The following is a 54,155-nucleotide window of genomic DNA, read 5'->3' as shown; positions in this document are numbered from 1 at the left end:
GTTCAAGGACACCATTGGCATGACGCCACTCAATTATGTGACGGAACTGCGGATGAGACTGGCCAGCCAGTGGCTGACCCTCGAGAGGCTTCCGATCGAGGAAGTGGCCGAGCGATTGGGTTATACCTCCCAGGCGGCTTTCAGTCGTGCCTTCAAGCGAGTGACGGGCAAGCCGCCTGGTTTGAGTCGTCGATCACATCAGCTCAACCTTTCCTGAGCGCCGAAGTGGAGTCGAAACGCCCGCCTGCTCGCCTGACCGAGTCTGCCAATAGCGCCCACCGCCAAATGGCTGGGTACGTGTTCGAAAATGTGGAAATAGCTGCCTACACAGTCTTGATTTCTGCCGCCAGAGCCACCCAGGACGCACAAAATGCCACGTTGTCCCTGGAGAAGTTGGGCTCACGGGAGCTGAGAAAACTCCGCGCCCGGTACAGCTCCTTGGGCGAAATTGATCAGATCAATCTCGATCTCGCCAGCACTCGCGAGAGTGCAACGAAGGAATCCGGGCGATGAACCCCGTCACGCCAGACGGTCGCTACTTTGTGATCAAAGGAACGCTCTGGCGATGCACAAACCCTGCTCTACCAGAGGCTGTACGCCAGCGACTGGTGCATGACCTGATGGACGCACGGCGAGAAGTGAAGCTGGCAAAATCGTGTGGCGATGCGGAGCAAATGTCGGACGCCAGAGCAAAGGTACAGGCAGCCAAGGTCGCGCTCGGTGAGCGCGGCCCTCTGTGGTGGGATGATGGGAGTCCTGACTACAACCGGCATCTGGTCTCCAATACACCCTACGAAGACTGGTATCGATCCCTGGAAAAGTAAGCTCGACCCAAGTGGACGCCGCGAGGCTCCTGGGTTAGCTTTCGTATCCGTTCATATTTGGGGTCCACAAACATGACTGACCGCCAGCTCATTGTTCCGGATGGCATGAGATTGCTCAGCGAGCGTGCCGGTTATGCACCCGCTGTAAAGGTAGGAAAAACGCTTTACTGCGCGGGACAGGTAGGCCGCACACCGGATTTATCAGTCATCGAAGACCCTGAGCAGCAGTTTTTGGCCGCATGGGACAATCTCCGGCTCGTCTTGAAAGCCGGTGGCTGCGACTTTGAAGATGTCGTCGAAATGACGACTTATCACGTCGATATGCAACGCCACATGCCCGTTTTCAGACGCGTGAAGGATGAGGTCTTTCCCAGGGGAACCTGTGCCTGGACATGCATAGGTGTCAGTGAACTGGCTCGGCCCGGCCTTCTCGTGGAGATCAAATGCGTCGCCGTAGAGCGATAACTCTCAGGCGTACTTCAAGCACAGCCCTCACCGAAGCCAACAGGCGGGCCTTGTAGATCCACTACGTTGGGTGTCAGTCGTCCTGATCGATCTGATCAAGAAAATCAACCTCGTCCTCATCCTCATCCTCATCCTCATCCTCATCCATGATGCCCTGAGCGTCCTCTTCGACCCATGATTCGTCATCGTGGAATTCATGATCGAGCAAGTGGTCATGCTCAGGTTCCGGGATATCGCGTTCTTCGCTCATGGCCTACCGAAACAGAGATTGAAAAAACGCACTGTATAGGCACATCTGTCCAGTACGTCAACGGTCATGAACTACTACACCGCCATCGGTTCGCGGGGTGGGTACGGCACTCCGCGTACCGCCACCGCCACCGCCACCGCCACTCTGGTCTACGCGTTCTGACGCGAATAGCAATTGAAGGAGACCAATCGCTGCCGGCCGATCGATGCCTCGCAGGACAGGCAGCAATCGGCCTGACACAGACGAAGGACGTGTGTCTTGGTATCCTCGGGAAAGCGCTCGACATGCCCTATCGCTGCAAGGATCTCTACTATGGAAAGTAGCCCCACGTTCAAGACCCGCCGTCTTATCCTCTCCCCCCCTGCAATTGGCCGATGCACCGGCCATTCAGCAACTGTTTCCCCACTGGGAAGTGGTGCGTTTTCTCGATAGTCGCGTGCCCTGGCCATACCCGGAGGACGGCGCGCTGACTTACGTTCGCGACGTCGCCCTCCCCGCCATGGCCGCCGGTCGTGAATGGCATTGGATCATTCGCATTGCCGCTGAACCGGCCCACACCATTGGGAGCATTAGCCTGTATGACCAACCTGGCAACAACAGGGGCTTCTGGCTGGCACCCCAATGGCAAGGAAAGGGTTACATACGTGAAGCCTGCGAAGTTATTAATACCTACTGGTTCGAAACGCTGGACCACTGCGTCATGCAAGTACCCAAGGCCGTGGGCAACCATGCTTCGCGCAAAATTTCGGAACGCGAGGGCATGCGATTGATTGACACGCAACCTGGCAGCTTTGTCAGCGGGCCGTTATTCAAGGAGATCTGGGAGTTGACGAGAGAGCAATGGCTTGAGAGAAAATCTACTGTCGAAGCCTCAAGGTGAATGAAATCGCATAGGGCGGTCACGGATCGGTATTGCTGTGTGGAGGGCCACTATCGGCCAGAAGCAGTCATTCAATACTCTACAAAATCAGGGGCGGTTCAGTTCGCAGGCGGTCAATCGCTCAGTTGAGCAAATTCAGCCATCAGAGCCGGATACTCGTGCAGTTCCGGAAAACCTTCAAAGCTGACGGCGGCCCCAGTTTGTACCCATGGCAGCTTTTCCCGGGTCCAGGTTTCCATAAAGGGTTTGGAGCACTCGGGTTGATCCAAGAGACTACTGCGTACCCCGACATGCGTGTGCGTGTCTGCAGGACGCGTGTACAACCAGCTCAGGCAATGCGGGCAGAAATAATGTTGAGTAGTGCCGTGCAGCCCGCCGATGACCGGTGAACCCTGGGTGACAACAAAGCCGCCAGCCGGAAACAGCGCGGTGAGTGAAAAAGCGCTCGACGCCATTTTCTGACAGCCCCGGCAATGACAGGCACTGGTGATAACCGGCTTGCAGTGGCTCTCGAACGTGACCTGCCCGCATCGACAAGCGCCTCGGGCATAGGCTGTTTTGTCAGTCATAGCGCTCTCCTCGCCAGTCATTCGACACCATTTAATGCTGCCGCGAACGCCTCGGGCGTGGGCGATTCTGGCCAGGTCGGAACACCTGCCGGCAGACTAAGCCATGGCTGTTTGTGCTTGACCCAAATATGCGCAATGGGCGTCAGGGTGGCGCGCGTGTCGAGCGTGCCGGCCCTGATTACCCATATCCCCGGCGCCGCTGACGTGGTGTTGTAGAGACGGGTATGACAGACCTCGCATAGGTAGTGCTGGGCGCAAATCCCGCCTTCTTCATAACCGTATCGAACTGTCGGACCATTCAAGATCAACGCATCGCCGGGCACCAATGCATGCAAGGCAAAACTGCTGCTACTCCAGGCCTGGCAATGCAGGCAGTGGCAGGCGTAAACACCCACTCTCAGGTCAATCGTCGAGCTATAGGCCACAGCGCCGCAGCGGCATCCACCAGTTAGTTTCATCAGTTGTTCTCGCTTAAGCGCCACTGCGCACGTGATAGGGAGGCAGGTTGCGCTAAAGCATGTGCGAAGCTCAATCTAATTAAAATAGATCAAACCTGCCTAGCAACTGATAGGAAATGTATGAACCTGCCGCACCTGCAATGGGAAACTCAAAGGGTTTTTCTCGCCGTTCTTCGTACCGGTAGCCTGTCTGCTGCCGCTCGCGCACTGGGTATCGCACAGGCCACAGCACGCCGCCGGATCGATGCGCTGGAGAGCAGCGTAGGAATGAGCCTGTTTGTGCGCTCGCCAGCAGGCTTGCTGCCCACCGATACCGCCAGGCAGTTGATCGAACATGCCGAATCCATGGCACTGGCCGCAGAAGCATTTTCACGGTCCGCCTCCGCGCAAGCCAACGACTTGAGCGGAACGGTACGGATCACCAGTAGCGAATTGCTGGGCGTCGAAGTGCTCCCTTCGATGCTGCGAGAGATACGGGACGCAGAGCCTCAGCTGGCACTGGAACTCAGCGTGTCAAACCGCCTGGAAGACCTGACCCTGCAGGAAGCCGACGTGGCCGTGCGCATACGCCGCCCTACCGAGGCGGCAGTGGTTGCCAGGCACGTGGGGGACCTGCGTATTGGCCTGTATGCCACGCCGGAGCTGCTGGCACGGTACGGTCATCCGCGCACAGCAGACGCGTTGGAACAATGCCCCGTCATCGGCCCGGACCGCAATTTGATTGAAACAGCATTTCTCGAACAAAAAGGTTTTTTCACGACGCAAGAACGCCCCGCCATTCGCACCGACCACCACCTGGCCCAGTTCGCAGCGCTGCGGGCGGGGTTGGGGATTGGCGTTTGTTCCAGTCAGCTGGCACGCCGCTATGGGCTGGTGAGGGTGCTGCACGAACAGGTCGACTTCCGCGTGGATATCTGGATGGCCATGCACCACGACCTGCGGCGGGTTAAGCGCATCGCGCTGGTGTTTGATTCGCTGGCTGAGTCACTTGCGCGTTTTTTGGAGGATGCGGAGTGAACGAACCTGCTGGGCGGAGTTGGCAGCAGACAATTGCGAAGCAACAATCGGAACGTGTGACCAATCACCGAATCGCCTCATGAGCGCACCCCGTCAAGGAGCCACGACTCATACATGCCCCCACGTTACGGTCGAACCTCGCCGGCCGGTTACACCAGTCGCACGGCGAAGTGTTTTTCGCCGGCCCAAAAAAAGCCCGCCGAAGCGGGCTTTCCTCTCTGGGAGTCGTTACTGTTTCTGCAGATACCGATTGCACGCGCTCTGGCCCTTCTTCAGAAGAAAGACATGAGCTTCTTCAAACGTCCGCGACTCTTCCTCCGCGAAGTCGATGATTTCACCAATAGGCTTGGAGTACTCACGGCATGAACTAGATTTCATTAGCGCAATTTCTATCGCCGTCAGCCCAGCGTTTGATATCACTTATCTTCGGCGATCTGGTACCCACACTCAAGATGTTCTTTGTTGTATATAACCTGACCTGTGCTTGGTTCGCATCATGTCTTTCTATTTCAATGAGGGCGTTATTAATCAACAGCCCTTCCGAAAGGAGCTTTTGATTGATCTCACCTTCACTGCGCTCATCGCTAAACTCGCTTAACACGATGACCGGCTTTCCTATATACGTCTCATATTCCAGGCATTGCCTTGCCATTAGCCTTAAGTTTCGATAAGTATCGGAGGGCGACTTCTTGCTAGTGAAGCTGCCGTCATAAGATGAATGACTATTTTTTAATTCGCTGACGGTTATAGCGCACCCACTGATTGAGATAGAAAAGAATAGTATAGGCAAGGCCAAGTATTTCAATTTCAACTCCATTGTCCTGGTATAGGCCTCCGCGGGGCTGGTATCAAATCATGCTTTTTTCAGGCGGAGTGTTTTGGAAAATCAACAATCGCCAGGAGTCCACCTTCTGCAGATGTACTTAGCCATACGTTGCTGTTGTGCTGCAGTGCAACCGCTTTGACTATTGCGAGCCCCAGTCCGCTCCCGCTTTGCATTTGATTGGGCTCGCGAAAAAACCTATCGAAGACTCGCTCCCTTAATTCAAATGGAATGCCAGGCCCTGCATCTGAGACACGTAGCTGAGTAGATTTATCAAGTGATCGTATATCTACCTCAACCCGTCCGCCCTCAGGGCTGTACTTCACGGCATTTTCAATTAAGTTATCGATCAGCGACATAAGGCGTTCCCTGATGCCGTTGATCCAGCTTTCACCCTCAGAGTAGAATTCGAGTTCAATCCTACGCTCAGCCGCCAGGTGTGCCAGCGCAGCCATTTGCTCTTGTATGAGCGTCGTCAGCGGCACAGCCTCCATAACAGTATCGATGCGCACTTCGCTATGCATCAGCAGCAATAACTGATTGACGAGACGCGCAGCACGGCTATTACTGCGAATAATCCCTGCGAGCAGTTCCTGTTGATTAGTGCTGCTTACATAAGACTGCAAAGCCTCGACATTGATTCGCATTGCGGCCAGGGGAGTACGCATCTCATGAGCGGCATCTGCAATGAAAACCCGTTCCCTCTCAGAACTTTCTCGCACTCTGGCAAGAAATAGATTCGTCGCGTCCACCATTTGGCGAAGCTCTATCTGCTTTGGCCCTTCCTTTAAGGGGGAGAGATCTTCTGAAGTTCGCAAAGAAATACTATTTACCACCTTGCGCCAAGGGCGCATTGCAATACGGACTGAGAGCCATGCGGGGAAAAAAAGAAAAGGAATACACACCAGAAGCGGCAATATGTAGTATCCACGAGAGTTCAGGTATATGAAGAAATTCCAGCCTCCGGCAGGGGTAACGAGTGTTACCTCCGCGTCGGAGTTCCCTGACTTGAGAGTACGACTATTCCAGCTGCGGCCCTCACTCTGAATGCTCTGAACTTCTCCATACCTGCTATTTATTACTCCTGTCGGAGCACCATCAGATGAATAAATTATCTTTCTATTCTTACGAACAATCAGGCTGATTGACAGTTTGGGATCTTCACCCCCGCCATAGCCTTCCTGCAATGCTGCGCTGAATTTTTCCAGCACAGCGGTGAGATCCTGCGGGCGATCATCCATGCGATTAACTAATGCAAGAATGGTTTCGTAAGTATCACTCCCCGTGAGCATAGAGGGGCTACGCAAGTTCTCCCACAAAATGCAGGTCAGAAAAAGACACCAAAGCAATGTAAGTAGTAGCATCTGGGCGAGCATAATTCGTCTTACAAGCGTCGGAGTTCTCCAGTTGAGCCAAAAATTTCGCATCAACCAATCCCTGTCTGAATTGTAGCGGTATCAATGACATACCCCACACCCCGAACCGTTCGCACATAGCCTTCGCCGATTTTGCGACGCAAATTTCCCATATGCACATCCAGCGAATTGCTCATATTTTCTTTCGCGCCGAATAGCCTTTCCTCCAGAAAACGTCGTGTAAGCACGCGATCAGCGCGCATCATTAAAATTTCAAGAAGGGCGTATTCACTTGCCGTTAACTCAACATTACGTCCACTCACTGTCACGCGACGAGTCGGCATATGAAGAAATAACCCTCGAATTTCTATCACCTCATTTTGAAAACCGTAACTGCGTCGGGCCAGTGCCCTCACCCTGGCCAACAACTCGGCGAGAACAAATGGTTTTACCAGATAGTCGTCTGCACCCGCATCGAGCCCACACAGGCGATCTTGCAGAGTGCCTCTTGCAGTCAGGATAATGACGGGGATGCCCCTGAACTGCTGACGTAAGCATGCGACCAGGCTCATGCCATCACCATCGGGCAGCCCGAGGTCTAGTAGCACAAGTTCTGGCACGCAGACATCGAGTTGATGCAACGCATCTACTTTTCGGCGAACCCATATGACATCTAATCCTTGATCTGCAAGTGCGATACGAACGCCATTGCCGAGATCCAGGTCGTCTTCGATTAGGAGAATTTTCACAATAGTTACGTTATCAAAAGTGAATGAAGAACGTCTGAAGAAAAAAATATATGAGGAAATCTATTAGGATTGCGTCGCCGATGCTCAGTCCTAGACTGGCGAGTAGGTCTGGCAGCAAGTCAATGATGACTTCGTCACTTCCATCCGCAGGATCTTGGCATTTCACTGCCCGGCGTTGGGCTTCGTTCATGACGTTTCTCACGCTTTGGTCTTAGCGGGCATGATTCATTATGCTCGCAACGTCTTCGCCGGTTGCAGCGTGATGCTGACTGCTGGTGAATTCTTCTGGTCATCTGCAGCTAATCGTAGCGGGCAGCTGTCGGCCAGTTGCGGCCTATCGCAAAGCTAGAATATTGATCAATAGCTGCGTCCTTTCATTATCAGAATCAGGTCGAGGGCTAACACCGACACGCTAAAGTTTTTCGTACACCACCTCGAATTCCTCACCCAATTCCTGTTGGATGGATTTCAGTAATTTAGCGGCAGCCTTTTCAAATTTTGCATAATCGTCTGCATTCCATGGGCCGGGATCAGGTGGGTAATTCCAGTTCAGCGAGGTGTCATGCCACTGTGAAAGCTCGTTAAGCACAGCTCGGACTTCGTCACTGAGCGGTAGCCTCTCTTCAATAGGCCCTACAGAAAATTTATCCTGGGCAAAATTGTTTCCACACCAAAGGCAACCGCCGCCCCATTCGAACATTAAGCGAACACGATAGCGCTCTTCCCTCATCATCGGGCTCCGCTTTTTTATGGGTACATGGAGTGCACCATAGGTTGGCGAAGATATCCAGGCTAGCACCGTTATGACTGGTAGCTTAGGGCCGGTTAGCGACGGTCCGGCCTAGACCGTCGCAGTGGATGGTCAGACTTCTGTCTGCTCTGCCATTTCCAGAGCATCATCAACCTCAATGCCCAAGTACCTGACAGTGCTTTCAAGCTTCGTATGACCAAGCAAGAGTTGGACAGCTCTCAGGTTCTTCGTCCTGCGATAGATCAGCGATGCTTTGGTTCTCCTTAGCGTATGAGTACCGTACATGCTCGGGTCAAGGCCAATGGCTGTCACCCAGGCTTTGACTATTCGAGCGTATTGCCTGGTGGAGAGATGGTCTGAGTCGTGCAACCGGGTCGGAAACAAGAAGTCCTCGCTGCGGAGGCGGGCCTGATGCATCCAAGCCTCCAGAACCGTTCGGGTTTGCTCAGTGATTTCAAATTGCACTGGATGCTAGGTTTTCTGCTGCATCACGATGGCCCGTGACGACACATGTTCCCCATGGGCTATGTCTCGTACTCGCAGCTTGGTTAAGTCACAGGCACGCAGCTTGCTGTCGATGGCCAAGTTGAAAAGAACCAGATCTCGTGTCTTCCCAGCAAGCTGAAGTCTTACCCGGATAGCCCAGATATCTCTGACTCGGAGCGGGGCTTTCTGCCCAACAAGCTTTCCCTTGTTCCAAGGTTGATGCCAGTATGTAGCAATAGTGTTCATGGCTTGTCCTCCACGTTGAGGGAGGACAAGGGTGAATCAGTCACGGCGCGTGGGTCGCTAACCGACCCAAAGCGGACTCTGACCAGCTTTTGGGGGGCTTTAGCCCGTCCCATTGAGCGAAATGAACGATTTGAACCGGTTGTTATGCATGTTTTACTAACCGTTTCTTTAAATGATACAAGTTAGTCCCGATTGGGCGATCCTCAAGAACACCATAAATCTCATATCCATGCCGCTCATAGAACTTTTTAGCATCAACGGTTTTTAAGAATGCAACTACTGCTCCATTATTGGCACCAATCGCTTCTGCTTTTTCCAAAAGCATAGACCCTACTTTTTTACCGCGATGAGATTCCTTAACCCAAAAGGTGTCAATTTCTAAGCCATCCCAGTAACAATTACAGCTTATTGCACCGATGTACTCGCCTACTTCATCGTGTGCAACGACCATAAATATTTTATCTTCCGATTCTGGTGGCAGATTTGGATATTGAATTCGAAGATATTCTGAAAACCTATTATTCAGAACTCCTTTATCTTTTTCTGTTGGAGATCCCAATACATCAATCTTGATTTCCATTTTAGTGCTCCTTTAATTCAACTTTTAGATGCCGAACGGCTTTTGGCATAACATCCCATATTCATGCATAACCCCTTGAGCAATCAAAAATTCGACATTGTAAACGCGACATCAAGAAGGGGGAAGACGACATATTACTTTGCACATTACTGACGTGTTAGTTGCGTGCCCATGGTCTGCTTTTGGCCGTCAGCGGGCGCATGCGAACGTCCGCTTCTGGCCGGAAGCGGTCATCGAGCATCTACCGATGTCAGGCTGATTCACACTAGCGCTCCCACCCATCTCGTGGGAGCGCCCAACCTCAATCAAAACTGCTTCGATGCGTTGGCGATGCGCTGGTACTTACGCAACTGCCGGTTAATGCCGCGGATATCCAGAAAGAATATCTCTGCGCTGCGCCAGAGCAGCATCCACGCGGTGACGGTAACGACTCCTACCGGGATGGTGCCTTCAATGCCCAGAGCCGTGCCTGCAAACACCAAGGCCAGTGAAAGGCCCAGGAGTATCAGCGCTCCCAGCCGCTGGGCGCGAATGTCCCCTCTGAGTAGCTCGCATTTTTCCGCAAAGGTATTGCTGATGGCTTGCTGCAGACGCTCGCGTTCATCTTCCGGGCAGCGGATCTGCAGGCTCAGCTCGGGGTGGTAGCCGGCGCTATCTGACAGGTACTCCACCAACTCTGGACTTAGCTTAGGGTTGTCCGGCGAGGCAAACGGGTTGAGGTAATCGTGGCTGATCGTCAGATCGATGCTTTTTGTCATAACGAACCTCTAGCGGCTTGAGTGGTGGACGAAAGCTGTAGTGTTCGAGTAAAGCTAGCTGCAAAGACCGCTTCTGGCCGAGTTCTGTCTTTCGCGACACGCAGAAATCGCTCAGAAGCAGTCATTAATGATATCGACGTGGACGAGACGCCATCTCGCGTTTGCCGTGGATCGGGTCTACCCAGAGGCAGATCAAGCCAGCTGATAGGTCGACTGCACCAGGCCGGACGGAAACCATCGGCTGGTTACCAGTTTCAATTCAATGTCTTGAGAAAGGGAGCCGAACAAGGGTCTTCCCGATCCGATCAGCACCGGAACAGTGGTGATCACCATATCGGCGACTAACCCGTCACGCAGGAATGATTGCACCAACTGCCCGCCATCGACATAGACCCGATGCACGCCTTGACTCGCCAGCTCCTCCATCACGCCCTTGGGGGTGAGGCTGGAAAAACGCACTTTGCCCTCCAGCGCCGTGGGCACCGGAGAGTCTGCCAACTGTTGAGACATCACGACCACGGGTCGATCGTAGAACCAGGCTTCGAAGGTCAGCGCCTTCTCATAGCTCCCCCGCCCCATCACGACGACATCCTTATCGGCGATGAAATCTGAATAACCATGATCCTCGGTCGGATCATCGCGTTGCAGAAGCCAGTCTATGTCGCCATCGGACCGGGCGATGAAACCATCCAGACTGGTGGCGATGAATACATGTGCACTGGGCATCGGAATCTCCTTTTCAGACGGTGTGTGGCGGACCTAATGGGTACAGCAAAACTAACACAAGGATGTTTTCCAGGCTGCGCATAAAACGGCACGCACGGTGGACGCGAATTGAATCGTCACGGAGGTCGCTTGAGCGGTCCAATCAGCGCAAATGCTGCCCGATCCATTGGGCGACGGTAGTCGTTTCAATGTGCCGCTCACCGTTGTAGGTTGTGGCTTTGTCCCACGCCACACCCCTGCCCTCGGCGAACACCGCACGATATTTGCGGATTGGATCGCCGGGCGCAGCGGCCAGATCGGCCTTGAGCGCAGGCACCGTCCATTCGATGCGCTCAACCACTCTGTCGAGGACGCGGTCTACCGTATCGGCCAGTTCCCCATAAGTGAGCGTGTCACCCGCGACGTAAACCACCTGGTTGACCAACGCCGGCTCGAACAGGATTGCGGCCGTCAGTCGGCCGATATCTTCCGGGGTCGTGACCGTTACAGCGTTATCCCAACTGCCGAGCGCGCGTACGGTGTTCTCGCTCAGGTCGACGACGCCGAATCCCGGTTCGAACAGGAAACTGGTGAACATCCCCGTGGATATGATCAGCCACTGAACCCGGGTTTGATGACGCAACAAGTCGCGCACGTCCAGCTGCTCATCGAACAGATCCTGCGGGCTGCCCCGGCCGATCACGTCATAGTCCACACCGAACTGCCAAGGCACAAAGCGCTTGATGTCGGACTGCAATGCCGCGCGAGCCAGTTTGAGTTGCGTCCCGGCGCCAGCGACGAAGCCCAGGCAACTGACCACGGTATCGAAACCGCTGAATATCGCGGCAAGCTGCTGCTCTGAGTCATTGACCACATCGCCGGCGATCACCTCGACATCCAAGGTTTTCAGCGCCTCCAGGGTTTGGGTCGAGGACGTCGCGTCGAGTGCCGATTGGCGCAACAGCACGCTGACGTGAGCGGCCGGGCGCTCGGCCAATTCACGTAGCACCGCCAGGCCAAGTTCACCGGCGCCGAGGATTAGAATACGGTCGTTTTTTGCGGGGGCATGCGCGTGCATCTGTAACTCCCAAAGAGTGATCTGCAATGATTGTTTTTTTATCCTGCCATCATTGGCTACCGCTCAAGAAGAAGGCACACCCGTGATACCGCATGACGAAATGAGTGAAGAAGAGGTGATCCGCCAGTCCCAGGCCGTGTGCGACGCACTCAGCGCCGAAGACGATGGACTCAAGCGCGAAGTGCTGACTCACGCGGGCAATCGCTGGTCGCTGGGGATCGTCCATACGCTGGGTGTATCAGGAAAACTGCGCCACGCGGAAATTGGCCGACGCTTGCCCGGTGTCACCCAACGCATGCTGACCCGTAGCCTGCGGCAACTGGAGCGTGACGGGCTGATCAGCCGATTCGATCACAACGAGGTCCCGCCAAGGGTGGATTATGAGCTGACGGCACTGGGGAGAAGTTTTCTGGCGCGCATGGTGCCGCTGTGGACCTGGCTCCTTGAGAACGCGGAGGACTTTCGCAGCGCAAGAGTTCGCTACGATGCTGACAACGAGCCAGCGAACATTGATTGAACCCTCGGCCAGGGCTCTCGGTAGCGCGGGTCCAGTAGCAAGCCAGCGGCAACGCCGCCGTTGACTGTTGGGGAAGCCCAGCCGCCAGATAAGCCGGAGGGGTGCAATCAATTGGTACAGCCAGTCCCCATAACGCGGTACTCCATGGTGTGCCGAATGCCCTTGGAGTCGTCATAAGTCATCTGGACAGGCACTACGCCGCAGACGTTTGGAGTTTCGGTACTCGAGATCACGCGAGCAATATCCAGGCTCTGGGAGTATTGATAGAGCTCAACGGTCGCCTGCGTGGTGGGTGCCGTGGGCTCATCGGCTGATGCGACGGAGCAAAGGCCGGCAAGGAATAAAACGTATAAAGCTTTCATGGCAGCTCACCTGAATTGAGGGCGTAAAAAGGCCTGGCTTCACGCTGGGATGGTGCAGCCATGGATAAGAGGTTGGGTGTTGCCCGGCGCTATCAGGCGCCGGGCGGACTTAAACCAAGGTCAGAAAGGCTTGGTCGGCAGGTACTTGCCGTCCAAGGTGATCACGGCGCGGGAGCCGCCGTCCGGATCCTCGACTTTCTTGATGTCCAGCTTGAAGTTGATAGCGCTGATGATGCCGTCGCCAAACTTCTCATGGACCAGGGCTTTGAGGGTGGTGCCGTAGACCAGCATCATTTCGTAAAAGCGGTAGATGGTCGGGTCGGTCGGTACGGCGTTCTCGAAGCAGCCACGAATCGGGACCGTTTGCAGCAGGGCTATGCCGTCAGCGTCAAGGTCCAGCTTTTCGCCCACGACCTGCGCGGCATTTGCTGGCAGCGGGTGCTGGCCAAGCAGGGCTGCAGTGACAAAGGCTTCGGACAGGCCCGTACCCTCGGTGAGTTGCGCGTAGGACAGGTTTTTACGGGCCTTGGCCATCACGATGATTTCGGTCAGGGCTTGGCGAACGCTTTTGGTGACTTGAGTCTGGATCATGGGGTTATCTCCTCGATAGATACCGGGTTCAGGCAACTTGCCTGGCTTTTTGGGAAACGGCGTGGACTTCAGGGTTGTCGGCGAGGGACACAAAGGTCCCGGTGCTGCCATCGAAGGCGTCGATACGCCCACTCTCGATGTCATAGATCCAGCCGTGAAGGGTTACGCGCCCCTCTTCAAGGGCAAGGCGCACCGACGGGTGAGTCTGGATATTGGCCAATTGCGCGATCACGTTTTCGCGCACCATTGCCGCGACTTTGGTTGGCTGATCCTTGTGCTGGCGGGCTTCATTCACCACCCGGGCGGAGTCGGCGTAGCGCAACCAGCCAGCCACGGCGGGCATGTGATCCAGGCATTTGCAGGTGGCAATGGCAGTCATCGCACCGCAGTCGGAGTGACCGCAGATCACTATGTCGGCGACCTGCAGCGCAGCGACGGCATATTCGACCGAGGCCGACACACCGCCCGGCTCCGGGCCGTAGGAAGGCACGATGTTGCCTGCGTTGCGGATCACGAACAGATCGCCAGGCTCGCGCTGGGTGACCAGTTCAGGTACCAGGCGACTGTCAGAACATGAGATGAACAACGCCCTCGGGCTCTGCTGTGTGGCCAAATCCTTGAACAGCTTGATCCGCTCGGGAAAGGCGCTTTTTTGGAATTTCAGAAAACCGTCAATGATGTCTTTCATGGCTTTTATCTCGGTGTCTCGGGGTGTTGAAGCCAAGATTACGGCGCACCTTTCATAAGGTAAAAGTCTCATTTATTATTCAGCTCATCAGATAATCTTATGAGGTCGACCATGCTCGCCCGACACATCCAGTACTTCCTCGCCGTCGCGGAACATCACAGCTTTACGCGGGCCGCTGCCGCCCTGCATGTTTCCCAGCCTGCATTGTCCCAGCAGGTCAAGCTCCTGGAAGAAAATCTCGGCGCCCAGTTGTTCGATCGCTCTGGACGCACGACCTGCTTGACCGATGCTGGCAAGGCCTATCTGGAGTATGCGCGCCGGGCCTCGCAGGAGCTGCGCGAAGCAAAACGAGCGATCCATGATGTGAGCGACCTCAGTCGCGGCTCGTTACGGGTGGCTGTGACACCGACCTTCACAACCTATCTGGTGGGGCCCTTGGTCGAGGCGTTTTACTCGCGTTACCCTCAAATCACCCTGAACGTGCAGGAGATCTCCCAGGAACGCATGGAAGACCTGATTCTCGCTGGTGAATTGGACGTAGGAATTGCGTTCGATGAAATACACAGCCCGGACATCGACGCCCTACCGTTGCTGATCGAAACCCTCGCCCTGGTGGTGAGCCGCGCACACCCCTTGGCGCAGGAGAAGTCCATTGGCCTTCAAGCCCTGAGCGGCGAGTCGCTGGTTCTTCTGAGTACAGAGTTCGCCACCCGCGAACAGATCGACCGCTACTGCCGCAAGCACGGCATTCAGCCCAAGGTGCGCATGGAAGCCAACGCACTGGGCGCGGTGATTGAAATCGTGCGCAGGACCACCCTGTCCACGCTACTGCCCGCGAACACAGCCTTCGCCCACGACGACCTTCTGGCCATCACCCTCGAGCCCGAACGCTTGCAGCGCACCGCCGTTCTTATGCAGCGCAAGAACGCCTATCAAAGCGCCGCGACTCGGGCTTTTATCGAGCTGGCGAAAGAGGTGTCTACTCGACTGGATGAGTGAGAGTGTCGGAATCGCCGACGTGCGTGGGTTACGCCAAAAGCCGAACGCGAAGCCCTGGCGAAAAGACTCCAGCAGTTGACGGTGGAACCTGTTCACCCGGCTGGATGAGTCCAGCTCTCGACCAACCGGACCTCATCCCTTCGGGAAGCTGGCATTGCGGTATTCGACTCAACCGCGAACCAGCTTGCATCAGGTGCTCCGTCACAATGAGTGCATGGTGTTGTTCACCGATTTCAAGGAAAGATCATGTCCTTCAATTCGCACAAACGAAAATTACTGGATGAAAGCGAACCACTCGCGCACCGTGGGTCCCACGGGCGCTCCTGCGCCCTGCTGGTCGCCCAAAAATTGGGATTGACACGTGATGCGGTCATTGAGCGAGTGGCACAAAACAGCAGCGTCGATCTGCACAACCCTCAGTCATCTGCTGACCTGCTGATCGCGCTGGCGGAGTTGGAGAGCATGCGTTGAGGTTGATCGTGACTTGTCTCTGGTAGCTCCGTGAGCTCGATACTTCTGTACAAAGCCCACGTCTCGATGGCGTCCTCAACCGAAGTCGTTAACCCTCGCCTTGCGTTTACTTGGCTCGGCCTTTACCAAGAATCCGAGCCAACGATTCGGTGCGCTCATTAGCGACCGGGAGCTATCGGCTGTGGACTCAACCGGTCGAAACAGCCGACCAAGTAAAACCACATTTGACGAACGTATATACGTTCTTCTCTATTCGCCATTGGTCACGCGAGAGCATTGCGTCGCTGAACACCTTACCCCCAAGTTTCGTTTAATACAGCTCGAAACAGTTCCGAGAGCAATGGCTCAACGTCTTTACGCTCGCTACGAGTCGGCTGGATCGACTCGAGTCGATCCAGCTCCCTTGCAATAAACTGTTGGATGGGCCTGATCTGAGGTGAAAGCCCCATCTCTGGAGACTCGCGCTTGATCGCAAGCAAATCATCAATGGATTGCTGGAGCCCCGGCTCGCGCCCTATGAGACAGCACAGCTTGTCGAACTCTATGGGGGCCGGCGTACCAAACTGCTCCAGCCACCTTACCGATAACAGCGGACGCAGAACGTAGAAGTATTTTTTTAGCGGCACCTGAGTGGCTTGCAGGTATCCTCTATAGTTAGTTTTAGCCATGCTGCGATAATGGTAGATACCACTTTCCACCGAATACACCTGCGGCAATAACTCCTTTGCCCTCTCGTGGAAGCTACCAGCATGCTCATAGATGATGGTCGACTGTATCCACTCAACAAACCCTGGATTGGACTTCCAAAACAACCTGAGCGCTTTTCGTAGATCCCAACCATTGATATCCATTTCGTCAACGATCGGATACTCGATGACGTCACGTTGCTCCTCAAGGCCAATTGAGAGATACCATTCCGGCTTATTTACGTAGATGAAGCGCGCATCATAGTCGCTGTTGGGAGAGGCAAATCCCCAGGCGCGGCTACCTGATTCAACAGCTAAAAGCACTTTCACATCATGCTCATCTTCAGCACGGCGTAGGCGCTCTCGGACCTCTCCTTGAACAGCTATAGAAACCATTAACCAACTCCCTATTTATGATACTTCGATTGCACGCTACTCATCGCGAGGTGAACTGTCCAGCGACCGCTTCTGGCCGAATAGCGGCAACAGTAGCGCACGACTGCTCACGCTCGTGACAAGTGGACGCAACTATATGATGACCGGAGATTGGGGTGCTGTGTCGGTGACGTGCGACGCGCTCATAGTGAAATATCATCACGATAGTCGTGTGTTTTCCCGCACCGGCCTCCAATAGCCAAGAAATGGATCCTGAGGCGAAACCAACCTCCACGTTTCATTACACGCTATACACCTCAACCATTTTTCTTCAAATCCTGTTCCCGCATAACTGTCCTGAACAGGGATCAGCTTTACCCTTCCAGCGCTCACCTGCTCAGTGATCCAAGCAACAAACCGCTTATACTCAAGTGGCGATGAAAACCCCTCTATCACTTCCCAACTACACTCATTCATCGTCGAACCATCGCTCTGTTCATTGTGAAATCTATCGGAAACAGCATCTGACTGTCTCCTCCAACCAGCCACGCCCTAAAGCAAGCCGAGGGATCCAGGTTGTAGCGACAGCCAATCAGTTCCACTTCCAAATATCTGCCCCGAACGCGTGAATCGCACGCGCACCTTCACCCGCCACTACCTCATTCATGAGACAGCGCGATTACGTTACACTCGTGGCCCTAAACATCAGCCAGGGAGGCGAGCATGAGCGTTCGCGGCAAAGACCGACAAATCGATAATATCGAGCTGAATGTCAACGACATCGTCCGTAGCAAAGCCTTTTACGGCAGCGCATTCGGTTGGACATTCGTCGACTACGGCCCCACCTACACTGAATTCACCGACGGCCGCCTCACTGGCGGTTTCACGACAGGCGAGCCCGTTCGACCGGGTGGGCCTTTAATCATTTTGTACGCCGACAACCTCGCTGACACACAACGGCGGCTCGAAGCTCTGAGTGCGGTTATCACCCGCGAGATATTTTCGTTCCCTGGTGGCAGCAGGTTCCACTTCACGGATCCAGATGGCTATGAACTGGCCGTATGGACCGAGCAGCAGTAAGTATGCGTTAGCCCCTCGCAGACAAATCACTTATCTTTTTTAATGAATGCGGATGTTGTAATGAACAAGATTGCCCTGCCGTTTTTGGTCCTGTCGCTGTGCCTGCATGGTTGCGCCGAAATGCCTGCTTACTCGAATGTCGAGTCCGATGAGGTAAGCGATGAGTCCCGTTACACTGTCGTCGAAACCGAGACTTATGCGGGAAGAAGCAAACGCAGCCTCCTGGATTTGCAGCCAAACCTGAACATCATCCGGGTCAACGACAAAAAGGTCGGCGACATCCCCTTCTCCACTTACTACTACAGGAATGACTCGCCCCAGCGCGCCGTCCTCATTCCGGGCAAGTACACCCTGCAGCTGGAGTACCGGCTGCCTCAACACTTCATGTTTGCTGATCTGGAATTCGAGGGCAAACCCGGGCAAAAAATTATCGCGCGGTCACAGTACGTCGGGCTCAATCGCTTGCAGATCTGGCTGGAGGATGCAGCCACGGGTGAACCGGTCGGTCAGGCCGTGCGCTATTAGGGAGCCGATTGTCTAGCGGGTATCGGCCGCCCGCTGGCACACATGACTTCACTGATCCGTCATCGGAATCGTATAAACGAGCTTCGTCTCTCAGCTATACCGCTATCGCGCACGGGAGCAACGGAGCTCGCAGGCATACAACGCTACAGCCACCAGCCTTGAAAAAATCGCAGCACTGGCGATAATGATAAGAATTATCATTCAGTACATTCCAATGACCCACATTGCGCTCGCTTCCTTCAGTGCTCGGCAGACCGTTCTCCACAGTCTTTTCGGCGACCATCATGGTTGGTTGCTCAGTCGCCTGCGGGCGCGGTTGGGTTGTACTCATGATGCCGCTGACATGGCTGCCGAGGTGTTTGCTCAGGTTGTGGCTTTGTCTGAGCCGCAGTCGATACGCGAACCTCGGGCGTTGCTGACCACCATTGCCAAGCGATTGATGTACGACGGTTGGCGGCGGCGCGATCTGGAGCGTGCTTATCTGGAAGCGTTGGCGTTGCAACCACAAGCGTTTGAGCCCTCCCCTGAAGTCCGTGCGTTGGCGATTGAAGCACTGCTTGAAATCGATGCCTTGCTCGCCGGTCTTTCTGCGCGGGCTCGTACTGCATTTTTGTGCAGTCAGGTGGATGGAATGAAGTACGCCGACATTGCCGAGTTGATAGGCGTCTCGACCATTCGAGTACGTCAATACGTGGCCAAGGGGTTGAAATTGTGCTGCCAGAATCTGGTGCGCGAATGAAGCACGCGCGCTCTGCGGTCGATGAGGCTATCGAATGGACGGCCTGTATGCGATCAGGCGAAGTCATGGCCGACGAACAAAAGGCGTTCGACGCCTGGTTTACCAACCCTGCCAATGCGCAAGCCTGGGAGAAAGTGCAGGCCCATCTGGGCGCTACTTTCCCCCCGCTCCTGCGTGGCTCCGACTCCCACATGCGTCAAGTTTTACAGGCCCCTGATTTGCGGCGACGTCGCTTGCTTCGTGGGGCGCTGGTGTTCGGCGGTGTTGGCATTGGTGCAACGCTGATTGGCCGTCAGAGTGCACTGTTCCCTACGATCGGAGCCGATTTGCGGACCGCTACGGCGCAGCGGGGTGATTTCAATCTATCGGATGGCAGCACGTTGCGGCTGGATGCACGCAGTGCGGTAGATATCAATTTTACGGATAGCGAACGCAACCTGGTGCTGCGCTCCGGGAAGTTGATCATTGAGGTCAGTGACGACCCTCGGCCATTCATCGTGCAAACGTCCCACGGATTTGCACGCGGTGCTGGCGCTCGGTTCATGGTTGCGCTGCAGGGTAATTCAACCCATGTGTGGGGCCTGAGATCTAGCGTCTGCATTGGTCGCGGCAATGATCGTTGTTCGGCGCTCCAAAACGGCGAAGGTGCTCGGCTCGGCTTGAAGGGCATCACACCACTGGCGGCTCATCGTAAAGGTGAGAGCAGTTGGGAGAGTGGCAAACTCAGTGTCGATGACTGGTCGCTTGGGGAGGTGATCGAGGCCTTGCAACCCTACCGACGCGGGGTGATCCGCATCAGTCCGGCAGCGGCCCGGCTTCGTGTATCCGGTTTATTTTCTCTGGATAACAGTGAGCGCGCACTGACCTCATTGGCGCAGATTCTGCCGGTACGCATAGAGCAATACCTGGGGTTCTGGACCCAGATCGAGCTGCTCGGCTAAGTTTTTTTCATCTGCCCTATATCGCTTTTTCAGTCTCGTTGGACATAGGCATTAACCGCTAATAAAAGCGCAGCCGCCAACACGGAGTACCTATGTCCAATCGTTTCAATGCTACGCGCAGGCTGACGTCTGTGTGCTTATCTGTATTGCTGGCTCACGCGTCGACCAGCTCGGCAGATTCGGCGTCGACGCAAAGCCAATCGCTGCAACACTTCGACTTGCCGGCCGACTCCCTGGTGACAACCCTCGACCGCATCGCTCGCCAAAGCGGTCACGAAATCGTTTATGTGCCCACTCTGGCTGCCGGGCTGCGTGCTCCGGCCATCAAGGGAACCATGAATGCCGAGCAAGCGGCCCAAATGGCGATTGAAGGCAGCGGATTGTCGGTACGCACGACCTCGGATGGCACCTTGACGCTGGATGCCCTTGGCAGCATGGAGCTACCGGCACAGTCGATCATCGGCATGCAGACCCAGGCGCCCACCGTATCGGTGGGTACCAAAGTCCCGTTGCGTCTTCGAGAGGTACCGCAGACGATCAACGTGATCGGCCAGGAGCGTATTCAGAAGCAAAATCTCTACACCCTCGAAGATGCCCTGGGCAAGGTCGGTGGCGTCACGGTGCAGCGCATCGACGCCAGCCGACTGAGCTTCTTCTCGCGGGGTTTCGAAATGACCTCGTTGCAACTGGACGGGACGCCGACCACCATGGACAACAGGGTGTTCCTGTCACCCGACCTGACCATGTATGACCGCGTCGAGGTCCTCAAGGGCCCGTCTGGCAGCCTGACCGGTGCAGGCGGCCCCGGCGGCAGTATCAACCTGGTCCGCAAGCGCCCGTTGGCCGAGGCAGCCGTTTCAGCAGAAATCAGTGCCGGCTCCTGGGACGACTATCGAGGGATGGTTGACGTCACCGGCCCCTTGACCGAGAGCGGTAATGTGCGCGGGCGCCTGGTGCTCAGTGAGCACGACAAAGGTTATTACTACGACGGTGGCGGAAAGCGGGAGTCGAACCAGGTCTACGGCATTGTCGATATCGACCTGACGCCAGACACCGTCTGGACAATTGGTGCAAGCAATCAGAACACCGACATCCGTGGCGCCCAACGCTCTCTCCCGGCCTATCGCTACACCAATGCAGCCGGTGAAGCCGCGATGTCGCTGCCGGACCCATCGCGCAAGAACTTTTACGGTGAAGACTGGAACCGCGATTACTTCTGGAGTACCGCCGTCTTCACCGAGCTCGAGCATCAGTTGGGTGATGGCTGGAAGACCAAGTTGTCGCTGCGGCATGCCGATAACAATTACGATTTGACCCAGGCTTACGCACGTAATGGCGGCGGCATCGACCCGGCGGACAACCTGGTGTCGATGAACTCGATCATGTTCGATTACCGCGAGAAACAGGACGAGGCGGACGTCTATGTCGACGGCCCGTTCAACTTCCTGGGGCGTGAACATAAAGTGCTGGTGGGCGCCAACTATTCGCGCTCCGAGTTTGCTTCCAACGGCGGCTACTTTTCGAATTTTCTGGGGGACGTGGATCTCGACAACCCACAGCCCGACTTCGCCTACCCGGCTTTTCCTGATTCGGACAAGTTGCCCACCAGTGTTGCCAACACCCGTGCAAAAGCGCTCTACAGCAACCTGCGCTTGAGCCTTGCCGACCCTCTGACCCTGGTACTCGGCGGGCGCGTGACCTGGCTTGAGATGCACCGCAGCCAGCACCAACCCGAGGCCGGCTCACCGTCGGAAAAAAGCGCAGACAGCGTGTCGCAGAAGTTCACGCCGTTCTACGGGCTGATCTACGACCTCAACGAGAACTACTCGGTGTATGCCAACTATTCCGGCGTGTTCCAGCCACAGGCTGTCAGCAATCTGGACATCAACAACAACATCATCAAGCCGCTGGAAGGCAAGCAGCATGAACTGGGTATCAAGGGCGAATTCCTCGATGGCGCGTTGAACGCCTCGTTGGCAGCGTTCCAGATCGAAGAAGAGAATCGCGCGATTCCGGACATGAATGATCCGGATTCACGGGCCGTCGTTGCCAGCGGCAAGGCGCGCACACGCGGGTTCGAGGCTGAGTTGAGTGGACAGATGACACCCGACTGGTTCCTCACCGCCAACTTCACCCATACCTACAAACGCTATGACAGCCCCAACGAACAGTTGCAGACCTACCTGCCGAAAAACATGTTGCGGGTATGGAGCCTGTACAAACTGCCCGGCGAGCTCGAGAAGTGGAGTGTCCAGGGTGGCGTCAGCGTTGTCAGCGAGACCTACAACAAGCTGGATGTTCCGGGCATCGGCATGGACGGCACCAAGCTCCGCCAGGGTGGATACGCCTTGTACGATGCGGGCATTGGCTACCAGATCACGCAAAACTTCTCCGCTGATCTGCTCGCTACCAACCTGACTGACAAGAAGTACTTCCAGCGGATCAACACGTTCCAGGACGGGAATATCTTCGGTGACCCCCGTGCCGTGTCCATGACACTGCGCGCCAAGTTCTAATCACCATTGCCTGACACGCACACGGCATACCTCGGTATGCCGTTTTTTATCAGCACCACGCTGTGCGATACCTCTCCAAACCGCTCATTCGCACCCAACCCGTCGCTTGCGTCCGATCTACCCTCCAGCCTCGGGTGGCAGGCCCGAAAAACAAGGCTAGGGGCCTGACCGGGGACATCGGCAAGAATGCCCACCTGCTGCATTCCGATTTTTTCAAGCACGGATATGGACGCGGAATGGGCAGGCCGGACGACCGCATGAATCTGCGGAAGCATCAGCTCCGTGAACCCAAAATCAAGCGCACTCCTGCCCAGTTCGGTGGCGTAGCCCTTCCCCCAGGCCGCAACCGCAAACCGATAACCCAGATTCAGCCGCTCCACTTCAAGATAGTTGCGCGCATCGATGCCGCCAAAGCCTATGACGGTACCTGGCGCTTCAAGAGTGGCGATGGCCCATTGTCCATAACCGTTTTCTCGCCAGTGCTTGAGCCAATCCTCCAGCAACGATTCGGCTTGATCAATCGCGGTCAACGGGCCCGCCGGGTTGAAACGATGGGTAGCGGGGTCCCCGTAGATAGCGAACAGGCTGCCCAAGTCTTGCGCGCCGGGCCGACGTAGCAGGAGTCTCGATGTCTTTCGCTGCATGGATGCGTCAACTCCTTTGAACACGTTCATGACCGTGTTGCCGCGCATGAAAATCTCACCCACACTCGTTCCGACCAAGGGGACCGGCTCAAGGGTCTGCGGATCGGCAACCATGAGCCTTTCCAGTGTCGGATAGCACTGCTGCAATCGGCGATCGACTGGCGTAATGGTGCCGCATCATGTACAGGCAAACACAACACTTCGATGAAATCACCGAGCACGCCGCGGCACTGCCCCATTGCTCGCAGCAGTACGACAAACTAACGCCGGGTGCGTTGTAAACGCAAACGCGACTGCTGGCTGGTCCGGCGTTGCATCCGACGACATTCGAAATAGAGACCCGATACCCATGATCAATGTTGCCGACCTGTCCCCGAGCGAACTCACCCACCTGCGGGCCTTTCAAGTGGTGGCGCAGCGCTTGAACTTCTCCCAAGCCGCACAGGCGCTGGGGGTCAAGCCGTCTGCGCTGAGCCACACCATCCGTACATTGGAAGAGCGACTGGGTGTTCAGTTATTCAACCGCACGACTCGCAGTGTCTCCCTCACGCCTGCGGGCCAGGCACTGGCCGCTCGGATTGGCCCTGCCATGCAAGCCATTGGCTGCGCGCTGTTGGATGCGCGTCGTATCGCCTCCCGGCCGAGCGGCACCATCCGGCTCGTCGCGACGCGCACTGCCGCGAGGTTGCAGGTCGCCCCAGCGTTGGCGCGGCTCGCCGCCGTAGCACCGGATGTCGTGCTGGACATGACGGTCTCCGATGCGATCGGCGACTTCGTCGCAGAGGGTTTCGACGCCGCGCTCCGTCCCCACGAGGTGATCGACCAGGACATGGTTTCGGTCAGGATCGGTTCCGATCTACGGCAGATAGCCGTTGCGTCGCCGGCCTATCTGGCCGAGTTCGGCAGGCCTTCCACGCCTGAGGATCTGAGCCGGCATCGCTGTATCCAATGGCGCTGGGAGGGACGTGAGACGCCCTATGCCTGGGAGTTCGTGCGCGACGGTAGTTGGTTCGAGGTGGCGGTCGCCGGCCCATTGATCGTCAATGATCGTGACGTCGCCATCCATGCGGCACTCGCGCATCTCGGGATTGCGTTCGCCACGGAGCTTGAGGTCGAAGAACATCTGGCGTCAGGCAGGCTTGAAGGCTTGCTGATCGATTGGAGCGACGTCTTTCCCGGTCATCATCTGTGCTATCCCAAGCAACGCCAGATGCTTCCCGCATTACGCGCGCTGATCGACGTTCTGCGCGGCGAGCCCTGATTATCCGATTTCATTCACAACCGTAAGCGAAACGCGGGGCATTAATCACGGCCCTCTCAACACCTATATTGCTTCTCGACATCAGGCCCACACCGGGCCGATGCGAAGGAGCAACATCATGTCTAAAGTCTGGTTGATTACGGGTATCTCACGCGGTCTGGGTCATGCGCTCGCCAAAGCGGTGTTGGCTGCCGGAGACGCGGTCATTGGAACAACACGAAACGGCGATACACCAAAGGGTCTGTCCGGTGATCTGGTGGTCATGCCTTTCGAAGCGACCGACCCGGACAGTGCACACCGGTTGGTAGCCGACGCGTTCGGCGCTCATGGGCGTGTCGACGTTCTGGTCAACAACGCTGGCTACGGTCTATTGGGGGCCATTGAAGAAACCGACGATCAAGCAGTGCGCGAGCTGTTTGAAGTCAACGTGTTTTCGCCCTTCAGGGTCATCCGGGCGGCACTTCCCCACCTGCGGGAGCAGGGACACGGCCACATCATCAATCTTTCGTCCATTGCAGGCGTCGCTCCGAGCGTGGGTGCAGGGATCTATGGCGCCACCAAAGCCGCGTTAGCCGCAATGTCCTACAGCCTGGCGGCCGAGGTTGCTCCCTTCGGTACGTGGGTGTCCGTTGTTTCTCCTGGAGCATTCCGGACAGAGTTTCTCAGCAAGGAATCCATTCATAGAACCACTGGACAAGCGGCCTACCCCAAGGTCAACGACGCCGTCGCGAAATGGGCGTTGAACGACGGCATGCAACAGGGCGATCCCGTACTGGCTGCCGCTGCGATCGTGCAACTGGTCGCCGCCGATAAACCTCCGCTCGACCTCCTGCTGGGACAGGACGCACTGGATCGTGCAGAGGTGCGTGCCCACCGAATGGCGACCGACGTGCGCGATTGGCGATCCATTTCGGCCGGCACCTCGTATGTTGCACCCGACAAGGCCTGAAGGCGCAACCGCGCCACCGTGAAGCAGCAAGACCGTCCATACAGCAGAGGTAAAAATCGTGAACACAACGACCGTACCCAACCAGGATTTCAAAGGTAAAGTTGCCATCGTGACCGGCGCCGCGAGCGGGATAGGACTGGCGACAGTCAAACTGCTCCATGCGCGCGGGGCATCCATCATCGCGCAGGATATCGACCCGGCCGTTGAAGCGCTCGCGCAACCCGGCATCTTCCCAATCATCGCGGACGTGACGGAAGAAAGCGCCGCTCAAAGGGCCGTCGCAGAGGCTGTGGGGCAGTTCGGCCAACTGGACATCCTCGTCAATAACGCGGGCATCATTATCAACAAGCGGGTGGTGGATATGACGCTCGAAGACTGGGACCGTATCTTCGCCGTCAACATCCGCGGTGTGTTCCTGCACTCGCGGGAGGCGATGCGTGCGATGATCCCTAATGGCCAGGGCGCCATCGTCAATGTGGGCTCGTACGCCTGCTTTCAGACCTTCCCCAAAATCAGCGCCTACGCCGCGTCGAAGGGTGCCCTCGCGCAGTTCACTCGGTCCCTGGCGGTTGAAGCGATCGATCATGGCATCCGAGTCAACGCGGTCGGCTCCGGGGACACGATCACCAACATCCTCAATCAACTCCACGAAAACGGTGCCGATGCGCTCGCCGAGTATGGGAGTCGTGCTCCGATCGGACGGGCCGCACGACCGGAAGAGATCGCCAAGGTGATCGCATTCCTCGCCTCTGATGACGCCAGTTTCATGGTCGGGTCTATCGCCATGGCCGATGGTGGCAAAAGCCTCGTGCTACCCAGCTGACAGACTTCGGGCCACGAAACCTAGCCGTTTTCACCGACATCCGTATGTTTAAGTCCCTCGGCTCCAGAATCTGACTGGACGAAAACATGGCTTGCGGGTGAGCCGGGTTTTCGACGGCGCCAAATCCGAACGTCGGGGGTTCGCAATGGCGCTCGAGCCATCTCGATCGGAACCCAGGTGAGCGTGATTGCGGACAATGCCACTGCAACTGCGAACGCATTCAGTCCGCCTTCGCAGGAACATTCAGAGCAAGGGTCGTGCTCAGCGTCATCAGGCATGCACGCGATCGGGTCATCGACAGGCTGCAGGGAGAGCGGCCTGCCCTCCTCGTCGACCCAGCTAACTTTGATCACGTCACTGTTCACCAAAGCGTCTCGATCGGGGAAGCTGAAATCGGCAATGTCCAGGCCACTGGCTCGAGTACCTGGCACTGATCGACCAGGTCTGCTCGGGGCGCTGGCCGCGTACTTGCGCCACTCCAAGGATTGAAGCAATGCCTCCATTTCCGGTCGATGTGACGCGTTCGTGGTGGATTCAGATAGCACTTGTGCATTTGTTGTATCGGGCTGCTGCACACGAAGCCTGGACTGAGCCTGTAATTGGGCGTGAAACTGCGCCCCCTCGGTTGCCACCCGCTGCTTGTTTTCGGCAGTCGGCCACGCGGATGGGACCGACGATACAGTAGAAATGCTCGTCACAAGGGCGTCTCCTCAGATCCCGCTGAACCAGTTGTAACCCTGGTCTTCCCAATACCCGCCCGGGTTTTGGTTACTCACGACAATCTCGACCACGTGCTTGGGGTTCTTGAAGCCCAACTTGGTGGGAACTCGAATCCGCAGGGGATAACCGTACTCAGGCGGCAGCGCGACTTCGCCGTAATCCAGCGCCAGCAGTGTCTGCGGGTGCAAGGCGGTCGGCATGTCCAGGCTGGAGTAATAACGATCAGCGCATTTGAACCCGACAAATTTCGCCGTGGTGTCAGCGCCGACGTGCTCCAAAAAAGTCTTGAGGGGTACGCCTCCCCACTGCCCGATGGCGCTCCAGCCTTCGACACAGATCAGGCGGGTGATATCGCTGCGTTGCGGCAGTTTTCGCAGGCTCTCGAGTGTCCAGGGCGCCTTGTCCCTGACCAGGCCGGAAACCGCCAGCGAGTAACTCGCCAGGTCCACTTCGGGGATGTCGTCCTGGCCATAGAATGCGTTGAACGGGAAAGGCGTGGTGATCTGTGCCCGGGTGAAGGTCGGCGCCAGTTTCTGACCGCTGAACAGCCACGCCTGAACCCGGTCGTTCCAGCGCGACATGGCCCACAGGACTTTGTCGACCTGGTCACCGTCCTGCAGGTTGCAACCGGTCAGCATCGACATCGCGCCAACGGTCAAGCCTGCGCGCAGGAAATGGCGGCGCTGGATACTCTCCAGCTCACGCTGTTGCGCGGGCTCCAGCCGGATGCGCTGAACAGCTCTTTTGTTGGCTTCAGTCATGGGTTTTGTGTCCGCTTTCAAGGGGCCGCACGCCCCCGGTGATCATTGGCAGCAAGGTCCTGGGCACCAGCAGCACCAACGCAAGGTGGACCACGACGAATGCAGCAATCATCGCCATCGCGGCAAAATGGACGTAGCGAGCGACGTCATAGCCGCCCAGCAGCGCGACCAGCTCTTGAAGCTGAATGGGTTTCCAGATCGCCACGCCCGAGATCACGATGAGTGCGCCTGCCGCCAGCACCATCCAGTACATCAGTCGCTGCACAGCGTTATAAACGCCCTTCTCGTGCACCAGCCGAAACCGAAGAGCATCCGTCAGATCATGTTTCAACGCAGGGAGGCCGATGGGCAGCAGCGCTCGCTTGAAATGCCGACTGAATAACCCGTACGCCACATAAATCAAAGCGTTGATGAACAACAGCCACATGAACGCGAAATGCCAGGCCAGCGCCCCTCCCAACCAGCCGCCCACGGTCACCGTCACCGGAAACCTGAACGCGAACAGCGGCGAAGCGTTATAAATGGCCCAACCGCTCATGAACATGCAGACCATACAGACGGCGTTGAGCCAGTGGGTGAGCCGAACCGGCCAGGGATGAATGGTTTTGTGTCTCACGTGTTTCCCCTCAGGAATCATCCGTGAACCGCAGCGACGCCACGCGGCACCGCTGCGGCCTTTTCAGGTGATTACATCGGTGGCTGGAAGCCATCCTTGCCCACCGCAATACCGCGCGCGGTGCCATCGGCCGCCGGGAACACGACGATCTTGGTGCCTTTGACCAACTCGTCGACTTTGCTTGGCTCGACGTAGGCGATCGGGACATCATCCGGTACGACGATTTGCTTCTCGCCGCCCTTGTAGTTGACGGTCAACGTGCGACCGTCGGCCTTGGACAGTTTCCCTACAGTGCCGTTGGTCATCGTGCCGGTGCTGCCATCCGCGTTCTGCCAGCCGTAATGACCTTCGCCGCTGCCCTTGAGGCTGGCGTCAAATACAGTGACCTCCAGCGCTTTCAACGAACCGTTGGCCTGGGGGATGGCTGCCGAGCCAATGAAGCTGTCGGACTTGATCGAATCGACAGTGGTTTTCGATACCCGGTTGATACCGGTCTTGTCGGTCAGGCCGATGGTCTGCTGCGCACCGGAGCGTGTGGTGAACGTCAGCGTGTTGTTGCTGACGCTTTCTACCGTGCCGCGCAGCGGCTTGATCAGCGGCATGTCCGCCGCGGTGGCGATGACGGCGGCACTGAGCATCAGCAGACCGAACGTAGTGGACAGGGCGTTTTTGAGTTGCATGGGGACGATTCCTCACGGATTGATGTGCCGCCATCCTCGACCGCAGACCAGGACCTCAGGATGACCGCCGAATGACATTTTTGTCATTCGTCCGCCCTGCCCCTGAATGACAGAAATGTAACCGACTCCGCCGGCTCATCTCGGTACACTGCACAGCCGAGATAGCCCTGTCGCGGGCTGAGTCCCGTCAAGAAGAAACCCGAGCGCCCCTCACGATGCATATCCTGCTGATCGAAGATGACACCAAAACCGGTGAGTACCTGAAAAAGGGTCTTGGCGAGTCCGGTTACAACGTCGACTGGGCCCAGCACGGTGCCGATGGGCTGCACCTGGCCTTGCAAACAACATACGACCTGATCGTGCTGGATGTGATGCTCCCCGGTATTGATGGGTTTCAGATCATTGAGCTGTTGCGCGCCAAACAGGACGTGCCCGTGCTGTTTCTCACCGCACGAGACCAGTTGCATGACCGCATTCGCGGCCTGGAGCTGGGCGCGGATGATTACCTGGTCAAACCATTTTCCTTTACCGAACTGCTGTTGCGCATTCGCACCATTCTGCGTCGCGGCGTGGTGCGCGAAGCCGACCATTTCCACCTCGCCGACCTGGAGCTGGACCTGGTGCGTCGCCGCGTCACACGCCAACAGCAAGTGATCGTGCTGACCAACAAGGAGTTCGCCCTGCTGCATCTGTTTCTGCGTCGGGCCGGCGATGTGTTGTCGCGGGCACAGATCGCTTCGGAAGTCTGGGACATGAACTTCGACAGCGATACCAACGTGGTGGACGTCGCGGTCAAGCGCCTGCGCACCAAGGTCGACCATCCCTACCCGATCAAGCTGATCCACACCCTGCGCGGTATCGGCTATGTCTGCGAGGTGAGGTCATGCGGACCCGACGCCAACCATCCCTGACCCTTAGGTCCACCCTGGCGTTTTCGCTGGTCGCCATGCTGGCCGTGGCCGGTGCCGGCCTCTATTTGTACCAGTCGATGAAAGCCTCGGTATTGGTCTACAGCGATCATGCGGTCATGGGCCGTCTGGAGCATTTTCGCAAGCTGTTGCATTACGAACTCGCCATCGAGAAGCTGCGCGACAGCCCGCAGATTTTCAAGAACATGCTCGACAGCGAAGACGACATTTTTGTCATAGAAGAGCCCGGGCAGGCGCCGGTGATCCGCGTCAACCCACTGAACGTCACGCTGCCCGAGCTACCGGTGATCGGCCAGGAAACGAAGCTGAACGTCAGTGACCTGCGCAGCGGCATGACCGACACCGGAACACCCCTGCGTGCCGCGACCGTGGTCACGACGTCGGGAGGACGCGAAGTCCGCCTGACGGCCGCACACCTCATGGGCAAGGAAATGGCCATGCTCGCGGCGTTTCGTGAACGTATCTACCTGGCGGTGGCCCTGGCCTTTCTTGCCACCGCGCTGCTGGGTTACCTGGTGCTGCGTCGAGGACTGCGCCCGTTGCGCAAAATGGCCGCGCATGCGGCGGCCATAACGCCCGAGCGCCTCGACAGCCGTATGGACAGCGCCGATACGCCGGTTGAACTGCAACAACTGAGCGACGCCTACAATGCGATGCTCGATCGCCTCGCCAAGGGGTACCAACGATTGACGCAGTTCTCCGCCGACCTTGCCCACGAGATTCGCACGCCGGTGGGCTCGCTGATGGGGCATTGTCAGGTCGCCCTTCGCCAGCGCCGCAGCGAGGAGGACTATCAGGCATTGATCGCGTCGAACCTTGAAGAGCTCGAACGAATCTCCCGCATCGTTGAAAGCATTCTGTTCCTTGCACGCGCCGACGAAGCGCAATCGGTGGTCGAGCCCCAACGACTGTCGCTCAATGACGAATCACAGCGCATCGCCGAGTATTTCGAAGGCTTGGCTGAAGAGCGGCAGATGACCTTCCGGATCATGGGCGATGGCAACGTGCTCGCTGACCCATTGCTGCTGCGCCGAGCGTTGAGCAACCTGGTGGCGAACGCGATTCGCTACGCCGACGAAGGCACCGAAATCTCGATGCGGGTCATTGCAACAGGCGGTGCTTGCCGAATCGAAGTAGAGAATCAGGGGCCGGTGTTGAGTGACGAGACCCTGCGCAAACTCTTCGACCGCTTTTACCGCGGCGATGCCTCTCGCCACCAGCACTCCGACTCGTACGGCCTTGGCCTCGCCATCGTCGTGGCAATCATGCAACTGCATGGCGGGCGCGTGGATGTCGAGCAGCCCAGACCCGGGATTATTCGTTTTTCGCTGTCATTCCCTGATGCTTGAAACTTCGAGGGACAATCGGTCAAGTCAAAAGCCCCTTGGAGAGCTCGCAGTTAATCACAAAGCAGCCCACTGGGGGCTGCTCCATGGTCACGCAGGTGTTCAGATTTGCGACAGGCCGCCGTCGACCATCAGTTCCACGCCGTTGACGTACCTGGCATCAGCCGAGGCCAGGAACAGCGCCGAGGAGGCGATTTCTTCAGGCTGGGCCATGTAGCCCAAAGGCGTGATCTGCTCGACGTGTTGGCGCAGGGCGGCGATGTCGCCTTCGCTCATTTTCAAGCCGTTGTCCATCAACGGCGTGCGGGTAAAGCCTGGGCTCAACACGTTTGCGCGGATCTTGCGACCCTTGAGTTCATTGGCCCAGGTGCGCGCAAAGGACCGCACCGCGGCCTTGGAGGCGTTGTAAAGGCTCAGGCCTTCCATGCCATTGCTGGAACAAATGGAGGCCGTCAGGACGATGGACGAGCCATCTTTCATCAACGGCATCAACGTCTGGACGGTAAAGAAGACGCCCTTCACATTGATGTCGAACATGTTGAAGTAAGCGGCCTCGCTGGTCTCGCCCACAGGGTTCTTTTCACAGATACCGGCGTTGGCAAACACCGCATCCAACTGATCGCCGCGGTCCTCGATCGTCGCCCTGAGTTCATCAAGATCAGCCTGGCGCGCGACATCGGAAATGACCGCAACCGCTCTATCGCCGAGCTTTTCGAGCGCTGCCTCCAGCGTGCTCGCAGAGCGGCCGGTGATGTAGACACGTTTGGCGCCCTCGGCGATCAAGCCTTGCGCAATCGCAAAACCGATCCCGGTGGATGCGCCTGTGACAACGGCCACCTGTTGAGTGAATTTACCTGACATGCATGACTCCTCGATCTTGGACATGTGGATCGTGTGAAACCACAGAAGGGTCATTGTCAGAGGTCCGGCGGTGCTGCGGGACTGCCATAAATGAACGATGAGCGTTCATTTATGTGAGGCGTCAATGGGGCTTGAATTGATTAGATTGAATCAACTCATCTGCCAACAGGACGCTCGTATGGTTTCCCAAATAGTCGCGCCCCCGGAACGGCGGCGCTGGTTGATTTTCGTGATTCTGCTGGTGGGCGCGTTTCTGCCGCCACTGGATTTTTTCATCGTCAACGTCGCGCTTCCCTCGATTCAAACGTCGCTCGGCACGGCCTCTTCCGCCGAGCAACTGATCATTTCTTCCTACGCAACGCTGTACGCCGTGACGCTGATCACCGGCGGCCGGCTGGGTGATCTCTATGGTCGCATGGCGATGTTTCTCATGGGGCTTACCGGGTTTGCGTGCGCATCGCTGATGTGTGGCCTGGCGACGTCACCCTGGTTGCTGATTGCGGGACGGGCCCTGCAAGGCGTGACAGCGGCGGTCATGGCACCTCAGGCGCTCGCTTCGATCCAGGCTATTTTTCCGGAATCCGAAAAGCCATTGGCGCTCAGCCTCTACGGCGCCGTCTTTGGCCTGGCGGCGGTCGTCGGCCAGGCCTTGGGGGGAATCCTGATTTCACTCAACCTGATGGGCCTGGGATGGCGGGCGATTTTCCTGGTGAATTCGCCGATTGCGTTACTGGTCATCGTGTTCGCCATCCCGGTAGTCCGGGAGACCCGTGCCCGACACACCAGCAAGCTGGATCTGGGTGGCACGGCGCTGTCGATCCTGACGCTCGGGGCCTTGATCGTGCCACTGATCGAAGGGCGCGAAGCGGGCTGGCCGCTGTGGGCGTGGCTTTCGCTGGCGGCGGTGCCGGGGCTGGCGTGGCTGTTCTGGCGCTACGAGGCCCGCTTGCACCTGGCCGGCGGCGCACCTTTGCTCAACCCTGATGCACTGCGGGCTCCCGGCCTGGGGCGGGCGTTGCTGGTGGCCCTGACTTTTTACGCGATCGGCGTGTTTTTCCTGCTGCTGTCGATCTATCTGCAGCAGGCCCTGCAGACCAGTGCGCTGGATGCCGGTCTCGTGTTCCTGCCTTTTGGCGCGGGGTTCCTGCTCGGACCTTTGTCGGTTCAGCCGTTCAAGCGCGTGTTCGGGGATTTCGTGAACCCCGTTGGCATGGGGTTCGAGATCATCGGATTCGTGCTTCTGGCCTGGCTGGTAAGTGGGACGCCGACGGCCAGCCACCCGCCTGCGCTGCCCTTGGCCGCGATCCTGTTCCTGATCGGTTTCGGACAGGGACTTGCGTTACCGACGTTGATGCGCATGATCACAGGCCGGGTTGCGCCCGCCTATTCCGGCATGATCGCGGGCATCACCAGCTCTACCCTGCAAATCAGCACGTCGCTGAGCGTCGCGATCATCGGCGGAATTTTCTACACCCTCGTCGGCACACACACGGACGCAGGCACCATCACCCGCGCCTTTGTCGCCTCCATCCTCTGCATCGCCGCCTGCCTGGCGGTGGGCGCAGGGCTGAGTCTCACCCTGTCGCGCCAACCCAGGACAACACGGCAGGTGTCAGCCGCGCGCCCGACCTGAGCAGGGTTATCACTCGGCGCCGATCATGCTGGACGCGAGATCCGCCAGGGCGCGAAGACTGTCCATCTGCCGCATGTCCTGGTGATACCCCATCCAGATCTCGCGACCTGGCGGCGGGTCCTGCGGATCGAGCAGCCGCAGCCCCGGGACCTGGTCGCCAAGGACACGCGGCAGCACCGCGACGCCCTGGCCCATCGCACACATCCGCGCCTGCACCGTGCGACTGCTGCTGGTGAGCACGGTGCGGGCCAGCGGGTAACGCTGTTGCAACCACTGCACATCAGGATAATGCGCCTGGGCAATGCTCATGGTGATCAAGCCAAGTCCTTCGCCCTGCGGGGCGGGGTCTGGCAATCCAACGCCGGCATACAACCCATAGCTCAGTGTGGTCAGCTTGCGGTGAACGATGTCGGGTTCGGTGAACGGGACGATCCGAAAAGCGATGTCGGCGTCGCGGCGAGCGAGGTCAAACAGGCGATGCCCGGCGATGACCTCAGGCGCGATCAGCGGGTAACGTCGCGCGAGTTCCCCCAGCACGGGTGCCAGCACGTAACAGGCGAACCAATCAGCGGAAGAAATGCGCAACACCCCTTCGGGTTGGGCGCTCTCCCCCGCAAGCCGTCGTTCGATCGCCAGCGCACTTTGCTCCATCTCTTGCGCCAGGCTGAGTATCTTCTCGCCGCTCTCGGTCAATACCAGCCCTTGGGTGGTCCGCAGGAATATGGGCTGGCCACTGGACTGCTCAAGCACCTGCAAGCGCCGCCCCACGGTCGGATGGCTGACACCCAACAGCTTGGCGGCAGCGCCGAGCGAGCCGCTGCGGGCAACCGCCAGAAAAACCCGCATATCACTCCAGTCCATGCCTCACCCCGTACAAAAATGAACAACGAGAGTGCAACAATGGCACTGCCGTAGCAATCCCGTGCCTCACATACTTGGCCGCATGACGTACAGCCAAACAGCAACGGGGTGCTCAAGATGAATATCGGTTTTATCGGCGTGGGAAGCATGGGCAGAGCGATCATTCCCTTGCTCATCCGCGCAGGCCATCAAGTGTCGGCGTGGAATCGCAGCAGCGCTGTGCTGGCTGATCTGGAAGGCGTGCGCACGCTCCCATCCCCCGCTGCGGCGTTTGGGCAAGAGGTGGTCATCAGCATGCTCGCCGACGATACCGCGGTCAGGGAAGTGCTGCTGGCGGGTGCAGTGCTGGAACGTGCCGAGGCCTCATGCGTCCACGTCGTCATGGCGACGCTGTCGCCCGTACTCATGGAGGAGCTGCAAGCGGTGCATCAGGCGCTCGGCATCGTCCTGGTGGCTGCGCCGGTTTTCGGTGTCCCGGCCGTGGCCGCGCAAGGCGCCTTGACTATCCTGGCTGCGGGGTCCGAGGTCGCCCTCGCAAAAGTCCAGCCACTGTTCGACATCCTTGGGAAAATGACCTGGCTCCTGGGCGATGAACCTGTCCAGGCGTGCATCGCGAAAATCGCCGGCAACATGATGATTACCCAAGCCATCCAGTCCCTGGGCGAAGCGAACGCCCTCGTCCAGCGTTATGGCCTGAGTCCCGTGACATTCATCGAACTCATGACCCAAACCCTGTTCGCCTGCCCCAGCTATCAACGCTATGGACAGAACATCATCACCAACCGTTTTGAACCCGGTTTCAAGCTGTCCCTGGGGCTCAAGGACATCAACCTGGCCATCGATGCGGCCCATGACAAGGGCCTGGAACTGCCCGCCGCCGATGTCGTACGAGCAAAGATGAGGGCGGCAGTCGCCCAAGGGGCCGGGAACAGGGACTGGTCGATCTTTGCCGCTGAAGATCAACGGCGTCCCACGTTCTAACGCGCCATGCCCCCAACGGAGGACCCCCATGGAAACGCCCGACCTTGCCCAGCAACTCACAGCCTTGCGCCACAGCATCGACAATATCGACGCCGCCCTGATTCACATGCTTGCCGAACGCTTTCGCTGCACGTATCAGGTCGGTTTGCTCAAGGCCCGCTATCAATTACCCCCCGTCGACAAGGACAGGGAGCAGCATCAATACGCGCGACTGACAGCACTTGCCAACGAAGCGAGTCTCGACCCGGCCTTCGTCGAGAAGCTGATGCACTTCGTCATCAGTGAAGTCGTCCAGCGCCACCAGACAACCGCCGCCCGACAGGATTCCTGGGCATGAGCACGCGGTTGAAGCAGCCTACCAACACTAAAAAGGGAGCCCCCATGAAATGGCCCACGATTGATCAAGTCCGAGACTTTGTCGCTTTGCCCACGGGCTATGCCTGGGACTACATCAAGCGCGAGGAGATCGATGTCGCGATCGAATTTTTCCGCACCTGGTTTCCCTCTATCTCGGTCGGGTTGGGCAGCGCGTTCATGAGCCGACGATTCTATGAGGAACACGTGGTACTGCAGGACGAGGCCAATCGCAGCATTCTTGCGGCAGTCGTTCGTCATCACCATGAAATTGTCGCCATCGCCACGTGGGAGAAGGTTGACGGCGCCGATGTGATCTCTGGCCGCGTCGGCGCAGTAGCCAAACCCCATCGACAGTCGAACCTGGCGGTAGCCGCTCAAGCACTTGGCGAGAAAATGGGGAGATGGATGGGCGCAGGCTTGATCTACGGCATGGCGACGACCCGCACGCCCTATATGCAACGCGCCCTGGAACAGGCGGGATACAGAGCCGTAGGGATCATGCCCGGCCTAGATCGCGAGGAAACGGAGCCCGGTGTGGTGCGCAGGGTTTACGAAGTCATCTACGCCAAACAACTCGCCCCGGACGCGGATTTTCTGATCCCCGCGCAGCAGCATTTCACCCCTGCGGTTGCACGGCTGTACGCGGAAATTTTTAGAAGCGATGCCCGGATGTCGATGACGGATTGAGAACGACGCCCAGGCAGCTCCTTCCTTCGGCAATCCAGAGGAAATGGTATCCTTGACGATTGCCCAACCACCTCCCGAAACCCACCATGCTCAAGCCTCTCCATTCCCCTGCGGTAAAGTCATACGAGCTCAATCTCGACGGCCACGACTTTGTAGTGGGCGATATCCACGGCTATTTCAATCTGCTGACGTCACTGCTGGAACAGGCGGAATTTGATGAGACCAGGGATAGGCTGTTTTCGGTAGGCGATCTGATTGACCGCGGGCCTTACTCGGACGAAGTCATCGTGTGGCTGAAACAACCGTGGTTCCACGCGGTTCGGGGTAAGCATGAGCAGATGATTGTCGAATGCTCTATCGGAATTGGGGACGTCCCAAGGCACATCCGCAATGGGGGCGCCTGGTTCCATGAAGCACCCTCCGCTTCTCGGCAAGGCATATTCGACGTCTTGAATGACCTTCCCATCATGCTGGAAATCGAACGGCCGGATCGCGGCAAAGTTGGGATCGTGCATGCTGAAGTGCCAACGCTTCTGCCTTCAGACGGCTGGCCACAAGCCAAAGCCTATCTAGCCGGGCACGTCGGCGAGGAACTGCAACAGCAGGCGCTCAAGTGTGCGCTGTACTCAAGGAACAAGATCGAAAACCGCGATCACTCCATCGTGGAAGGAATTGACACTGTTTATGTCGGCCACTCGACGGTCACCGATGTCACGAACCTGGGCAACGTCGTGTTCACCGACACAGGCTGTTCATTCGGCGATGGGGCGCTGAGCCTCATCAACATCAATACCGGGGCTGTGTTCCGAACGGCCATGACTGCGCAATGAGGCTGATTGACGGGTTAGTGCATTGCCATCCTTAGGCAAGGCAGATGGCCTTTCTCGAACCTCACCGACCATTCGCACACACCATTGATCCAAGCCGGTGCTAGGCTTTCCTCGACAACCGAGGATCCTCAATGCCAAATTCCGACCTACTGCCTTCCCTGCTTTTCAAGATCAACGAAAACCAACTCGCTCTGGAATGCGCCATCATGGAGCTTGCAAACTGGGCCGAACAAACCGGGGCCACCGAGATCGCCGACACCGTGCATGTGGCCCTGGACGTGATCGACAAGAATGAAGAGTTCATCAAGCTGACGCTCGCGGTGCTGATGGCGCCGGAATGAGGGTGGAGGACTCGGGCAGTTTGGCCTTGCCAGCGAAAAGCAATCCCCCTATCGCCGCAGTGAGGGCGAGAACAGGCGCTGGTATCCTCGCCCGCACGTTCGCCAGCCATTAAGGGATGGAGGCGAAAATAGAAACCCCGAAGCCGCGAACCTTCGGGGTTTTGCTTTTACGCGATACCTGCCGCGCTACAGCCAATGGCCTACTAAACGCCATCATCCGTTCGTCATTTCTTCCGATCACGGTCCTCTCTCCCCCAGTCACAACATACGCAACACGGTTGGAAGGCAATCGTGCCAGGCCAATGATTTTTACCAGCTCGGAGAAGGAACATGGGCGTAAACATCAGTAATCTAACGATCGCGACACCGGTAGCCGTATCCGCAACCAACCCGGTTGCACTTGAGCTCAATGGTGCTCAGGCCATTGCTCAGTTTCCCAGTGTGGTGACGGTCCTGCCGGACGGGTCACTGCAACTTTCGGCGCCCACCCGGGGCGCGTCCAGCAAGAGCACACGCCGCACGCGGTGTGAATGGAAGGAATCGGTGTACTGGTCGCTGTCCAGTACACCCACCCATATCAACTATCAGGAGATGACGGTCACCAAGGTCAATTCCGCTCAGAAGGTCGTCATATCGCAGATGCATGTGAAGGGCGATGACAGCCCGGCGATCAAGGTGTTCTGGCAGAAGGGGAATATCACGATGGGATTTCGCCAGAGTTTCGACCAGACGACGCCGGTCAATTCGACGCTGCTGAAGGGTGTGCCACTCGGGGGTAAATTTCAGGTCATCATCAAGGTGGCTTCTGCCGGAATCGCGCGGGTCACAGTCGACTACAACAATAACGTCGGGACGTCTGGCGACCTGCAGCTCGACCCTTCCTGGAACTCACGGGTGTTCAGTTTCCACGGTGGGGTCTACAACCAGGTTGATTACACTGACGCTACGCCGCCAGAGGATGGCTCGATCTGCATCATCAGTGACTTGCTGATCACCCACGCCTGACAGGCTGACAGCCGGGAAAGACCGGCACCCGATCTTCCCTTCCAAGAAATAAGCCCGCCCTGACCAGTTGCGGCCACTCAGCATATCTCTGAAACAGCTGGCGGGGCGGACGTAGGGATCTTATTCGAGTGAGGAAATTTCGTACATCAGCAAATCCCTGATACCCGACTGCAAACCAAAACCTTACAACGGTCCCGCCGTGTTCGGCTCGAGAATCTCTTCGAGAAAATCAATGAACACATTGATCCGGCTAGACCCTCGGTGATTGGGCAAATACAACGCGTTGATGCAACTGCTCGCGCTGCCGGGGTTGACCTCGTACTGCTCCAACAACCGCACCAGGCGACCGGCGACCACGTCCTCGCGTACCAGCCAATCCGCCAGCAACGTGACCCCGCCACCGGCGATGGCCGCTTCGCGAAGAATGTCGGCATTGTTGCTTTGCAGGCGACCCTGCACATTGAGCTGGATGGCTTCCTCATCACCCTGGAACGTCCAGTGCTGGTGTGAGCCGCCGTAGTCGAAGCGCAGGCATTGATGTTCGAGCAGGTCTCGCGGATGGCAGGGTGTGGTGTGTCCTTTCAGGTAATCCGGGCTGGCCACCACCCATCGCTGGAACGCCCCAACGCGCTTGCTGACAATGTCTTCACTGACCACCGTGGAGCCAAGGCGCACCGAGACATCAATCTGTTCGCTCAGCAGGTCGCCCACCTGATCGCTCAGCGACACGCTGATCTCCAACCCCGGGTGACGGTCGAGCAAGCGCCCGAGGTGCGGTGCGATGATGCGCCGGCCGAACTCGACCGGGACGCTGATACGCAACCTTCCCTGCGCATCGCTGCCCCGGTCGGCGACCACGGCGTCGGCTTCGTCAATGGCATCGAGGATGGCCACCGCCTTCTCGAAATAGGCCTGCCCGGCTACGGTCACGCTGGTGTTGCGCGTGGTGCGGTTGAGCAGGCTGGCGCCCAGTTCGTGCTCCAGCCCCGCCACCTGGCGTGTGACCGAAGAGGTCGAGATACCGAGCTTGCGCGCCGCCGAGGAATAACCACCACAACGTACGGTTTCAACAAACATCTTCAGTGCCAGCAACTTGTCCATCAGCAGGGTCCGGTCGAAAGGGAGCGACGCTGATTGTGCATCACCGTTCGCCCGCCGTCTTGTACGACCGTGCTTGAGTGCCTCAGGCATTCGCCTTGCGTCCCAGGAACATCACCAGCGCCAACAGCGGCAGCGATGCCACGGCCAGCGCAGACAGGTGCCAGCCGAAATGTTCATAAAGTGGGCTGGCCACCAGCGAACCCAGGGCACCGCCGACGAAGATGCTGGTCATGTAGACCGCGTTCAAACGGGCCCGGCTGTGCGGGTCGATGGCGTACACCTCGCGCTGGCCGAGCACCATGCTCAGTTGCACGGCGAAGTCCAGCAGCACCGCACACACCACCAGCCACAGGTAGCCGTTACCCGGCAACGCACCCATCATCAACGCGGCCGGGGCCAGCAACAGGGCAACCAGCGTGCCGCGACGACCATGGCCTGCATCGGCCAAGCGGCCGGCAATCGGCGCTGCAATCGCACCCACCGCGCCTACCAGTGCAAAGATCGCCACTTGCGACTGGCTGAATCCGTGGTGGCGGATCAACTCGATGGGCGCCAGGGTCCAGAACAGGCTGAAGCTGGCGAATAACAGGCCCTGATACAGCGAGCGTTGACGCAGGATCGAATGACGACGCACCAGCGCAAACACCGAGCCGATCAAGGCGGGGTAAGTCGCCTGATGGGTCGGCATACGGCGCGGCAGTACCAGCGCAGTGATCAGCGCAATAACCGTCATCAAGCCCGCAGCGCTGAAAAACACCCCACGCCAGCCGAACGCTTCCACCAGCAGGCTCGACAGCGGACGCGACAACAGAATGCCCAGCAACAGGCCGCTCATGATGTTGCCCACCACCCGGCCACGGGTGGCTTCCGGTGCCAGGTGCGCGGCCAGCGGCACGAGGATCTGCACCGCCACGGAGGTGAGGCCGATCAGCAGGGAAAACACCAGGAACATCGACGGCGAATGGGTCAGCCCGGCGCACAGCAGCGTCACGCTCGCCGCGAGCGTAAAACCCACCACCAGGCGGCGGTTTTCCATCAGGTCGGCCAGCGGTACCAGCAACAACAGGCCCAGTGCGTAGCCAAATTGCGTGAGGGAAACGATCAGGCTGGCGTTGGCGCTGGACAAGCCGATTTGGGGCGCAATCAACTCGACAATGGGTTGTGCGTAGTAAAGGTTGGCCACGACCGCGCCACAGCAAAACGCCAGGAACGCGACCATCAGGCCGGAGAGCGAAGCAGGCTGTTCGACCTTGACCGCTGCTGCAGGGTTGCCCGTAAGCATGATGAAACCTCAATGAGTGGGGAAAGTGGTTGCAAGGCTACGGGGCCTGCCCGGCACCGAGAATCCGTCTCCCGGGCAACGCAGTGATGCGCCATCCGCAACGACTCTGGCGTTGCGGATGGCGCAACGGGCTATTGCGCAAGCTGCCAATTCTCCGGCACCGCTGCGTCCTCTACCTTGGGGCACCTGGCGCAGGGCTTTGACCGGCGCCCTTCCCTGGCGGCTCAAGGAACTGATCATGATGGCTTCATCCACCGTTGTCCCCACGCGTTGCAAATGCCCATGAATGCCCGATTCCTCGCATCCAGGCGCTTGTGGGTCGGCATCGCGGCCCTTGCCTGCATCGGAGCGTCTGTCGCCGCCATGTTGATGTGGCGCCCCGCTATAGCCCCCATCGAACGCCCTCAAACGTTCGACTCCCTGCAAGTTCAGCGCGGTGCCCAGGTAGTCGAGGCCGGCGATTGCGCGGTGTGCCATACCCGTCCGGGTGGCCAGTATCTGGCAGGCGGATTGCCGCTGGTGACACCCTTCGGCACGCTCTACAGCACCAACATCACCCCCGATCCGCAGACCGGCATTGGCGCCTGGTCATTACCGGCATTCGAGCGGGCGATGCGTGAGGGTATCGCTCGCGATGGCCATTTCCTGTACCCGGCATTCCCCTATGTTCACTATCGGCGCATGAGCGAGGGCGACATCGCCGACGCCTATGCCTACCTGATGAGCGGCCCGGCCGTGAATTCGCCCGCGGTGGCGAACCACATGATCTTCCCGATGAACATTCGCCCGCTGGTGTCGTTCTGGAACCTGCTGTTTCTTCACGGGGAGCCCTTGAAGGCGGCGACCGAGCAATCCGCGTCGTGGAATCGCGGAGGCTATCTGGTCGACGGCCCCGGCCACTGCGCCGGCTGCCATTCACCGCTGAACCTGATCGGGGCGGAGAAATCCGGTGAATACCTCGCGGGCGGCAGCGTTGATGGCTGGGAAGCGCCTTCGCTGCTGGGCATGGCCCGTCGCGCCAACCCATGGCGCCAGGATCAGTTGGTGCGCTACCTGCGCGCAGAAGTGGTCGAGGGACACGGCACTGCCGCCGGGCCGATGCGTCCCGTCAGCCTGAGCATTGCGCGCTTGCCGGTCAGTGATGCCCAGGCGATTGCCGACTACCTGTTGAGCCTGCCAGGCGAGTCCTCGGTCAGCGAAGTTCATCCAGATCGGGTGAGTACGGGAACCAGCGACTTGCACAGTGGCGCCTTGCTGTTCGCCAGCGCCTGCGCGGGCTGCCATGCCTCGGCGGCGCCCATGCGGATGATTGACGGGCGGCCGGCGCTCGCGCACACCAGCGCATTGCAAAGTTCGAGCGCCCGCAACTTCATGAAAACCGTGCTCGAAGGCATCCCCGCGAACCCAGGCGAACCCGGCCCCGTCATGCCGCCCTTCGCGGCCAGCCTGGACAACGACCAGCTCATCGCCCTGGCGGCGTACCTGCGCCAGCAAGCCCAGCCCGATAAGCCATGGACCGACCTTACTTCCACCCTTGAAGCGATACGTCAGGAGGCGAAATGACTCAAGTCACGCTCAACGTCAACGGTTCCGCCCAGGCATTGGAGCTGGAGCCGGACATGCCGCTGCTCTATGCGCTGCGCAATCACCTGGGGCTCAACGGCGCCAAATACGGCTGCGGCCTGGGCCAGTGTGGCGCCTGCACCGTCATCGTCGATGACCAGCCGGTGTTTTCCTGCGTGACACCTTGCGCCGGCCTTGAAGGCAAACAGGTGCGCACCGTTGAAAGCCTGGGTTCTGCCGAGCAACCGGGCCCGCTGCAACAGGCCTTTATCGACAGGCAGGCGGCGCAATGCGGTTACTGCATCGCCGGCATGCTGATGCGCGCACAGGCATTGCTGGAACACAACCCACAGCCGGACGAGCAGACCATTCGCGAGCACATGTCGGTGAACCTGTGCCGTTGCGGCACCCACCTGCGCATCATCGAGGCGATTGGCCTGGTCGCCGCGCAAAACAGGAGCGCAGCATGACCCAGGCCAACCCACACAACCCCAGTCGCCGAGCCTTCCTGCGGGGCGGCGCCTTGCTGATGGCATTTACCCTGATGCCCGCCGCGCGCCGTGCCTGGGCAGATACCGAAGTCGATACCCTGGGCACGGTGGTGTTGGCGCCGGACTTGCCCGGCAGCCTGCGCACCAACCCCTACCTCGATGCGTGGATTCGCATCGGTCATGACGGCATCACCGTCTACACCGGCAAGGTCGAATTGGGCACGGGAGTTAAAACCGCGTTGCTGCAAATTGCCGCTGAACGCCTGGAAGTGGCGCCGACCGCCATCACCCTGCTGACCGCCGACACCGCGCTGACCCCCAACGAGGGCTACACCGCCGGCAGCCACAGCATTTTCGACAGTGGCACCGCGTTGTTCAACGCGGCGGCGCAAGTCCGTGAGTTGCTGATGGATTCGGCCGGTCGCAGCTGGGGCGTCGCCGCAGCGTTGCTGACCACGGCCGATGGGGTCATACACGGCCCCAGCGGGCTGCGGATGACCTACGCCGACGCCGTCAGGAACGTCGATCTGCACCTCTACGCCAAATCCGAATCGCCCAGCATGCCGCCCGCAACCTTCAAGCTGATCGGTCATTCGCTGCAACGCCTGGACATTCCGGCCAAGGTCAGCGGTGGCCCTGCCTTCGTTCAGGACATCCGTCTGCCCGGCATGCTGCACGCCCGAGTCATTCGCCCGCCGCGCCCAGGCTCCACACTGCAGGCCTTCGATGCCGGCTCGATCAAGGCCTTGCCCGGTGTTGTCGAGGTGATGCGCGACGGCAATTACCTGGCCGTGGTGGCCCGTGACGAATGGCAAGCGATCAAGGCGATGCGCAGCGGTTATGAGTCGGCACGCTGGAGCGGCGGGCAGGTAATCCCCGAGGCCCGCGACATTCACACCTTGCTCGAACACCTGCCGTCGCGCCGTTACCCAATCAGCCATGAGGGCACGCCCCAGGCTGTCACGGACGGCGCATACCAAGCCCGGGTAACCAAGCAGTACCTGATGCACGGCTCCATCGGCCCTTCCTGCGCCGTGGCCTGGTTCAAGGACGGCACGTTGACGGTCTGGACCCACACCCAAGGCGTCTATCCCCTGCGCGCGGGCATCGCGGAAATGGTCCGGCTCCCACCTGAGCGCGTGCGCTGCATCCACGCCGAAGGCTCCGGTTGCTACGGCCACAATGGCGCCGACGATGCCGCGGCCGACGCCGCGCTGATTGCCATGCGAATGCCGGGCACGCCGGTGCGGGTGCAATGGATGCGCGAGCAGGAAAATCTCTGGGAGCCCTACAGCTCGGCGATGATCAGCGAAGTGCGCGCCAATCTGGATGCGCGGGGTCGCTTGCAGGACTGGAACTACGAACTGTGGACCACGCCGCACAACGAACGCATCGTCAATGCGGGCCGCTTGTTGCCGGCGCGATTGCTGGCGCGCCCCTTCACCTCGGCCCCGTCGATCCCCATCGCCCAGCCCGAAGGTGACGGCGATCGCAATGCCGTGCCGCTGTACACATTGGCCTCCACCCGCATCGACATGAACTTCGTCACCGAGATGCCCTTTCGCACCTCGGCGATGCGCTCGCTGGGTGCACATATCAACATTTTCGCCATCGAGGCCTGCATGGATGAATTGGCCAACAAGGCTGGAATCGATCCGGTCGCTTTGCGCCTGAATCATCTGGCGGACCCGCGGGCACGGGCGGTAGTGGAGCGGGTGCGCGATGCCATCGGCTGGCCGCACAAGCGCAATGAACCGGGCGCCGGTATCGGTTTCGCTTTCGCCCGCTACAAAAACATCATGGGCTACTGCGCGCTTGCGGTGCGCTTGCAGGTTCATCCGCAGACCGGCGAAATCCAGATCGATCAGGTGGTGACGGCGGTCGACGTCGGCCAGATCGTCAACCCCGATGGCCTGCGCAACCAGGTAGAAGGCGGGATACTCCAATCCGCCAGTTGGACGCTGTACGAAAAAGTGGCCTATGACGCCGGGGGTATTCGCAGTTATGACTGGAGCGGTTACCCGATCCTGCGATTTTCCCAGGTGCCGAAAAAAGTCGACGTCCATCTGCTCGACCAGCCAGGCCAACCGTTTCTGGGCGCCGCCGAAATCGTCCAGGGGCCGATGGCTGCCGCTATCGGCAATGCCGTGGCGAATGCGACCGGACGGCGCTGGCTGAACTTGCCACTGACCCGCTCCGGCCAACCCGCCTGACCTGCCCCGGCGGACTCGGCCTGCTTCAATCGCCCTGTTAGAAAAATTGAATTAGAGGGTTGTCCGTCCGGTCAAGAATTATGAACGCAGGACATCTGACGAGGTAATAGCCATGACTATCGAAGCAGAGACACTCGTACAACTGACCGAAGCCTTGCAGGAACGCGGCATGACACTGGTCGCCGATGTCGTGTTCATTCGGGCGCCGTATCGGCATGATCATCGTTGGATTTGCAGGGTGGCGTGACCCCGCACGACCGCCATCGGCTCCTCATTCAGCCTGCATGAGCCGCTGGCTTCGATGGCAATCGCCTAAAGCGCCTGGAAGCGCCCCTCGAAATCATTCGCCAGTTGCTCCAGCGTCACATCGCCCAGGCGCTCCAGCAACAGCGATTGCGCGGCATCGAACGCATCGGTCAACGCCGCATTCACCGCCTGTTCCACCAGGCATTGCGGGTGGTCTGTCGCAAGGCCGATGGCGAACACCGAAGCACTGCCCAACGCCTGGTGGATGTCCAACAGCGTGATGTCGGCCAGGGGTTTGGCCAGTGTCCACCCTCCCCGATGGCCTTTCTCCGAACGCACATAACCTTGCTCCTTGAGCAGCGCCATGGTGCGGCGAACCACCACCGGGTTGGTGCCGAGCATCTGCGCCATGGTGTCGGATGTCGCGGGTTTGTCCTGGCGCGCCATGTGGATCAGCACGTGCAGCATGCGGGACAGACGGGTGTCGTTTCTCATCAATGATGTGTTCTGGGGAGGTGCTCGCAGCCTCCCACGAAACAATAATTGTTACAAGACCATTGACGCGCTGACTTCACGTAACTTACGTTGTATCTTGAATTTCCTGAACGGGCTAACAAGCCTTGGAGACAACATCATGTTCGACGTAATCATCGTCGGCGGCAGCTATGCGGGCATTTCGGCAGGCCTGCAATTGGCGCGGGCGCGCCGTAAGGTGCTGGTGATCGATGCCGGCAAAAGGCGCAACCGCTTCGCCGATCATTCCCATGGATTTCTCGGCCAGGACGGGCGCCACCCTGGCCTGATCGCCGACGAGGCTCGTGCCCAGTTGCTGGCGTATCCCACCGTGCAATGGCGTACACAATCGGCGGTCGACGCCGCCCAAAACGGCGAGACATTCACGGTGACAACCGCAGACGGCGAACACTTTGCCGCCAAGCGCCTGATCCTCTCTTCGGGCGTGGTCGACGAGTTGCCTGAGGTGCCCGGCCTGTCCCAACGCTGGGGCAAGCGTGTGTTTCATTGCCCGTATTGCCACGGTTATGAACTGGACGGCGCCCCCATTGGCGTGCTCGCCGCGTCACCGATGGCCATCCACCACGCATTGATGCTGCCTGACTGGGGACCCACCACATTTTTGCTCAACGGCGTGTTCGAACCCGACGCCGAACAATGGGCGCAATTGCAGCGACGCGGCGTGCAGGTGGAGGCCGAACCGGTCCTGTCCATCGATGGCGATCAGGCCGACGTGACACTCGCCAGCGGCCGGGTGATCAAGCTGGCCGGTCTGTTCACTCAGCCACGCACCCGAATGGCCAGCCCTCTGCCCGCCTTGTTGGGCTGCGATTTCGAGGACGGACCGATGGGTCCGTTCATCAAGGTCGACGCGATGCGCGAGACCAGTGTGCGCGGGGTATTTGCCTGTGGGGACGCCGCAGTGGCGGCTGGCAATGTGGCAATTGCCGTGGGGGATGGCGCGCGTACAGGGGGCGCGGCTCATCAGTCGTTGATGTTTCGCTAAGGCGGGTGTCGATCATCCAGGCACGGATGCCTGGTGATGCGAGTCCGGCGCCTCAATCGCCTCAAAGCGCCTGACCTCGCCCTGCACAAAATCCGTGAACAGCTTGACCCTGATCGGCGTGTTGGTACCAAACGCGTGCACCGCATGCAGCTCCAGCGATGGCAGCGCCTGCTCCGGCAGCAGTTGCACCAGCCGCCCTTCCTCGAGATCCTGCTGGACGATGCAGCGCATCAAGTACGCCACGCCCATTCCATCGAGCGCTGCCGTGCGCAAGCCAAAGCCCGAATCCAGGCCGATTCGCCCCTTGGGCAGCAGCGTTTCGCCGCTGGCGAAGACGATGGGCAGTGTCCGTCCGTTCAATTGATAACGCACGAAAGGCAGGTTGCGCAGATCATCGATTGTGCGCGGATTGCCTCGCTTGCGCAGGAAGTCGGGAGACGCGACCAACGCCATGTTCAAGTGCGCCAGCGTGCGCGCCCGCAGATTGCTGTCGCCAAGTGATCCCACCCGGAAAATCACGTCGTAGCCTTCACTGATCAGGTCGACGTGGTGGTCCAGCAGGTTGAGGTCGACATCCACCTGCGGATGATCCACCAGAAACGCCTCGCCAATCCTGGGCAGCAACAAGCGCCCCAACTCGCTGGGCATGCTCACGCGCAAATGGCCGCGCACGTTTCCGGTGGGCCGGATCGCATCCTCGGAGTCCTCCAGCGCACGCAGCAATGGCGCCACGCGCTCGAAAAACAGATGGCCGTCGGGGGTCAGGCTGAGGGTTCGGGTCGAGCGCCGGAACAGGGTGACGTTGAGCTTTTTCTCCAGCCGCGCGATGCCCTTGGAGATCGCCGAAGGCGTGGTGCCAGCGATGCGCGCCGCGGCACTGAAAGACCCCGCCTCCACCACCTGGACAAAGGCAATGAGGCTGCTCGACTGGCTCAACAGGCTGGACATCTTGTGACTCCGAAGCACAACTGATGTGCCTTGTTCAGGACTGGTTGCAGAAAACCCGCGCCGGATAATACGCCGAAACAACCATGATCGGAGTCAGCGTATGAAGCGCCTCGAAGGCAAAATAGCAGTCATCACCGGCGGCAACAGCGGGATCGGCCTGGCATCCGCCTGCCTCTTCGCACAGGAAGGCGCCCAGGTGATCATCACCGGTCGGCGCAAGGCGGTTCTGGAGCAGGCCATTGAAACCATCGGCCACGGCGCCATTGCCATCGAGGGCGATGTGGCCAGCCTGGAACATCATGACAGCGTAGCCACCGAGGTCAGGCAACGCTTTGGTGGGCTGGACATCTACATGGCCAACGCCGGGGTCATCACCTTGCAGCCGTCCGACCAGGTTTCGCCGGACGTCTATGATGCCCAGTTCAACATCAATACGCGCGGCGTATTCTTTGGCGTCCAGTCGATCACGCCGGTGCTGCATGAGGGGGCCAGCATCATCCTCACCAGTTCACTGGCTGCCACCAAAGTGTTGGAGAATCACGCGGTATACGCGGGCAGCAAAGCCGCCATCGCTGCCTTCGCCCGCAGCTGGGCGCTGGAACTGCGCGCACGGCGCATCCGCGTCAACGTGCTCAGCCCAGGCCCGGTCGATACGGCGATCATTGGCAAATTGGGTGTGTCAGACGAGCAGCGCCCGGACTTCCTGAAAATGCTCGGTGACATGATCCCGGCCGGGCGCCTGGGTGAAGCAGAAGAACTGGCGCGCGCGGCGCTTTACCTCGCATCGCCAGACAGCGCGTACGTTAACGGCATCGAACTGTTGGTTGATGGCGGGATGTCGCTGACGTGAGCTGAAGACCCTCGTCAGCGGGGCTCTGGATGCTCGCTGGACACCGAATTGGTGGCGTCGACGTCCGACATGTCTTCTTCGAGCGGTGCTTCGTCATCCGGTGGCAGTGGCACCTCGGACTCATCTTTGCGGGGATCATGCCCGGTTTCGTTATCCGTGGCGCGGGTCACATCCTGCTGCGACCGGTTGCCGGGTGCATTCTCGTCAATGTCCATGCTCGCTCTCCGTTCAGGTGCGCGGAACCTCCGCGCTTAAACGTGAGAGACGGCCCTCCATGGCAAGTGCCCGGCAATGGACGAACGGTTAGTGCACTTTGCCTGTCGTCTGTCGCGCCCGGCTCTGACAGAATCGACCACACACTCCGCCGACAAGTCTTGCCCCATGTCCTTACGCGCGCTTCGTACCCTGCTGGCCATCGCTCAACACGGCTCGTTCGTCCAGGCGGCGCAGAGCGTGCACCTCACACAGTCAGCCGTGAGCCTGCACATCAAGTCACTGGAAGAAACGTTCAACACCTCGCTCTTCGACCGCTCGCGCCGCCTGCCGGTCCTGACCGACGCTGGCCACGTGGCCGTGGAGCGCGCACGGGAAATCATCGCGCTCTACGACAGCATCGCCTCGGAAATCGGCGGCGATAATGAATTGCGTGGCCGGTTGAAATTGGGCGTCATCCCCACGGCATTGACCACCATCCTGCCCCAGGCGCTGGCCGCCCTGGGTGCCGAGCATCCTCATCTGCGCATTACCGTGGCCTCCGGCATGTCCGCGGAACTCGCGACCCGGCTTGAGGCTGGCGATATCGACGTGGCCATCACCACCGAACCGGTGAAACCTCACCCCTACGGTCTGGTGAGTACCACCCTGTATGAAGAAGGGTTCTGGATCATTGCCCCTTCTACATTGTCGGGACTGCACACCCGGCAGTTGCTGGAGCAGCAGCCGTTCATTCGTTTTGATCGTCGTGCCTGGGCGGGGCGCACCATTGAACGAGAACTGCGGCGCATGCGTCTGCGCGTGCAGACCACGATGGAGCTGGACAGCCAGGAAGCGATTATCCAAATGGTGACCCAGGGGCTGGGCGTAGCCGTGGTGCCCCTTTCGAGTCGCAACCTCGAACAACTCAGTCACCTTGAAATCCAGGCCTTTGGCTCACCTCAGCGTACGCGTCGTGTGGTGCTGCTCGAACGTGAGGACCGACCCCGCGCCCGGCTGGCTGTGGCACTGGCAAAAGTGATTCAGCAGCAGACCGTGAGCTGACCACCCATGAGAAATATTTGTTGATCGATGGATTTTTAATCGATTTTATTTCTGGCCCTGGCTTCTTATCGTGTACCTGTCCAAATGCCAACGGCAGGTCCCATGTACGCTTCAAATCGCCCTTCTCGCTTGATTGAACATTCGTCTGCGCAGGCGCGCTCATGATTCGCGAGTTGCTGTTGGCGCTGGTGCCCATCGCTGTCCTGATTGCATTGGGCGCCTGGCTCAAGCGCAGCCAGTTCCTGGCAGATACCTTCTGGGCTCAGGCCGAACGCCTGGGTTATTACGTGTTGCTGCCCGCCCTGTTTGTGCACGGCCTTTCGACCGCCAGACTGAACGACGTGCCGGTCCAGGGCATGATCACGGCGCTGGTGTTTTCGACGCTGACCGTGGCCGCGCTGCTGGTTGGCGCACGGCGCTTTCTTGGAGCCAACGATCCGGCGTTTACGTCCGTTTTCCAGGGCGGTGTGCGCTTCAACAACTACGTGGGTGTTTCGGCGGTCGCCGGCTTGTTCGGCGCCCAGGGCATTGCACTGGCAGCGGTGGCCAATGCGGCCATCGTGCCAACGGTGAACATTCTGTGCGTATTGGTGTTCGCCCGGTACGGTGCAGGCGGTCGAATGTCCGCAGCCAAGGTGTTGAGGCAAGTGGCGCTCAACCCGCTGGTGCTGGCCTGCATCGGCGGAATATCGCTTCAGGCACTTGGGCTGGGCCTGCCCGCCGGGATAGAACCGGCCATCAAGGCATTGGGCATGGCCTCGTTGCCGCTGGGTTTGCTCTGCGTTGGCGCGGCCCTGGAACCGGGTTCCGTGCGCAGTTGGGTGCGACCGGTGGCCTACTCGTCCGCGTTCAAGTTCCTGCTGATGCCAGTGGTCACCTTGTTTGCCTGCCGCATCGCCGGGCTGGGCGGCAACGCCGCCATCGCCGCCCTGGTGTTCCAGGCACTGCCCACCGCCTCATCGTCCTACATCATGGCGCGACAACTGGGTGGAGACGCCCCGCTGATGGCCGGGATCATCGCCAGTCAAACCTTGCTGGCCGGTGTGGCGCTGCCGGTGGCGGTCGTTGTGCTGACCCCCTGGATCTAATGAAAGCAACTGTCTATCCCCTGCCATTCATCGTTGAATGACGCGGTATTATTAACTGCAATTGGAAATGAATAAGCGATGAGGAAAGATGGATAGCCTGATTCATGAGTGTCTGTCCAAGGAGTCAAAAATGACCGTCACCGCGAAAACCCGATCCGACACGGCTCATGTTCCTGTAGAGCTGGCAGAACGCGTTGATCAAATAGCCGAACGTCTGGAGCGGTCAAAAAACTGGATCGTCAAGCAAGCCCTCTCCGATTGGCTTGATCAGGAGGAAGAGCGCATTCGCCTGACCCGCGAAGCGTTGGCCGACGTGGATGCCGGCCGCGTGATCGACCATCAGGCGGTCCAGGCCTGGGCCGAAAGCCTCAGCACGGATAAGCCGCTGCCGGTGCCACATTGATGGAGCTGAGTTGGACGAGCAAAGCGCTATCCGATCTTGCCCGCCTTTATGATTTTTTGGCAGCGGTGAACCAACCCGCACCAGCTCGCACGCTTCAGCAGCTCACGGCCGCGCCGACCGCCCTATTGAGCAACCCACGCATTGGTGAACGTTTGGAAGAGTTCGCCCCGCGTGATGTGCGCAGAATCCTGGTCGGGCACTATGAGATTCGCTATGCAATTGCGGACGCCACCCTTTACCTTATGCGCCTTTGGCATATGCGCGAAGATCGTCAACAGTAAATTGGAACGTCGTGGGATTTCAGGCTCCCGGTTTTATCGTTGACGACTGTCGCGAGTGAGCTCACTCAGGTTAATCCTTCTGGCGCGTCCGTCCCGGCTTGTAATCCCTGGGATCAATCCCCCACTTGCGCAGCCTCGACGCCAGGGTAGTGGGTTTGACGCCCAGCAACTGCGCCGCGCCGCCCTCACCAGACACCTTGCCACCCGTGCGTTTGAGCATCGCCAGTGTATTGGCTCGCAGCTGCCGTTGGAGCAGCTCATCGGCAACCGGCTCACCCGCCGCGGCCTGCTCTGCGCGAACAGGCGCCGGAACCCGCGCCCCGGAAGCCATCAGGTCGTCAAAATGCAAACGACCATCCTGGGAAACGATCATCTGTCGCTCGATCACATTTTCCAGCTCACGGATGTTGCCAGGCCACGGGTAACGCTTGAGTAATTCAACCTGGGCCAATGGCAGACGTACACCTGGTTTGTTGAACGCCAACGATGCCCGCCGCAAAAAGTGGCTGGCCAACAGGGGAATGTCGTCGATTCGTTCGCGCAGTGGCACCGAGCGAACAGGAAACACGTTCAGCCGAAAATACAGGTCCTCGCGAAAACCACCCGCCGCGATCATCGCACGCAAATCGCGGTTGGTCGCGGCGATGACCCGCACATCCACCGCTCGCGTGACGTTGTCGCCGACACGCTCGAACTGTTGATCCTGGAGCACGCGCAACAACTTGCTCTGCAACTCCAGGGGGATTTCTCCCACCTCATCGAGAAACAGCGTACCGCCGTCGGCCAGCTCGAAACGCCCCATGCGTGCATTGACCGCCCCGGTAAAGGCACCTTTTACATGGCCAAAAAACTCGCTCTCGAACAGGTCCCTGGGGATTGCCGCGCAGTTGACACGAATCAACGGGCGGTCAGCGCGCCGGCTGCTCGCGTGAATCGCCCGGGCAATCAGCTCCTTGCCGGTGCCGGACTCGCCATTGATCAGAACGTTGGCATCGGTCGGCGCCACCAGTTCGATCTGGCGGATCAGGTGAAGGACCGCCGGGCTCTCGCCAACGATTTCATGGTGGTTGCGCTCAGCCTTGATCTCTTCCTGCAGGTACTGGTTTTCCACCTCCAGGCGTTGCTTGAGCTGTTCGACTTCGTTGAGCGCCTCCCGCAAGCGTTGCTCGGCGCGCTGACGCTCGCGAATGTCCCGAAACAGCACCACCGCCCCCACCAGCCGCCCCATCTCGAAAATCGGCGTGCTGGTGTACTCGACGGCAATGGCCTCGCCGTTCTTGTGCCAGAACACCTCGTGATCGACCCGGTGCACCTGGCCGTCGCTGAACGACGCGTGGATCGGACACTCCTGTACCGCAAAGCAGCTGCCATCGCTATGGCTGTGATGGAACAACTGGTGCGCATCGTGGCCCACCATGTCGGCGGCGCTCCACCCCAGAATGCGTTCGGCCGCCGGGTTGATGAAGGTGGTCTGGCCCTTGGCATCGAGCCCGTAGATGCCCTCGCCTACTGCACCGAGGATCAATCGGTTCTGCTGCTCGATGCGCTCGAAAACCTGGGAAATCCGCTCCCAGCCGACATGACCCAGGCGGTGCTGACGGCGTGCTTCCGAACGATTGCGCCGCGTTTCGAGCACATCGCGACGCTGGATCGTGAACAGGATGCGGTGGCCATCGGCCAACGCACTCGCGCTCACTTCCACCGGATGCTGGCGGCGGCTCAAGTCAATCAGCACCAGATCATCGGACCACGCCTGGCCCTGGGTCAGCACCTCATCGCTGAAACTCACCCACAAGGAAAGCCCCTCGCCGAGGAAATGGCTGAAACGCCGAGGGGAGTGCTCATCGGGCATGCACCCCAGCAGTTCGAGTGCGACGGTGTTCGCCTGCAGTATCGAATCAGTTCGCGGGTCGACCACCAGCATCGCCTGAGAGGCGCGATCGATTGCATCATCTTGAAAGCCAGCGATCATGGTCTACCCACTGTAAAAACGAAGGAATAATTACGAAATATCGTATTTATTTAACCATATTTCGTTATTAACGAAAAATCGTTACAACCAACAGCGCCAATCTCCGATTTATTTAACTTAAATATCAATGAGTTAAGAGCAGAAATAAACTGGCACGACTCTCGCTATAGAC

61 protein-coding genes and 5 pseudogenes (1 of these 66 running past the window's edge) are annotated in these 54,155 nt (G+C 58.6%); 36 read left to right on the top strand and 30 right to left on the bottom strand.

What is annotated here, in order from left to right; translation table 11 throughout:
• The 4 genes and pseudogenes from AB4O36_RS10275 to AB4O36_RS10260 form a co-directional block, all read left to right on the top strand.
• Positions 1-217 carry the 3' end of a cupin domain-containing protein gene (locus tag AB4O36_RS10275; protein ID WP_460124505.1) on the top strand. The gene continues 752 nt to the left of window position 1, outside the view, so the window shows 217 of its 969 coding nt (coding positions 753-969); its start codon lies off the left edge, out of view; the stop codon is at positions 215-217.
• A gap of 68 nt (positions 218-285) precedes the next feature.
• Positions 286-367 (top strand): annotated as a pseudogene (locus AB4O36_RS10270) (hypothetical protein); the annotation flags it as partial.
• Between the two features lie 142 nt (positions 368-509).
• Positions 510-824, top strand: coding sequence for a hypothetical protein (locus tag AB4O36_RS10265; protein ID WP_460124503.1), 315 nt, complete (start codon positions 510-512; stop codon positions 822-824).
• A 72-nt stretch (positions 825-896) separates the two neighbouring features.
• Positions 897-1,289 (top strand): RidA family protein, encoded by a 393-nt coding sequence (locus tag AB4O36_RS10260; protein ID WP_460141649.1) that lies wholly within the window; start codon positions 897-899, stop codon positions 1,287-1,289.
• Positions 1,290-1,362: 73 nt separating this feature from the next.
• On the opposite strand, the gene AB4O36_RS10255 is transcribed toward AB4O36_RS10260, so the two are convergent.
• Positions 1,363-1,539 (bottom strand): hypothetical protein, encoded by a 177-nt coding sequence (locus tag AB4O36_RS10255; protein WP_460141648.1) that lies wholly within the window; start codon positions 1,537-1,539, stop codon positions 1,363-1,365.
• 312 nt (positions 1,540-1,851) lie between these two features.
• Here AB4O36_RS10255 and AB4O36_RS10250 point away from each other — a divergent pair.
• A pseudogene (locus tag AB4O36_RS10250) lies at positions 1,852-2,419 on the top strand (GNAT family N-acetyltransferase).
• A gap of 113 nt (positions 2,420-2,532) precedes the next feature.
• Here the strand turns inward: AB4O36_RS10250 and AB4O36_RS10245 are convergent.
• Positions 2,533-2,988, bottom strand: coding sequence for a GFA family protein (locus AB4O36_RS10245; protein WP_460124492.1), 456 nt, complete (start codon positions 2,986-2,988; stop codon positions 2,533-2,535).
• Between the two features lie 17 nt (positions 2,989-3,005).
• On the bottom strand, positions 3,006-3,446 hold the full coding sequence (locus AB4O36_RS10240; protein WP_460124489.1) for a GFA family protein: 441 nt from the start codon (positions 3,444-3,446) through the stop codon (positions 3,006-3,008).
• A 120-nt stretch (positions 3,447-3,566) separates the two neighbouring features.
• On the opposite strand from AB4O36_RS10240, the gene AB4O36_RS10235 reads away from it, so the two are divergent.
• Positions 3,567-4,463, top strand: coding sequence for a LysR family transcriptional regulator (locus AB4O36_RS10235; RefSeq protein WP_460124487.1), 897 nt, complete (start codon positions 3,567-3,569; stop codon positions 4,461-4,463).
• A gap of 367 nt (positions 4,464-4,830) precedes the next feature.
• Here the strand turns inward: AB4O36_RS10235 and AB4O36_RS10230 are convergent, their stop codons facing one another.
• The 10 genes and pseudogenes from AB4O36_RS10230 to AB4O36_RS10185 all read right to left on the bottom strand — a co-directional run bounded on the left by AB4O36_RS10230 (position 4,831) and on the right by AB4O36_RS10185 (position 11,994).
• Complete coding sequence (locus AB4O36_RS10230) at positions 4,831-5,268, bottom strand: hypothetical protein (RefSeq protein WP_460124484.1); 438 nt, start codon at positions 5,266-5,268, stop codon at positions 4,831-4,833.
• A 59-nt stretch (positions 5,269-5,327) separates the two neighbouring features.
• Complete coding sequence (locus AB4O36_RS10225) at positions 5,328-6,713, bottom strand: sensor histidine kinase (RefSeq protein ID WP_460141647.1); 1,386 nt, start codon at positions 6,711-6,713, stop codon at positions 5,328-5,330.
• Positions 6,713-7,390 carry a response regulator gene (locus AB4O36_RS10220; RefSeq protein WP_460124478.1) on the bottom strand — a complete coding sequence of 226 codons (678 nt, stop codon included), beginning with the start codon at positions 7,388-7,390 and terminating at the stop codon, positions 6,713-6,715. Before AB4O36_RS10220 ends, AB4O36_RS10225 begins: the two co-directional genes overlap by 1 nt.
• Positions 7,391-7,403: 13 nt before the next feature.
• Positions 7,404-7,580 (bottom strand): AbrB/MazE/SpoVT family DNA-binding domain-containing protein, encoded by a 177-nt coding sequence (locus AB4O36_RS10215; RefSeq protein WP_460124475.1) that lies wholly within the window; start codon positions 7,578-7,580, stop codon positions 7,404-7,406.
• A gap of 222 nt (positions 7,581-7,802) precedes the next feature.
• Positions 7,803-8,120, bottom strand: coding sequence for a hypothetical protein (locus tag AB4O36_RS10210; protein ID WP_460124472.1), 318 nt, complete (start codon positions 8,118-8,120; stop codon positions 7,803-7,805).
• 132 nt (positions 8,121-8,252) lie between these two features.
• Positions 8,253-8,873 (bottom strand): annotated as a pseudogene (locus AB4O36_RS10205) (tyrosine-type recombinase/integrase).
• A gap of 142 nt (positions 8,874-9,015) precedes the next feature.
• Positions 9,016-9,453 (bottom strand): GNAT family N-acetyltransferase, encoded by a 438-nt coding sequence (locus AB4O36_RS10200; protein WP_460124469.1) that lies wholly within the window; start codon positions 9,451-9,453, stop codon positions 9,016-9,018.
• Between the two features lie 305 nt (positions 9,454-9,758).
• Positions 9,759-10,211 (bottom strand): hypothetical protein, encoded by a 453-nt coding sequence (locus AB4O36_RS10195; protein ID WP_460124466.1) that lies wholly within the window; start codon positions 10,209-10,211, stop codon positions 9,759-9,761.
• 192 nt (positions 10,212-10,403) lie between these two features.
• Complete coding sequence (locus AB4O36_RS10190; RefSeq protein WP_460141646.1) at positions 10,404-10,937, bottom strand: dihydrofolate reductase family protein; 534 nt, start codon at positions 10,935-10,937, stop codon at positions 10,404-10,406.
• 142 nt (positions 10,938-11,079) lie between these two features.
• Positions 11,080-11,994 (bottom strand): aromatic alcohol reductase, encoded by a 915-nt coding sequence (locus AB4O36_RS10185; RefSeq protein WP_460141645.1) that lies wholly within the window; start codon positions 11,992-11,994, stop codon positions 11,080-11,082.
• A 100-nt stretch (positions 11,995-12,094) separates the two neighbouring features.
• Between AB4O36_RS10185 and AB4O36_RS10180 the strand changes: the two genes are divergently transcribed.
• Entirely contained in the window at positions 12,095-12,511 is a 417-nt protein-coding gene (locus AB4O36_RS10180) for a winged helix-turn-helix transcriptional regulator (protein ID WP_460124457.1), read from the top strand.
• A 107-nt stretch (positions 12,512-12,618) separates the two neighbouring features.
• On the opposite strand, the gene AB4O36_RS10175 is transcribed toward AB4O36_RS10180, so the two are convergent.
• The 3 genes from AB4O36_RS10175 to AB4O36_RS10165 form a co-directional block, all read right to left on the bottom strand.
• Positions 12,619-12,873 carry a DUF2790 domain-containing protein gene (locus AB4O36_RS10175; protein WP_460124454.1) on the bottom strand — a complete coding sequence of 85 codons (255 nt, stop codon included), beginning with the start codon at positions 12,871-12,873 and terminating at the stop codon, positions 12,619-12,621.
• 120 nt (positions 12,874-12,993) lie between these two features.
• Positions 12,994-13,464, bottom strand: a complete 471-nt coding sequence (cynS, locus tag AB4O36_RS10170; RefSeq protein WP_460141644.1) for a cyanase — start codon at positions 13,462-13,464, stop codon at positions 12,994-12,996.
• A gap of 28 nt (positions 13,465-13,492) precedes the next feature.
• On the bottom strand, positions 13,493-14,152 hold the full coding sequence (locus AB4O36_RS10165; protein ID WP_460124451.1) for a carbonic anhydrase: 660 nt from the start codon (positions 14,150-14,152) through the stop codon (positions 13,493-13,495).
• A gap of 111 nt (positions 14,153-14,263) precedes the next feature.
• Between AB4O36_RS10165 and cynR the strand changes: the two genes are divergently transcribed.
• Both cynR and AB4O36_RS10155 read left to right on the top strand, forming a co-directional pair.
• The gene (gene cynR, locus AB4O36_RS10160) at positions 14,264-15,151 is read left to right on the top strand and encodes a transcriptional regulator CynR (RefSeq protein ID WP_460124448.1); all 888 of its coding nucleotides are present in this window, start codon (positions 14,264-14,266) and stop codon (positions 15,149-15,151) included.
• A gap of 246 nt (positions 15,152-15,397) precedes the next feature.
• Complete coding sequence (locus AB4O36_RS10155; protein WP_460141643.1) at positions 15,398-15,622, top strand: hypothetical protein; 225 nt, start codon at positions 15,398-15,400, stop codon at positions 15,620-15,622.
• A gap of 293 nt (positions 15,623-15,915) precedes the next feature.
• Here AB4O36_RS10155 and AB4O36_RS10150 read toward each other — a convergent pair whose 3' ends face one another.
• Entirely contained in the window at positions 15,916-16,704 is a 789-nt protein-coding gene (locus AB4O36_RS10150; protein WP_460141642.1) for a nucleotidyltransferase domain-containing protein, read from the bottom strand.
• A 702-nt stretch (positions 16,705-17,406) separates the two neighbouring features.
• On the opposite strand from AB4O36_RS10150, the gene AB4O36_RS10145 reads away from it, so the two are divergent.
• From AB4O36_RS10145 to AB4O36_RS10125, 5 genes are all read left to right on the top strand, one after another.
• Positions 17,407-17,763 carry a VOC family protein gene (locus tag AB4O36_RS10145; protein ID WP_460124439.1) on the top strand — a complete coding sequence of 119 codons (357 nt, stop codon included), beginning with the start codon at positions 17,407-17,409 and terminating at the stop codon, positions 17,761-17,763.
• Positions 17,764-17,823: 60 nt separating this feature from the next.
• Positions 17,824-18,288, top strand: a complete 465-nt coding sequence (locus tag AB4O36_RS10140; RefSeq protein ID WP_460141641.1) for a hypothetical protein — start codon at positions 17,824-17,826, stop codon at positions 18,286-18,288.
• 214 nt (positions 18,289-18,502) lie between these two features.
• Positions 18,503-19,027: a sigma-70 family RNA polymerase sigma factor gene (locus AB4O36_RS10135; protein WP_460124433.1), complete on the top strand. Its 525-nt coding sequence runs from the start codon at positions 18,503-18,505 to the stop codon at positions 19,025-19,027.
• The gene (locus AB4O36_RS10130) at positions 19,024-19,968 is read left to right on the top strand and encodes a FecR domain-containing protein (RefSeq protein ID WP_460141640.1); all 945 of its coding nucleotides are present in this window, start codon (positions 19,024-19,026) and stop codon (positions 19,966-19,968) included. Before AB4O36_RS10135 ends, AB4O36_RS10130 begins: the two co-directional genes overlap by 4 nt.
• 92 nt (positions 19,969-20,060) lie before the next feature.
• The gene (locus tag AB4O36_RS10125) at positions 20,061-22,484 is read left to right on the top strand and encodes a TonB-dependent siderophore receptor (RefSeq protein ID WP_460141639.1); all 2,424 of its coding nucleotides are present in this window, start codon (positions 20,061-20,063) and stop codon (positions 22,482-22,484) included.
• Between the two features lie 131 nt (positions 22,485-22,615).
• On the opposite strand, the pseudogene AB4O36_RS10120 reads toward AB4O36_RS10125, so the two are convergent.
• A pseudogene (locus AB4O36_RS10120) lies at positions 22,616-23,128 on the bottom strand (GNAT family N-acetyltransferase); the annotation flags it as partial.
• Positions 23,129-23,155: 27 nt separating this feature from the next.
• Positions 23,156-23,263, bottom strand: a pseudogene (locus AB4O36_RS10115) (hypothetical protein); the annotation flags it as partial.
• 214 nt (positions 23,264-23,477) lie between these two features.
• On the opposite strand from AB4O36_RS10115, the gene AB4O36_RS10110 reads away from it, so the two are divergent.
• The 3 genes from AB4O36_RS10110 (at position 23,478) to AB4O36_RS10100 (ending at position 26,161) form a co-directional block, all read left to right on the top strand.
• A complete protein-coding gene (locus AB4O36_RS10110) occupies positions 23,478-24,389 on the top strand; it encodes a LysR family transcriptional regulator (RefSeq protein WP_460124331.1) in 912 nt (303 codons plus the stop codon).
• Positions 24,390-24,507: 118 nt separating this feature from the next.
• Entirely contained in the window at positions 24,508-25,338 is an 831-nt protein-coding gene (locus AB4O36_RS10105) for an SDR family oxidoreductase (RefSeq protein WP_460124329.1), read from the top strand.
• A gap of 58 nt (positions 25,339-25,396) precedes the next feature.
• On the top strand, positions 25,397-26,161 hold the full coding sequence (locus AB4O36_RS10100; protein ID WP_460124326.1) for an SDR family NAD(P)-dependent oxidoreductase: 765 nt from the start codon (positions 25,397-25,399) through the stop codon (positions 26,159-26,161).
• Between the two features lie 710 nt (positions 26,162-26,871).
• On the opposite strand, the gene AB4O36_RS10095 is transcribed toward AB4O36_RS10100, so the two are convergent.
• The 3 genes from AB4O36_RS10095 to AB4O36_RS10085 form a co-directional block, all read right to left on the bottom strand.
• A complete protein-coding gene (locus tag AB4O36_RS10095) occupies positions 26,872-27,642 on the bottom strand; it encodes a molybdopterin-dependent oxidoreductase (protein WP_460124323.1) in 771 nt (256 codons plus the stop codon).
• A complete protein-coding gene (locus tag AB4O36_RS10090) occupies positions 27,635-28,258 on the bottom strand; it encodes a cytochrome b/b6 domain-containing protein (RefSeq protein WP_460141638.1) in 624 nt (207 codons plus the stop codon). The genes AB4O36_RS10095 and AB4O36_RS10090 overlap by 8 nt, the downstream gene beginning before the upstream one ends.
• Before the next feature lie 71 nt (positions 28,259-28,329).
• Positions 28,330-28,938 carry a hypothetical protein gene (locus tag AB4O36_RS10085; RefSeq protein ID WP_460141637.1) on the bottom strand — a complete coding sequence of 203 codons (609 nt, stop codon included), beginning with the start codon at positions 28,936-28,938 and terminating at the stop codon, positions 28,330-28,332.
• A gap of 215 nt (positions 28,939-29,153) precedes the next feature.
• Here AB4O36_RS10085 and AB4O36_RS10080 point away from each other — a divergent pair, with 215 nt between their 5' ends.
• Both AB4O36_RS10080 and AB4O36_RS10075 read left to right on the top strand, forming a co-directional pair.
• Positions 29,154-29,849, top strand: a complete 696-nt coding sequence (locus AB4O36_RS10080) for a heavy metal response regulator transcription factor (RefSeq protein ID WP_460124314.1) — start codon at positions 29,154-29,156, stop codon at positions 29,847-29,849.
• The gene (locus AB4O36_RS10075; RefSeq protein ID WP_460141636.1) at positions 29,822-31,216 is read left to right on the top strand and encodes a heavy metal sensor histidine kinase; all 1,395 of its coding nucleotides are present in this window, start codon (positions 29,822-29,824) and stop codon (positions 31,214-31,216) included. Before AB4O36_RS10080 ends, AB4O36_RS10075 begins: the two co-directional genes overlap by 28 nt.
• Positions 31,217-31,315: 99 nt before the next feature.
• On the opposite strand, the gene AB4O36_RS10070 is transcribed toward AB4O36_RS10075, so the two are convergent.
• A complete protein-coding gene (locus AB4O36_RS10070) occupies positions 31,316-32,074 on the bottom strand; it encodes an SDR family NAD(P)-dependent oxidoreductase (RefSeq protein ID WP_460124308.1) in 759 nt (252 codons plus the stop codon).
• 178 nt (positions 32,075-32,252) lie between these two features.
• On the opposite strand from AB4O36_RS10070, the gene AB4O36_RS10065 reads away from it, so the two are divergent.
• Positions 32,253-33,707, top strand: a complete 1,455-nt coding sequence (locus AB4O36_RS10065) for an MFS transporter (protein WP_460124305.1) — start codon at positions 32,253-32,255, stop codon at positions 33,705-33,707.
• 9 nt (positions 33,708-33,716) lie between these two features.
• Here AB4O36_RS10065 and AB4O36_RS10060 read toward each other — a convergent pair whose 3' ends face one another.
• Positions 33,717-34,568, bottom strand: a complete 852-nt coding sequence (locus AB4O36_RS10060) for a LysR family transcriptional regulator (protein ID WP_460124303.1) — start codon at positions 34,566-34,568, stop codon at positions 33,717-33,719.
• 117 nt (positions 34,569-34,685) lie between these two features.
• On the opposite strand from AB4O36_RS10060, the gene AB4O36_RS10055 reads away from it, so the two are divergent.
• The 6 genes from AB4O36_RS10055 (at position 34,686) to AB4O36_RS10030 (ending at position 38,769) form a co-directional block, all read left to right on the top strand.
• On the top strand, positions 34,686-35,549 hold the full coding sequence (locus AB4O36_RS10055) for an NAD(P)-dependent oxidoreductase (protein ID WP_460124300.1): 864 nt from the start codon (positions 34,686-34,688) through the stop codon (positions 35,547-35,549).
• Between the two features lie 28 nt (positions 35,550-35,577).
• The gene (locus AB4O36_RS10050) at positions 35,578-35,886 is read left to right on the top strand and encodes a chorismate mutase (protein WP_460141635.1); all 309 of its coding nucleotides are present in this window, start codon (positions 35,578-35,580) and stop codon (positions 35,884-35,886) included.
• 44 nt (positions 35,887-35,930) lie between these two features.
• Complete coding sequence (locus tag AB4O36_RS10045) at positions 35,931-36,593, top strand: hypothetical protein (protein ID WP_460124298.1); 663 nt, start codon at positions 35,931-35,933, stop codon at positions 36,591-36,593.
• Positions 36,594-36,679: 86 nt separating this feature from the next.
• Complete coding sequence (locus tag AB4O36_RS10040; protein WP_460141634.1) at positions 36,680-37,423, top strand: metallophosphoesterase; 744 nt, start codon at positions 36,680-36,682, stop codon at positions 37,421-37,423.
• Positions 37,424-37,554: 131 nt separating this feature from the next.
• The gene (locus tag AB4O36_RS10035) at positions 37,555-37,764 is read left to right on the top strand and encodes a hypothetical protein (protein WP_460141633.1); all 210 of its coding nucleotides are present in this window, start codon (positions 37,555-37,557) and stop codon (positions 37,762-37,764) included.
• A gap of 330 nt (positions 37,765-38,094) precedes the next feature.
• Positions 38,095-38,769: a polysaccharide lyase family 7 protein gene (locus AB4O36_RS10030; RefSeq protein WP_460141632.1), complete on the top strand. Its 675-nt coding sequence runs from the start codon at positions 38,095-38,097 to the stop codon at positions 38,767-38,769.
• Positions 38,770-38,952: 183 nt separating this feature from the next.
• Here AB4O36_RS10030 and AB4O36_RS10025 read toward each other — a convergent pair whose 3' ends face one another.
• Both AB4O36_RS10025 and AB4O36_RS10020 read right to left on the bottom strand, forming a co-directional pair.
• The gene (locus AB4O36_RS10025) at positions 38,953-39,870 is read right to left on the bottom strand and encodes a LysR family transcriptional regulator (RefSeq protein WP_460141631.1); all 918 of its coding nucleotides are present in this window, start codon (positions 39,868-39,870) and stop codon (positions 38,953-38,955) included.
• 82 nt (positions 39,871-39,952) lie between these two features.
• Positions 39,953-41,152 carry an MFS transporter gene (locus AB4O36_RS10020; RefSeq protein ID WP_460141630.1) on the bottom strand — a complete coding sequence of 400 codons (1,200 nt, stop codon included), beginning with the start codon at positions 41,150-41,152 and terminating at the stop codon, positions 39,953-39,955.
• 282 nt (positions 41,153-41,434) lie between these two features.
• On the opposite strand from AB4O36_RS10020, the gene AB4O36_RS10015 reads away from it, so the two are divergent.
• From AB4O36_RS10015 to AB4O36_RS10000, 4 genes are all read left to right on the top strand, one after another.
• Positions 41,435-42,715, top strand: a complete 1,281-nt coding sequence (locus tag AB4O36_RS10015) for a c-type cytochrome (protein WP_460141629.1) — start codon at positions 41,435-41,437, stop codon at positions 42,713-42,715.
• The gene (locus AB4O36_RS10010; RefSeq protein ID WP_460124272.1) at positions 42,712-43,185 is read left to right on the top strand and encodes a (2Fe-2S)-binding protein; all 474 of its coding nucleotides are present in this window, start codon (positions 42,712-42,714) and stop codon (positions 43,183-43,185) included. Before AB4O36_RS10015 ends, AB4O36_RS10010 begins: the two co-directional genes overlap by 4 nt.
• The gene (locus AB4O36_RS10005) at positions 43,182-45,419 is read left to right on the top strand and encodes a xanthine dehydrogenase family protein molybdopterin-binding subunit (RefSeq protein ID WP_460141628.1); all 2,238 of its coding nucleotides are present in this window, start codon (positions 43,182-43,184) and stop codon (positions 45,417-45,419) included. Before AB4O36_RS10010 ends, AB4O36_RS10005 begins: the two co-directional genes overlap by 4 nt.
• 112 nt (positions 45,420-45,531) lie before the next feature.
• Positions 45,532-45,666, top strand: coding sequence for a hypothetical protein (locus tag AB4O36_RS10000; RefSeq protein ID WP_460141627.1), 135 nt, complete (start codon positions 45,532-45,534; stop codon positions 45,664-45,666).
• Positions 45,667-45,731: 65 nt separating this feature from the next.
• On the opposite strand, the gene AB4O36_RS09995 is transcribed toward AB4O36_RS10000, so the two are convergent.
• The gene (locus AB4O36_RS09995) at positions 45,732-46,160 is read right to left on the bottom strand and encodes an Rrf2 family transcriptional regulator (protein WP_460141626.1); all 429 of its coding nucleotides are present in this window, start codon (positions 46,158-46,160) and stop codon (positions 45,732-45,734) included.
• A 139-nt stretch (positions 46,161-46,299) separates the two neighbouring features.
• Between AB4O36_RS09995 and AB4O36_RS09990 the strand changes: the two genes are divergently transcribed.
• Positions 46,300-47,184, top strand: a complete 885-nt coding sequence (locus AB4O36_RS09990; protein ID WP_460124261.1) for an NAD(P)/FAD-dependent oxidoreductase — start codon at positions 46,300-46,302, stop codon at positions 47,182-47,184.
• Positions 47,185-47,196: 12 nt separating this feature from the next.
• Here AB4O36_RS09990 and AB4O36_RS09985 read toward each other — a convergent pair whose 3' ends face one another.
• Positions 47,197-48,132, bottom strand: a complete 936-nt coding sequence (locus tag AB4O36_RS09985) for a LysR family transcriptional regulator (protein ID WP_460124258.1) — start codon at positions 48,130-48,132, stop codon at positions 47,197-47,199.
• A 100-nt stretch (positions 48,133-48,232) separates the two neighbouring features.
• On the opposite strand from AB4O36_RS09985, the gene AB4O36_RS09980 reads away from it, so the two are divergent.
• Positions 48,233-48,982, top strand: coding sequence for an SDR family oxidoreductase (locus AB4O36_RS09980; RefSeq protein WP_460141625.1), 750 nt, complete (start codon positions 48,233-48,235; stop codon positions 48,980-48,982).
• 14 nt (positions 48,983-48,996) lie between these two features.
• Here the strand turns inward: AB4O36_RS09980 and AB4O36_RS09975 are convergent, their stop codons facing one another.
• Positions 48,997-49,197 carry a hypothetical protein gene (locus tag AB4O36_RS09975; protein ID WP_460141624.1) on the bottom strand — a complete coding sequence of 67 codons (201 nt, stop codon included), beginning with the start codon at positions 49,195-49,197 and terminating at the stop codon, positions 48,997-48,999.
• Between the two features lie 166 nt (positions 49,198-49,363).
• Here AB4O36_RS09975 and AB4O36_RS09970 point away from each other — a divergent pair, with 166 nt between their 5' ends.
• From AB4O36_RS09970 to AB4O36_RS09955, 4 genes are all read left to right on the top strand, one after another.
• Complete coding sequence (locus tag AB4O36_RS09970) at positions 49,364-50,239, top strand: LysR substrate-binding domain-containing protein (protein WP_460141623.1); 876 nt, start codon at positions 49,364-49,366, stop codon at positions 50,237-50,239.
• A 161-nt stretch (positions 50,240-50,400) separates the two neighbouring features.
• Entirely contained in the window at positions 50,401-51,327 is a 927-nt protein-coding gene (locus AB4O36_RS09965; RefSeq protein ID WP_460141622.1) for an AEC family transporter, read from the top strand.
• A 130-nt stretch (positions 51,328-51,457) separates the two neighbouring features.
• Positions 51,458-51,730 carry a CopG family ribbon-helix-helix protein gene (locus AB4O36_RS09960; RefSeq protein ID WP_460141621.1) on the top strand — a complete coding sequence of 91 codons (273 nt, stop codon included), beginning with the start codon at positions 51,458-51,460 and terminating at the stop codon, positions 51,728-51,730.
• Positions 51,730-52,011 (top strand): type II toxin-antitoxin system RelE/ParE family toxin, encoded by a 282-nt coding sequence (locus AB4O36_RS09955; RefSeq protein ID WP_460141620.1) that lies wholly within the window; start codon positions 51,730-51,732, stop codon positions 52,009-52,011. Before AB4O36_RS09960 ends, AB4O36_RS09955 begins: the two co-directional genes overlap by 1 nt.
• Before the next feature lie 70 nt (positions 52,012-52,081).
• Here AB4O36_RS09955 and AB4O36_RS09950 read toward each other — a convergent pair whose 3' ends face one another.
• Entirely contained in the window at positions 52,082-53,983 is a 1,902-nt protein-coding gene (locus AB4O36_RS09950; RefSeq protein WP_460141619.1) for a sigma-54 interaction domain-containing protein, read from the bottom strand.
• Between the last annotated feature and the right edge of the window lie 172 nt (positions 53,984-54,155).

Source organism: Pseudomonas sp. S2_E01 (genome assembly GCF_054668365.1).
Note: the sequence above shows the minus strand (reverse complement) of the source record. Positions and strands in the feature narration are given on the sequence as shown.

Coding starts and splice junctions, on each gene's coding strand:
- AB4O36_RS10055 (WP_460124300.1), top strand. CDS start 34,686: ATGAATATCGGTTTTATCGGCGTGGGAAGCATGGGCAGAGCGATCATT.
- AB4O36_RS10110 (WP_460124331.1), top strand. CDS start 23,478: ATGATCAATGTTGCCGACCTGTCCCCGAGCGAACTCACCCACCTGCGG.
- AB4O36_RS10020 (WP_460141630.1), bottom strand. CDS start 41,152: ATGCTTACGGGCAACCCTGCAGCAGCGGTCAAGGTCGAACAGCCTGCT.
- AB4O36_RS10210 (WP_460124472.1), bottom strand. CDS start 8,120: ATGAGGGAAGAGCGCTATCGTGTTCGCTTAATGTTCGAATGGGGCGGC.
- AB4O36_RS10255 (WP_460141648.1), bottom strand. CDS start 1,539: ATGAGCGAAGAACGCGATATCCCGGAACCTGAGCATGACCACTTGCTC.
- AB4O36_RS10065 (WP_460124305.1), top strand. CDS start 32,253: ATGGTTTCCCAAATAGTCGCGCCCCCGGAACGGCGGCGCTGGTTGATT.
- AB4O36_RS10045 (WP_460124298.1), top strand. CDS start 35,931: ATGAAATGGCCCACGATTGATCAAGTCCGAGACTTTGTCGCTTTGCCC.
- AB4O36_RS10245 (WP_460124492.1), bottom strand. CDS start 2,988: ATGACTGACAAAACAGCCTATGCCCGAGGCGCTTGTCGATGCGGGCAG.
- AB4O36_RS09955 (WP_460141620.1), top strand. CDS start 51,730: ATGGAGCTGAGTTGGACGAGCAAAGCGCTATCCGATCTTGCCCGCCTT.
- AB4O36_RS10200 (WP_460124469.1), bottom strand. CDS start 9,453: ATGGAAATCAAGATTGATGTATTGGGATCTCCAACAGAAAAAGATAAA.
- AB4O36_RS09985 (WP_460124258.1), bottom strand. CDS start 48,132: ATGTCCAGCCTGTTGAGCCAGTCGAGCAGCCTCATTGCCTTTGTCCAG.
- AB4O36_RS10165 (WP_460124451.1), bottom strand. CDS start 14,152: ATGAAAGACATCATTGACGGTTTTCTGAAATTCCAAAAAAGCGCCTTT.
- AB4O36_RS10075 (WP_460141636.1), top strand. CDS start 29,822: ATGCGGACCCGACGCCAACCATCCCTGACCCTTAGGTCCACCCTGGCG.
- AB4O36_RS10195 (WP_460124466.1), bottom strand. CDS start 10,211: ATGACAAAAAGCATCGATCTGACGATCAGCCACGATTACCTCAACCCG.
- AB4O36_RS09995 (WP_460141626.1), bottom strand. CDS start 46,160: ATGAGAAACGACACCCGTCTGTCCCGCATGCTGCACGTGCTGATCCAC.
- AB4O36_RS10190 (WP_460141646.1), bottom strand. CDS start 10,937: ATGCCCAGTGCACATGTATTCATCGCCACCAGTCTGGATGGTTTCATC.
- AB4O36_RS09970 (WP_460141623.1), top strand. CDS start 49,364: ATGTCCTTACGCGCGCTTCGTACCCTGCTGGCCATCGCTCAACACGGC.
- AB4O36_RS09990 (WP_460124261.1), top strand. CDS start 46,300: ATGTTCGACGTAATCATCGTCGGCGGCAGCTATGCGGGCATTTCGGCA.
- AB4O36_RS10145 (WP_460124439.1), top strand. CDS start 17,407: ATGAGCGTTCGCGGCAAAGACCGACAAATCGATAATATCGAGCTGAAT.
- AB4O36_RS10105 (WP_460124329.1), top strand. CDS start 24,508: ATGTCTAAAGTCTGGTTGATTACGGGTATCTCACGCGGTCTGGGTCAT.
- AB4O36_RS10050 (WP_460141635.1), top strand. CDS start 35,578: ATGGAAACGCCCGACCTTGCCCAGCAACTCACAGCCTTGCGCCACAGC.
- AB4O36_RS10010 (WP_460124272.1), top strand. CDS start 42,712: ATGACTCAAGTCACGCTCAACGTCAACGGTTCCGCCCAGGCATTGGAG.
- AB4O36_RS10225 (WP_460141647.1), bottom strand. CDS start 6,713: ATGCGAAATTTTTGGCTCAACTGGAGAACTCCGACGCTTGTAAGACGA.
- AB4O36_RS10155 (WP_460141643.1), top strand. CDS start 15,398: ATGTCCTTCAATTCGCACAAACGAAAATTACTGGATGAAAGCGAACCA.
- AB4O36_RS10025 (WP_460141631.1), bottom strand. CDS start 39,870: ATGGACAAGTTGCTGGCACTGAAGATGTTTGTTGAAACCGTACGTTGT.
- AB4O36_RS10135 (WP_460124433.1), top strand. CDS start 18,503: ATGACCCACATTGCGCTCGCTTCCTTCAGTGCTCGGCAGACCGTTCTC.
- cynR (WP_460124448.1), top strand. CDS start 14,264: ATGCTCGCCCGACACATCCAGTACTTCCTCGCCGTCGCGGAACATCAC.
- AB4O36_RS10265 (WP_460124503.1), top strand. CDS start 510: ATGAACCCCGTCACGCCAGACGGTCGCTACTTTGTGATCAAAGGAACG.
- AB4O36_RS10015 (WP_460141629.1), top strand. CDS start 41,435: ATGAATGCCCGATTCCTCGCATCCAGGCGCTTGTGGGTCGGCATCGCG.
- AB4O36_RS09965 (WP_460141622.1), top strand. CDS start 50,401: ATGATTCGCGAGTTGCTGTTGGCGCTGGTGCCCATCGCTGTCCTGATT.
- AB4O36_RS10180 (WP_460124457.1), top strand. CDS start 12,095: ATGAGTGAAGAAGAGGTGATCCGCCAGTCCCAGGCCGTGTGCGACGCA.
- AB4O36_RS10140 (WP_460141641.1), top strand. CDS start 17,824: ATGAACAAGATTGCCCTGCCGTTTTTGGTCCTGTCGCTGTGCCTGCAT.
- cynS (WP_460141644.1), bottom strand. CDS start 13,464: ATGATCCAGACTCAAGTCACCAAAAGCGTTCGCCAAGCCCTGACCGAA.
- AB4O36_RS10130 (WP_460141640.1), top strand. CDS start 19,024: ATGAAGCACGCGCGCTCTGCGGTCGATGAGGCTATCGAATGGACGGCC.
- AB4O36_RS10005 (WP_460141628.1), top strand. CDS start 43,182: ATGACCCAGGCCAACCCACACAACCCCAGTCGCCGAGCCTTCCTGCGG.
- AB4O36_RS10095 (WP_460124323.1), bottom strand. CDS start 27,642: ATGACTGAAGCCAACAAAAGAGCTGTTCAGCGCATCCGGCTGGAGCCC.
- AB4O36_RS10030 (WP_460141632.1), top strand. CDS start 38,095: ATGGGCGTAAACATCAGTAATCTAACGATCGCGACACCGGTAGCCGTA.
- AB4O36_RS09950 (WP_460141619.1), bottom strand. CDS start 53,983: ATGATCGCTGGCTTTCAAGATGATGCAATCGATCGCGCCTCTCAGGCG.
- AB4O36_RS10035 (WP_460141633.1), top strand. CDS start 37,555: ATGCCAAATTCCGACCTACTGCCTTCCCTGCTTTTCAAGATCAACGAA.
- AB4O36_RS10185 (WP_460141645.1), bottom strand. CDS start 11,994: ATGCACGCGCATGCCCCCGCAAAAAACGACCGTATTCTAATCCTCGGC.
- AB4O36_RS10240 (WP_460124489.1), bottom strand. CDS start 3,446: ATGAAACTAACTGGTGGATGCCGCTGCGGCGCTGTGGCCTATAGCTCG.
- AB4O36_RS10215 (WP_460124475.1), bottom strand. CDS start 7,580: ATGAACGAAGCCCAACGCCGGGCAGTGAAATGCCAAGATCCTGCGGAT.
- AB4O36_RS10235 (WP_460124487.1), top strand. CDS start 3,567: ATGAACCTGCCGCACCTGCAATGGGAAACTCAAAGGGTTTTTCTCGCC.
- AB4O36_RS09980 (WP_460141625.1), top strand. CDS start 48,233: ATGAAGCGCCTCGAAGGCAAAATAGCAGTCATCACCGGCGGCAACAGC.
- AB4O36_RS10060 (WP_460124303.1), bottom strand. CDS start 34,568: ATGGACTGGAGTGATATGCGGGTTTTTCTGGCGGTTGCCCGCAGCGGC.
- AB4O36_RS10070 (WP_460124308.1), bottom strand. CDS start 32,074: ATGTCAGGTAAATTCACTCAACAGGTGGCCGTTGTCACAGGCGCATCC.
- AB4O36_RS10125 (WP_460141639.1), top strand. CDS start 20,061: ATGTCCAATCGTTTCAATGCTACGCGCAGGCTGACGTCTGTGTGCTTA.
- AB4O36_RS10040 (WP_460141634.1), top strand. CDS start 36,680: ATGCTCAAGCCTCTCCATTCCCCTGCGGTAAAGTCATACGAGCTCAAT.
- AB4O36_RS09975 (WP_460141624.1), bottom strand. CDS start 49,197: ATGGACATTGACGAGAATGCACCCGGCAACCGGTCGCAGCAGGATGTG.
- AB4O36_RS10260 (WP_460141649.1), top strand. CDS start 897: ATGACTGACCGCCAGCTCATTGTTCCGGATGGCATGAGATTGCTCAGC.
- AB4O36_RS10150 (WP_460141642.1), bottom strand. CDS start 16,704: ATGGTTTCTATAGCTGTTCAAGGAGAGGTCCGAGAGCGCCTACGCCGT.
- AB4O36_RS10175 (WP_460124454.1), bottom strand. CDS start 12,873: ATGAAAGCTTTATACGTTTTATTCCTTGCCGGCCTTTGCTCCGTCGCA.
- AB4O36_RS10000 (WP_460141627.1), top strand. CDS start 45,532: ATGACTATCGAAGCAGAGACACTCGTACAACTGACCGAAGCCTTGCAG.
- AB4O36_RS10085 (WP_460141637.1), bottom strand. CDS start 28,938: ATGCAACTCAAAAACGCCCTGTCCACTACGTTCGGTCTGCTGATGCTC.
- AB4O36_RS10080 (WP_460124314.1), top strand. CDS start 29,154: ATGCATATCCTGCTGATCGAAGATGACACCAAAACCGGTGAGTACCTG.
- AB4O36_RS09960 (WP_460141621.1), top strand. CDS start 51,458: ATGACCGTCACCGCGAAAACCCGATCCGACACGGCTCATGTTCCTGTA.